50 protein-coding genes (2 of these 50 cut by a window edge) are annotated in these 57,671 nt (G+C 46.4%); 33 read left to right on the top strand and 17 right to left on the bottom strand.

From position 1 onward, the window contains the following. From dctA to MKY73_RS17170, 6 genes are all read left to right on the top strand, one after another. Window positions 1-1,157, top strand: the 3' portion of a protein-coding gene (gene dctA / locus MKY73_RS17195) for a C4-dicarboxylate transporter DctA (protein WP_339302778.1). The gene continues 199 nt to the left of window position 1, outside the view; the window shows 1,157 of its 1,356 coding nt (coding positions 200-1,356); its start codon lies off the left edge, out of view; its stop codon occupies window positions 1,155-1,157. A 377-nt stretch (window positions 1,158-1,534) separates the two neighbouring features. Continuing rightward, a complete protein-coding gene (gene treC, locus MKY73_RS17190) occupies window positions 1,535-3,256 on the top strand; it encodes an alpha,alpha-phosphotrehalase (protein WP_339302777.1) in 1,722 nt (573 codons plus the stop codon). 28 nt (window positions 3,257-3,284) lie between these two features. After that, complete coding sequence (gene treP / locus MKY73_RS17185) at window positions 3,285-5,303, top strand: PTS system trehalose-specific EIIBC component (protein ID WP_339302776.1); 2,019 nt, start codon at window positions 3,285-3,287, stop codon at window positions 5,301-5,303. Between the two features lie 446 nt (window positions 5,304-5,749). After that, entirely contained in the window at window positions 5,750-6,601 is an 852-nt protein-coding gene (locus MKY73_RS17180) for a chemotaxis protein (protein WP_339302775.1), read from the top strand. A 95-nt stretch (window positions 6,602-6,696) separates the two neighbouring features. After that, window positions 6,697-6,975 carry a YkgJ family cysteine cluster protein gene (locus MKY73_RS17175; protein ID WP_339302774.1) on the top strand — a complete coding sequence of 93 codons (279 nt, stop codon included), beginning with the start codon at window positions 6,697-6,699 and terminating at the stop codon, window positions 6,973-6,975. Between the two features lie 76 nt (window positions 6,976-7,051). After that, window positions 7,052-7,255: a hypothetical protein gene (locus MKY73_RS17170; RefSeq protein WP_339302773.1), complete on the top strand. Its 204-nt coding sequence runs from the start codon at window positions 7,052-7,054 to the stop codon at window positions 7,253-7,255. 136 nt (window positions 7,256-7,391) lie between these two features. Here MKY73_RS17170 and MKY73_RS17165 read toward each other — a convergent pair whose 3' ends face one another. Then, entirely contained in the window at window positions 7,392-8,705 is a 1,314-nt protein-coding gene (locus tag MKY73_RS17165; RefSeq protein ID WP_339302772.1) for an MFS transporter, read from the bottom strand. A gap of 77 nt (window positions 8,706-8,782) precedes the next feature. After that, window positions 8,783-9,493, bottom strand: a complete 711-nt coding sequence (locus MKY73_RS17160) for an O-methyltransferase (protein ID WP_339302771.1) — start codon at window positions 9,491-9,493, stop codon at window positions 8,783-8,785. 133 nt (window positions 9,494-9,626) lie between these two features. Between MKY73_RS17160 and MKY73_RS17155 the strand changes: the two genes are divergently transcribed. Continuing rightward, window positions 9,627-10,523, top strand: coding sequence for a LysR family transcriptional regulator (locus tag MKY73_RS17155; RefSeq protein WP_339302770.1), 897 nt, complete (start codon window positions 9,627-9,629; stop codon window positions 10,521-10,523). Between the two features lie 47 nt (window positions 10,524-10,570). Here the strand turns inward: MKY73_RS17155 and MKY73_RS17150 are convergent, their stop codons facing one another. Both MKY73_RS17150 and MKY73_RS17145 read right to left on the bottom strand, forming a co-directional pair. Next, window positions 10,571-11,287, bottom strand: coding sequence for a YoaK family protein (locus MKY73_RS17150; RefSeq protein WP_339302769.1), 717 nt, complete (start codon window positions 11,285-11,287; stop codon window positions 10,571-10,573). 85 nt (window positions 11,288-11,372) lie between these two features. Next, on the bottom strand, window positions 11,373-12,251 hold the full coding sequence (locus MKY73_RS17145) for a prolyl oligopeptidase family serine peptidase (protein ID WP_339302768.1): 879 nt from the start codon (window positions 12,249-12,251) through the stop codon (window positions 11,373-11,375). Window positions 12,252-12,507: 256 nt separating this feature from the next. Between MKY73_RS17145 and MKY73_RS17140 the strand changes: the two genes are divergently transcribed. Then, window positions 12,508-13,251, top strand: a complete 744-nt coding sequence (locus tag MKY73_RS17140) for a GTP pyrophosphokinase family protein (protein ID WP_036608962.1) — start codon at window positions 12,508-12,510, stop codon at window positions 13,249-13,251. A 6-nt stretch (window positions 13,252-13,257) separates the two neighbouring features. Next, complete coding sequence (locus tag MKY73_RS17135) at window positions 13,258-14,493, top strand: multidrug effflux MFS transporter (protein WP_339302766.1); 1,236 nt, start codon at window positions 13,258-13,260, stop codon at window positions 14,491-14,493. A gap of 94 nt (window positions 14,494-14,587) precedes the next feature. On the opposite strand, the gene MKY73_RS17130 is transcribed toward MKY73_RS17135, so the two are convergent. Then, entirely contained in the window at window positions 14,588-15,184 is a 597-nt protein-coding gene (locus MKY73_RS17130; RefSeq protein ID WP_339260746.1) for a hypothetical protein, read from the bottom strand. A 479-nt stretch (window positions 15,185-15,663) separates the two neighbouring features. Here MKY73_RS17130 and MKY73_RS17125 point away from each other — a divergent pair, with 479 nt between their 5' ends. The 6 genes from MKY73_RS17125 to MKY73_RS17100 all read left to right on the top strand — a co-directional run bounded on the left by MKY73_RS17125 (window position 15,664) and on the right by MKY73_RS17100 (window position 23,590). After that, entirely contained in the window at window positions 15,664-16,635 is a 972-nt protein-coding gene (locus MKY73_RS17125; protein ID WP_339302765.1) for an iron-hydroxamate ABC transporter substrate-binding protein, read from the top strand. A 166-nt stretch (window positions 16,636-16,801) separates the two neighbouring features. Next, window positions 16,802-17,422 carry a flavin reductase family protein gene (locus tag MKY73_RS17120; RefSeq protein WP_339302764.1) on the top strand — a complete coding sequence of 207 codons (621 nt, stop codon included), beginning with the start codon at window positions 16,802-16,804 and terminating at the stop codon, window positions 17,420-17,422. Between the two features lie 239 nt (window positions 17,423-17,661). Beyond that, complete coding sequence (locus MKY73_RS17115; RefSeq protein WP_339302763.1) at window positions 17,662-18,816, top strand: type III polyketide synthase; 1,155 nt, start codon at window positions 17,662-17,664, stop codon at window positions 18,814-18,816. Between the two features lie 108 nt (window positions 18,817-18,924). Beyond that, window positions 18,925-21,156, top strand: coding sequence for an MMPL family transporter (locus MKY73_RS17110; protein WP_339302762.1), 2,232 nt, complete (start codon window positions 18,925-18,927; stop codon window positions 21,154-21,156). A gap of 190 nt (window positions 21,157-21,346) precedes the next feature. Next, window positions 21,347-22,366 (top strand): alpha/beta hydrolase family protein, encoded by a 1,020-nt coding sequence (locus MKY73_RS17105; RefSeq protein ID WP_339302761.1) that lies wholly within the window; start codon window positions 21,347-21,349, stop codon window positions 22,364-22,366. 51 nt (window positions 22,367-22,417) lie between these two features. Next, window positions 22,418-23,590, top strand: a complete 1,173-nt coding sequence (locus MKY73_RS17100) for a GDSL-type esterase/lipase family protein (protein ID WP_339302760.1) — start codon at window positions 22,418-22,420, stop codon at window positions 23,588-23,590. 140 nt (window positions 23,591-23,730) lie between these two features. Here MKY73_RS17100 and mnhG read toward each other — a convergent pair whose 3' ends face one another. From mnhG to MKY73_RS17070, 6 genes are read right to left on the bottom strand one after another with little or no spacing between them, the layout of a single operon-like run. After that, window positions 23,731-24,123 carry a monovalent cation/H(+) antiporter subunit G gene (gene mnhG / locus MKY73_RS17095; protein WP_076249568.1) on the bottom strand — a complete coding sequence of 131 codons (393 nt, stop codon included), beginning with the start codon at window positions 24,121-24,123 and terminating at the stop codon, window positions 23,731-23,733. After that, a complete protein-coding gene (locus MKY73_RS17090) occupies window positions 24,107-24,391 on the bottom strand; it encodes a Na(+)/H(+) antiporter subunit F1 (RefSeq protein WP_017688855.1) in 285 nt (94 codons plus the stop codon). Before MKY73_RS17090 ends, mnhG begins: the two co-directional genes overlap by 17 nt. Next, window positions 24,391-24,867, bottom strand: coding sequence for a Na+/H+ antiporter subunit E (locus MKY73_RS17085; RefSeq protein ID WP_339302759.1), 477 nt, complete (start codon window positions 24,865-24,867; stop codon window positions 24,391-24,393). The genes MKY73_RS17090 and MKY73_RS17085 overlap by 1 nt, the downstream gene beginning before the upstream one ends. A 6-nt stretch (window positions 24,868-24,873) precedes the next feature. Beyond that, the gene (locus tag MKY73_RS17080; RefSeq protein WP_339302758.1) at window positions 24,874-26,352 is read right to left on the bottom strand and encodes a Na+/H+ antiporter subunit D; all 1,479 of its coding nucleotides are present in this window, start codon (window positions 26,350-26,352) and stop codon (window positions 24,874-24,876) included. Beyond that, entirely contained in the window at window positions 26,345-26,683 is a 339-nt protein-coding gene (locus tag MKY73_RS17075) for a Na(+)/H(+) antiporter subunit C (protein WP_036670645.1), read from the bottom strand. The genes MKY73_RS17080 and MKY73_RS17075 overlap by 8 nt, the downstream gene beginning before the upstream one ends. Window position 26,684: 1 nt before the next feature. Beyond that, a complete protein-coding gene (locus MKY73_RS17070) occupies window positions 26,685-29,639 on the bottom strand; it encodes a Na+/H+ antiporter subunit A (protein WP_339308644.1) in 2,955 nt (984 codons plus the stop codon). 458 nt (window positions 29,640-30,097) lie between these two features. Here MKY73_RS17070 and MKY73_RS17065 point away from each other — a divergent pair, with 458 nt between their 5' ends. Both MKY73_RS17065 and MKY73_RS17060 read left to right on the top strand, forming a co-directional pair. Further along, window positions 30,098-31,741 carry a diguanylate cyclase gene (locus MKY73_RS17065; RefSeq protein ID WP_339302757.1) on the top strand — a complete coding sequence of 548 codons (1,644 nt, stop codon included), beginning with the start codon at window positions 30,098-30,100 and terminating at the stop codon, window positions 31,739-31,741. 71 nt (window positions 31,742-31,812) lie between these two features. Continuing rightward, the gene (locus tag MKY73_RS17060) at window positions 31,813-32,334 is read left to right on the top strand and encodes a hypothetical protein (RefSeq protein WP_339302756.1); all 522 of its coding nucleotides are present in this window, start codon (window positions 31,813-31,815) and stop codon (window positions 32,332-32,334) included. Between the two features lie 116 nt (window positions 32,335-32,450). Here MKY73_RS17060 and MKY73_RS17055 read toward each other — a convergent pair whose 3' ends face one another. Continuing rightward, complete coding sequence (locus MKY73_RS17055) at window positions 32,451-33,581, bottom strand: GGDEF domain-containing protein (RefSeq protein ID WP_339302755.1); 1,131 nt, start codon at window positions 33,579-33,581, stop codon at window positions 32,451-32,453. A 303-nt stretch (window positions 33,582-33,884) separates the two neighbouring features. Here MKY73_RS17055 and MKY73_RS17050 point away from each other — a divergent pair, with 303 nt between their 5' ends. Together MKY73_RS17050 and MKY73_RS17045 are read left to right on the top strand one after the other, a co-directional pair. Continuing rightward, complete coding sequence (locus MKY73_RS17050; protein WP_339302754.1) at window positions 33,885-34,142, top strand: YolD-like family protein; 258 nt, start codon at window positions 33,885-33,887, stop codon at window positions 34,140-34,142. Window positions 34,143-34,243: 101 nt separating this feature from the next. Further along, a complete protein-coding gene (locus tag MKY73_RS17045; protein WP_017688846.1) occupies window positions 34,244-34,363 on the top strand; it encodes a hypothetical protein in 120 nt (39 codons plus the stop codon). A 58-nt stretch (window positions 34,364-34,421) separates the two neighbouring features. On the opposite strand, the gene MKY73_RS17040 is transcribed toward MKY73_RS17045, so the two are convergent. Beyond that, a complete protein-coding gene (locus tag MKY73_RS17040) occupies window positions 34,422-35,681 on the bottom strand; it encodes an amino acid permease (protein WP_339302753.1) in 1,260 nt (419 codons plus the stop codon). 172 nt (window positions 35,682-35,853) lie between these two features. Here MKY73_RS17040 and MKY73_RS17035 point away from each other — a divergent pair, with 172 nt between their 5' ends. From MKY73_RS17035 to MKY73_RS17025, 3 genes are all read left to right on the top strand, one after another. Continuing rightward, complete coding sequence (locus MKY73_RS17035; protein ID WP_339242083.1) at window positions 35,854-36,357, top strand: ferritin; 504 nt, start codon at window positions 35,854-35,856, stop codon at window positions 36,355-36,357. A gap of 471 nt (window positions 36,358-36,828) precedes the next feature. Next, window positions 36,829-37,572 (top strand): polysaccharide deacetylase family protein, encoded by a 744-nt coding sequence (locus MKY73_RS17030; RefSeq protein ID WP_339302752.1) that lies wholly within the window; start codon window positions 36,829-36,831, stop codon window positions 37,570-37,572. Window positions 37,573-37,650: 78 nt separating this feature from the next. Next, window positions 37,651-38,562, top strand: a complete 912-nt coding sequence (locus tag MKY73_RS17025; protein ID WP_339302751.1) for a hypothetical protein — start codon at window positions 37,651-37,653, stop codon at window positions 38,560-38,562. A 197-nt stretch (window positions 38,563-38,759) separates the two neighbouring features. Here MKY73_RS17025 and MKY73_RS17020 read toward each other — a convergent pair whose 3' ends face one another. The 3 genes from MKY73_RS17020 to MKY73_RS17010 all read right to left on the bottom strand — a co-directional run bounded on the left by MKY73_RS17020 (window position 38,760) and on the right by MKY73_RS17010 (window position 41,650). Beyond that, entirely contained in the window at window positions 38,760-39,359 is a 600-nt protein-coding gene (locus MKY73_RS17020) for a response regulator transcription factor (RefSeq protein WP_339302750.1), read from the bottom strand. After that, the gene (locus MKY73_RS17015) at window positions 39,356-40,504 is read right to left on the bottom strand and encodes a sensor histidine kinase (RefSeq protein WP_339308643.1); all 1,149 of its coding nucleotides are present in this window, start codon (window positions 40,502-40,504) and stop codon (window positions 39,356-39,358) included. The genes MKY73_RS17020 and MKY73_RS17015 overlap by 4 nt, the downstream gene beginning before the upstream one ends. Window positions 40,505-40,591: 87 nt before the next feature. Continuing rightward, window positions 40,592-41,650, bottom strand: a complete 1,059-nt coding sequence (locus MKY73_RS17010; protein WP_339302749.1) for a fatty acid desaturase — start codon at window positions 41,648-41,650, stop codon at window positions 40,592-40,594. A gap of 375 nt (window positions 41,651-42,025) precedes the next feature. Between MKY73_RS17010 and MKY73_RS17005 the strand changes: the two genes are divergently transcribed. From MKY73_RS17005 to MKY73_RS16955, 11 genes are all read left to right on the top strand, one after another. After that, window positions 42,026-42,865, top strand: coding sequence for a YitT family protein (locus MKY73_RS17005; RefSeq protein WP_339242091.1), 840 nt, complete (start codon window positions 42,026-42,028; stop codon window positions 42,863-42,865). A gap of 549 nt (window positions 42,866-43,414) precedes the next feature. Next, the gene (locus MKY73_RS17000) at window positions 43,415-44,653 is read left to right on the top strand and encodes an ROK family protein (protein ID WP_339302748.1); all 1,239 of its coding nucleotides are present in this window, start codon (window positions 43,415-43,417) and stop codon (window positions 44,651-44,653) included. A 36-nt stretch (window positions 44,654-44,689) separates the two neighbouring features. Further along, window positions 44,690-45,748: an ROK family protein gene (locus tag MKY73_RS16995; protein WP_339302747.1), complete on the top strand. Its 1,059-nt coding sequence runs from the start codon at window positions 44,690-44,692 to the stop codon at window positions 45,746-45,748. A gap of 43 nt (window positions 45,749-45,791) precedes the next feature. After that, window positions 45,792-47,015, top strand: a complete 1,224-nt coding sequence (locus tag MKY73_RS16990) for an MFS transporter (RefSeq protein WP_339302746.1) — start codon at window positions 45,792-45,794, stop codon at window positions 47,013-47,015. A gap of 21 nt (window positions 47,016-47,036) precedes the next feature. After that, the gene (locus MKY73_RS16985) at window positions 47,037-49,280 is read left to right on the top strand and encodes a helix-turn-helix domain-containing protein (RefSeq protein ID WP_339302745.1); all 2,244 of its coding nucleotides are present in this window, start codon (window positions 47,037-47,039) and stop codon (window positions 49,278-49,280) included. A gap of 233 nt (window positions 49,281-49,513) precedes the next feature. After that, complete coding sequence (locus MKY73_RS16980) at window positions 49,514-49,888, top strand: hypothetical protein (protein ID WP_339302744.1); 375 nt, start codon at window positions 49,514-49,516, stop codon at window positions 49,886-49,888. Between the two features lie 395 nt (window positions 49,889-50,283). After that, window positions 50,284-51,885 (top strand): extracellular solute-binding protein, encoded by a 1,602-nt coding sequence (locus tag MKY73_RS16975; protein ID WP_339242098.1) that lies wholly within the window; start codon window positions 50,284-50,286, stop codon window positions 51,883-51,885. A gap of 111 nt (window positions 51,886-51,996) precedes the next feature. Beyond that, the gene (locus MKY73_RS16970) at window positions 51,997-52,899 is read left to right on the top strand and encodes an ABC transporter permease subunit (RefSeq protein WP_339302743.1); all 903 of its coding nucleotides are present in this window, start codon (window positions 51,997-51,999) and stop codon (window positions 52,897-52,899) included. A gap of 39 nt (window positions 52,900-52,938) precedes the next feature. Next, entirely contained in the window at window positions 52,939-53,811 is an 873-nt protein-coding gene (locus tag MKY73_RS16965) for a carbohydrate ABC transporter permease (protein WP_278295486.1), read from the top strand. A gap of 207 nt (window positions 53,812-54,018) precedes the next feature. Continuing rightward, on the top strand, window positions 54,019-55,725 hold the full coding sequence (locus MKY73_RS16960; protein WP_339302742.1) for a hypothetical protein: 1,707 nt from the start codon (window positions 54,019-54,021) through the stop codon (window positions 55,723-55,725). A gap of 67 nt (window positions 55,726-55,792) precedes the next feature. Next, a complete protein-coding gene (locus MKY73_RS16955) occupies window positions 55,793-56,758 on the top strand; it encodes a TIM barrel protein (protein WP_339302741.1) in 966 nt (321 codons plus the stop codon). A 435-nt stretch (window positions 56,759-57,193) separates the two neighbouring features. Here MKY73_RS16955 and MKY73_RS16950 read toward each other — a convergent pair whose 3' ends face one another. Next, on the bottom strand, window positions 57,194-57,671 hold the 3' portion of the coding sequence (locus MKY73_RS16950; protein WP_339302740.1) for an AAA family ATPase. 107 nt of this gene lie beyond the right edge of the window; 478 of the gene's 585 nt are visible here — the last part of the coding sequence; the start codon falls outside the window, past its right edge; its stop codon occupies window positions 57,194-57,196.

Genomic DNA, 57,671 nt, shown 5'->3' with positions numbered 1-57,671 from the left:
CGGTTGGTCGCATTGGACTGAAAGCCATCCTTTGGTTCGAGATTGCAACCACAGTGGCCTTGGTGCTTGGATTGGGGACAGCCAATCTGCTTCGCCCAGGTGCCGGAATGAACGTAGACCCTTCAACCATAGACGCAAGTGGCATTGAAGCGAAAACGAATGGTTCCGAGTTACCGCACACGGTAGACTTTATCATGAATATTATTCCGACAAGTGTTGTGGATGCCTTCGCACAGAATGCACTTCTGCAAGTACTGCTCGTAGCCTGCCTGTTCGGGGTTGCGTTGGCAGCAGCGGAGAGTAAGGCAAAAGAAAATGTATTGACGCTGATTGAGAACTTGCTCGGCATTGTGTTCCGCATCATCGGTTATATCATGAAACTTGCGCCGATTGGTGCATTTGGAGCCATGGCCTATACGGTAGGTGCCTATGGGGCTTCCACATTGTCGTCCTTTGGTCTGTTGATTCTGGCCTGTTACGGCGCAGCGCTGTTGTTTCTCATCATGTTGGCACTCGCTGCCTGGTGGATCACCGGGCTGAATTTCCTGCAATTTGTGAAGTATACCCGTGCTGAAGTTTTGCTGGCGATTGGAACAGGATCATCGGAAGTGGTGATGCCACGCATGATGGACAAACTAACCAAGGCGGGATGCGATCGTGCGGTTGTGGGTCTTGTGGTGCCGACAGGGTACTCGTTCAATCTGGATGGCGCTTCAATCTATTTATCATTGGCAACGGTATTTGTTGCTCAAGCCGTAGGGATTGAACTGACATTGATGCAGCAGATTACGATTCTGCTGGTGTTAATGTTAAGTTCCAAAGGTATGGCAGGAGTACCTGGCTCCGCATTTCTGGCCCTGTCCGCAACGGCAGTAGCCGTCAATGCTTTTCCGGTAGCAGCGGTTGCTCTGCTGCTTGGTGCAGACCGTTTTATGGATACAATGCGTGTTTTCACCAACCTGATGGGCAACTGTGTTGCAGCATTCGTGGTTGCAAAATGGGAAGGTTTGTTGGATCAAAAGCGAATGCGTGCCGTGCTCTCTGGGGAGATCAGTGCTGCTGAACTGGAAAGGGAAGAACAAGCTGCGCTCTCCTTACTGAAGTTGAATCTGCAGGACAAACAAGGGAGTGCTTCGGTTTCACCAGAGATGTCATAAGAGGCATGGCTCCGCTGTGATGATGAAGTCAAGTGACAGCAACCCTATGATAACAATCCATTACAAAAGTAAAAAAACAGCAGAGTACATTTAAAAAGTTCAACCAAGTTCAACCAAGATATACCGTCTGTTGCCCACACCACTTGTGGGGAGAACAGACGGTTTTTTGTTGTACCAATACAGATATCATGGAGTTTACGAACGCGGATTCCAAAATAAATGTTACAGAGGAAAGGTTTATGGGGAATGTGTAGAAGAGGCGAAGAATAACCATATTATAGTTTCAACTTGTATATACATGTTTAGTTATGTAATATAGATAAGAAGTTAACCGAGAACATCACATGAGAGCATTACAATTTATTGGAGGCGTTAACATGAGTTCTAACAATACAACTCCGTCATCTTGGTGGAAGACATCAACGGTGTATCAGGTATATCCGAAGAGTTTTAATGATACAACCGGATCGGGTACCGGAGATATTCGTGGATTAACCGAGAAGCTTGATTATTTGCAGCATCTGGGTATCGATATTGTGTGGTTGCAGCCGGTATATGTATCCCCGCAACATGATAATGGATATGACGTAGCGGACTATTACCGGATTAATCCGGATTATGGGACGATGGAGGATTTTGACGAGCTGTTGAAAGGTCTGAAGGCTCGAGATATGAAACTGATGATTGATATCGTGGTGAATCACTCTTCGACCGATCATGAGTGGTTCCAGCAATCCCGCTCTTCCAAGGATAATCCGTATCGGGATTATTATATTTGGAAAGATCCTGCCCCGGATGGCGGTGTGCCGAACAACTGGCAATCCAAGTTCGGTGGACCTGCTTGGCAGTATGATAAACAGACGGGACAATATTTCCTGACTTTATTTGATAAAACGCAGGCAGATCTGAATTGGGAGAATGAGGAAGTACGCAAAGCAGTACGGGATATGATTAAGTTTTGGGCTGAAAAGGGTGTAGATGGTTTCCGTATGGACGTGATCAACCTAATCTCCAAAGATCAGCGTTTCCCGGATGACGATGGCAGCGTATCACCTGGTGATGGACGCAAGTATTACACGGATGGACCGCGTGTACATGAATATATCACCGAGATGTACGACGAAGTATTCGGACCGTACAACATGGTGACTGTAGGAGAAATGTCCTCCACAACACTGGAACATTGTATCCAATATTCGAACCCGGCTTCCCGGGAGTTTTCAATGACGTTCAACTTCCATCACCTGAAAGTGGATTATCCGAATGGTCAGAAGTGGGAACTGATGCCGTATGATTTTGAAGCGATGAAGCAGCTCTTCAGTGAGTGGCAGACAGGCATGCAGGCCGGTGGAGGCTGGAACGCGCTGTTCCTGAATAACCATGATCAGCCGCGAGCACTGTCCCGATTCGCTGATGATGGTGACTATCGTGCCGAGAGTGCCAAGATGCTCGCGACAACGATACACGGAATGCAAGGTACGCCTTATGTATACCAGGGTGAAGAGATCGGAATGCCGAATCCAGTCTGGAATGACGTTAGCGAGTTTCGCGATATCGAATCGACGAACATGTACCGCTTGCTTCAGGAAGAACGAGGGAAATCAGCTGAGGAAGCGTTCGAGATCGTGAAGGAGCGTTCCCGGGACAACTCCCGCACACCGATGCAGTGGAATGGAAGTCAGAACGCCGGCTTCACTACGGGAACACCTTGGCTGAAGGTGGATGAGCGGTATCCTTCCATTCACGTGGAACAGCAGCTGGCTGACCCGGATTCGATCTACTACCATTACCGCAAATTGATTGCCCTGCGTAAACAGGTAGACGTGCTGATCGACGGTCTGTATGAACGTTTGGACGATGCACATCCGGATGTATTCGCATACGCACGGACCAATGGAAGTGAAACCCTGATTGTGGTATCCAATTTCAGTAAACGGGACGTCACATTCTCGCTTCCGGAAGTGGTCTGGAATGATCATATTGCAGGCAAATCAGCTGAATTACTCATTGGTAATACAGAGACGGCTCCTGCTCTGACGCAGGAAATCTTGCTCAGTCCGTATGCATCTTATATGTGGCTTGTTCCACAACAGGACTAATCATATTTTATAAATAGGAAGTGACACTATGGCAATTGATAAAAAACAGGTTGAGGAGATCGTCCGGGCAGTCGGCGGCAAAGAGAATATTGAAGCTGCAACACACTGTGTTACACGACTCCGGTTTGCCTTGTATGATGAGAGTAAAGTAGATACCGAAAGCCTGGATCAGAATGATCTGGTCAAAGGACAATTCTCTTCCCAAGGACAATTCCAGGTCGTTATTGGGCCTGGTCTGGTAGATAAAGTCTATGATGAGATGATTCAGATTACCGGGGGAGATCGTTCTTCCAAGGATGATGTGAAGGCGGTCGCTGGTAAAAAGCAAAATCCAATCCAGCGAGCGATTAAAACACTCTCGGATATTTTCATTCCAATCTTGCCAGCGATCATCACGGCAGGTCTATTGCTCGGGATTAACAATATTCTGACAGGTCCAGGCATTTTCTTTGATGGAAAATCACTGGTGGATGTCTATCCAGCCTGGAAGGATCTTGCGTCCATTATTAATACGATTGCAAGTACAGCCTTTACGTTCCTGCCGGCTCTAATTGGTTGGGCAGCTGTAAAAAGGTTTGGCGGCAGTCCGCTGCTCGGGATCGTGCTGGGTCTCATTCTGGTACATCCCGATCTGCTGAGTGCATATGGTTATGCAGATGCCGTGAATAATGGCACAGTACCAACATGGAATCTGTTTGGTTGGGAGATTGAGAAGATCGGTTATCAAGGGCAGGTTCTGCCGGTGCTGGTATCGGCCTATCTGCTTGCGAAGATGGAAATTTTCCTAAATAAAAGAGTACATGATTCGATTAAACTGCTGGTCGTTGCACCAGTCACATTGCTGATTACCGGATTTCTGGCATTTACGATTATTGGACCGGTTACATTTGCCATTGCGAATGCAATTACATCCGGCTTGATCTATGTATACGATTCATACGCGGCGCTGGGTGGTCTGATCTACGGTGGTCTATATGCTCTGCTCGTAATCACCGGTATGCATCACACATTCCTAGCGGTGGATGTTCAGCTCATTGGTAGTCAGGGCGGTACGTTCCTGTGGCCGATGCTGGCATTGTCTAATATCGCACAAGGTTCAGCGGCACTTGCGATGATGCTTGTCCTGCGTGAGAAGAAAATGAGAGGACTTGCGGCAACATCCTCGGTGTCAGCCTTCCTCGGGGTTACTGAGCCGGCGATCTTCGGAGTGAATATCCGTTACCGTTATCCGTTTATCTTCGGTATGGTTGGTTCCGCAATTGGTGGTGTGCTGCTGACGATCAATAATGTTCAGGCAACTTCCATCGGTGTAGGTGGTGTACCGGGCTTCCTTTCAATTTTCCCTAACAAGTGGGGCGTCTTCTTCATCGGGATGGCGATCGTCTTGGTGGTACCGTTTGTACTGACGGTCCTTTTTGGCAGAGCCAAACTGAGAAAAGAAGATCGTAATGCAAGCAACGGAACGGATGCTGAGCCTACAGCGGCTACATCGCAATCTTCCTCGGCGGTTACCTCTTCCACGGCCAAAACAGAACCAAACCAGCGCACACGTAGTGCAGCTCAAGTAGGGGAAGAAGCAGTGAATACGCTGGAAATCATGGCACCATTAACAGGCCAGGCCGTGTCACTGGAGCAAGTACCTGATCCGGCTTTTGCCGAGAAACAGATGGGTGAGGGTGTTGCCATTGAGCCTTCCGGCAACCTGGTTGTTGCTCCGTTTGATGCTCAGGTAGCCCATGTAATCAAGAGTAAACATGCGGTGATTCTTGAACACGCAAGTGGACTACAAGTTCTGATCCATGTCGGGATTAATACGGTATCCCTCAAGGGTGAAGGTTTCAATATGCATGTCGAAACTGGCGAGCATGTTAAGGCTGGGCAAAAGCTGTTGGAGTTTGATCGTAAGGTCATTGAAGATGCGGGATACCCGCTGATTACACCGATTATCATTCCAGATGGTCAGGATATGGTTGAACGGGTGGAAGTCACGACAGGTGATGTTACATCCAATCAGAATGGTGTGTTGAAGGTCCATCTGAAAGGTTAATTAAATATAACAACATGAAGGGGCTGCGTGATGTGCAGCTCCTTTTTGCTGTATGATCGTTATTTGCATGGTTATCATGGTAAACTGTATATAAAATGGAAGAATCACATTTTAGAAATACAGGTTCCTATATAAATTGAACTAAATATTTACACAAAACGGAGAGGACAGAAAGGACCTGAAGAAGCGGAGCTAAAAGCTTTCTGAAAGAAAGCTGCATCGGAAGCATACGCTTTATCCCCGGATTTACCCTTTATAAAAGGATTAAAAAAATCTGGGGATAACAGTGATCGGAAGGTTGTTCTGTCATCGGAGTGTGCAGTGTAAATATTCTTTAGTTCATTTTATATCGTATGTTTTCTAATAAAACAAGCTTCAGGCATGTTCGAGTGGTGGCGTTCATATGGTGGAGTAAGAGATCCTAGCGATCGATGAGGAGGCGAGCCATGACACGTATTGCGGTGATGGTCATTCATGGGCTGGGTATGCGGAAGGATGGGTACGCGGACAAGCTGATTACTTATTTGCATAAGGAATTGGACAAGGTGATGGTCTTGCCTGGAGCCTCCAAACAGATGCTGGATATTGAGCCCGTATATTGGGCGGATGTATTTGAGGAGCGGGAAGAGATGTTGTTTCAACAGCTCGTCAGCTCTCCGGGATTGAATTACCAGACGCTGCGACGATTTGTCATCCATTACCTCGCTGACGCGGTTGCATATCAACCTGTGGAAAATCAAGGCCATAACTATGATGCCGTACATCGAACGTTGAATCAGGCGATGCATACCCTTGCACAGCGTAACGGACCCGAAGCTCCGCTCTGTGTAGTTGCCCATAGTTTGGGTGCCGTAATCGCGAGTAACTTCTTCTATGATCTGCAATATCCGTCAAGTCGTATTCCTGAGGTTGTGGATGTGAGCTCGGCGTTGGAGCGGGGGGACACGCTGACTAATTTTTACTCGTTTGGTACAACTCTGCCTTTATGGAGTTTGCGTTACCATGACTTTAGTTGCCCAATTCAGGTGCCCTCTGCCCAGGTGAATCATTATTATGCTGGACTGGAAGGGGAGTGGGTGAACTTCTACGATCGGGATGATATTCTGGGTTATCCGTTACGCCCCATTGATCCGGCTTATGAGAAAGCGGTCAAAGAAGACATTGAAGTGAACTCTGGCGGCGTAGCTATGAGTTGGAATCCGCTAAGTCATGGAGGGTATTTTTCCAATCGTAGCATGAATCGGAGAATCGCGCAGGGGCTTGCTCGAACCTGGACCTGGATAAATCGTTCAATATAAAAGATTGTTTCATCCCATCTTCTTGGTACTGAAAACCGATCTTATTGAACATGTATTGTAAGTACTATAAGTATTGAAATGAGGAGGGAATACGTATGGAATGCAGGACAGGCTGTGCCGCATGTTGTATCGCGATTTCCATATCATCACCGATACCGGGCATGGCTCATGGCAAGCCGGCAGGTGTACGTTGTGTGCAGCTTACGGATGATAATCGCTGCGGAATTTTTGGCCAAAAAGAGCGACCTGCCGTATGCAGTGGATTGCAGGCTGAGGAAGAGATGTGCGGTAGCACCGATCAGGAAGCATTTGATATTCTAACCTGGTTGGAGCAAGAAACTGCACCGACCATCATTGCACCGAAAGTCGTTTGATTGACTTGTTTTAATTAAATAGGATAATTATACTTAATATGGAAAAAGGTAGATCTGGAGAGGGGATGCGAATACCATGGGGCTTGTTAAACGTTTTGTATTGGTTGTTGTGAATATGATCGGAGAGTTATGGATGGGGTTTTACCGACGTAACTCGGATTATTATGACCATCAGACTTCGGGGTCCAAGAGCAAGATGGGGTATTATGCATTTATTATTGGGGCAACGGTAGTTACGGTGAGCATTGTGGGCTGGATGTACAACCAAATTTATTCATAAATACTCATTTTGTTTATAATCGAACAAGGCCAAAGGCTCAAGTGAAATCTGCACAGGTAAAGAGAGTATCCACAGGATGTGATATCAAGAGGGTACTCTCTTTGGCATGGGAACAATCAGGCTGTTATTGTCCAGCTCATGCTTCTCTTGGGAGAGAGGCAGCCGAAGGCTTGGGTTCTCTGAACATTACGTAGTACATCAATGATGAAATGACATATAAACTGCCCGTGATGCTGAATGTGATCGCGTAACCCCAGTACGTTCCGTATGTGGTGACCAGATGGGATTGAACAGGGCCCATGGTAGCCCATCCAATCATGAAAGCAGTCTGCATCAGTGAATTGGCAATCCCGCGGCGCTTGTCCGAGATGCGATCCACCAGGATGGCTGAATGAATGGGATTGGCTGCATTCATCAACGCTTGTCTGAATAAGAAACTCAGTGAAGCGATGAACAGCAGGTTGGTGAAACCTGTTAATAGAAGGAAGGGCAGCGACATAACCTGGAAAATGACTACGGCTCGTACACTCCCGACCCTTGCGGCCAGGGTAGGACCAATCAGCATGGATACTATCGTCATAATCTGACCAAGTGCAATCAGCAGACTCATGCCACTCAGAGATACCGAGAAGCGATTGGTGAAATACAGATTCAGGTATGGGACAACCAGTCCTGAACCTAATCCGATTAATAACTGGGTGACTACAAACTGACCAATCAGTCGGGAATCTTTTTTCTTGGTGATCGAATCATTTGTGCTTGAGGTATTCGTCAAACTATTTTTTAGATCCGCATTGGGCTGAAGAACGGGTTGCCCCGGAATTGTTGTCTGCGGAGCGGCCTTGCCTTCGGTTACAAATAACAGTGGAATAAATGCAGCAAGGGTTGCTGCGCCCCCAACAAATAAAACGGTCTGCAATCCGGTCACTTTGGCAAGTCCTGCCGTATGTAACAAATCTGCGAATACACCGCCACCCAGGCTACCAAGCACCTGGGAAGCGAGCACAAGCGATGAATAATAACTGAACATTTTCAGCCGCTGGCTTTTCTTGACGTTTTCAGCCAGATAAGGAATGGCCAGTACTTGGAATACACCAGCGAAAAGGCCAGAAAATACCGCGAACCAGATCAGTCCTGTAGCGGAATAATCGAAGGAGCGTCCGATCAGGAAGATTCCGCTGAATAACGCCCCGGTAATGAGTAGACGCTTCCGACTGAACAGATCACCGCATAGACCGATAGGAACAAACATAATGGCTGTTGCGAGTGATTGAATACTTACAATCTGGCCGTTCATTGTATCATTATAGCCCAGCCCCTGAATGTACAGATTGTACAAGACAGAGAACATGCCATTTCCGATCTGATACAGAATGCTTGCCAGGAAAAAAAGTTGAATATTGCGGGACCAGCCGCGAATTTCAGCGTGAATCTGTTGTAAAACTCTCAAGTGGTTCCCTCCAGTCTGCCTGTGCAGTGATTCCAGTTTAACAGGAAAGGAGAATTTGCGGAAGAATTGACCACTGTTTATTTTGGTTTAGGGGCATCTATCACACGCGCAATGACGAATCCATCGTAACCTTTGCTTCCCACCGTTTGCAGTGCTGTAGCTTCAAGCCGGGGGTGATCAGCGATTAACTGCAGGAATGATCGAACGCCTTGAACTCTGGGGTCCGTGCTGTCTGTACGGATCACTTCACCATCTCTGACGATATTGTCACCGATAATAAGACTTCCCGGGCGAGTCAGTCTCAGGGCCCATCTCAGATAATCGGGATTACTCGGTTTGTCAGCATCGATAAAGATCATATCAAACGGTTCTCTATATTCTTCCTGAACATCGGGAAGGGTGGTCAGGGCAGGACCAACTCTCAGGTCAACCTTGTGCATAAGTCCTGCACGTGTGAGATTGGTTCGCGCCAAGTCCGCATGGCGTGGTTCCGATTCAAGTGAGACAATGCGTCCGTGTTCAGGCAACGCTCTTGCCATCCAGATGGTACTGTATCCACCCAATGTGCCGATTTCAAGTACACGAGATGCGCCTTGGATTTGCAGCAGAAGCTGCAGTAACTTTCCTTGATTTGGCGTTACGTCATGAGCGGGCAGTCCAGCTTCGGCATTGGTGTGCAATGTTTGCTCAAGCAAGGTATCCGAGGGAATAAGCAGATCATTCATGTAGTTGTCGACTTGAGTCCAGGTATGCTGCAGGTCGGTCGTATTAATATTTTTCATCTTCATATGTTCCTTTCTTTGTTTCGTGTATTGGATTTCATAATTCAACTATAGCCGGAATAGATATATAAATAAAATATATATTATGTATGTTAATATAAATTTAGGTTATGTACTTAACGTGAAAGAGGTGTAACATATGAATCTGCATGGATTACGATTATTTCATGCCATCGTTAGATATGGCGGGGTCACTCGTGCCGCAGAGGAACTGAACATTAGTCAGCCTGCTGTATCTTCCCAGGTGAAAAAGTTTGAACGTGAATTGGGAATTCAGCTTTTTGTTTCGGAGGGGAGAAGGCTGGTGCTTACGGATGCAGGGATACAGTTAACAGGTTATGCGGAACGGCTGTTCATGCTGGAGCAGGATGTCGAGAATTTTGTGCAGGATTTTCGGGAGGGCAAAAAAGGACTGATCCGTCTTACTGCAACCTATTTGCCTTCAAATTTTCTGTTGCCAGGCTGGATTGCGCGGTTCAAGCAAATGCACGAGGATGTAGAGATTGTTGTGAGCACAACCAACACCCGGATGGCATTTGACCAGTTACTTCGATATGAGGCAGAGATTGCAGTGTATGGTGGGAGTGGTATTACACATGTGGGTGTCCAATGGGACGAATTGTTTGACGATGAGATGTGGTTTGTTGTGCATCCAGACCATCCGTATGCGGGAAAAGAAATTGAGCTGCATGAGATGATGGCAGAACCGTTCATCATGCGCGAAGAAGGAAGTGCTACTCGTGAGCGACTCGTGTCCCTATGTACAACCAATAACCTGGCCGCTCCCCGCATTGCGCTTCAGTTCAACGGGCTGAATGAAACGATCAGTGCGGTGAAGGCAGGTTATGGAGCCAACTTCATATCTTCTTTGGTTGTGAAGGAAGATGTGCGGCAAGGTAAGCTCGCACGTGTGTTCGTTCGAGAAGTACAGCTGAGAAATACGGTTGCCGTATGTACACGAGCAGGGGAAGTGTTGTCACCTGCTGCACAGCATCTGGTCAAGTTTATTCGGCAAGAAGCTGCATTGATGAAATAAATAGTGCGATTGCACTTAAAGAATTAAGAGGGTTGCTAATTCGGTATTTAACCTTCACTTTGTCGTGAAGTTCCCCATGCGTGTAATCGGGCGTACAGGGTTACACCGCCAATGATCAGGACCGGAATCCAGACTGCGATCATGGGCACACGGTGGAATAGCAGTGCGGCTGCAATGACACCGACCAAATAGATGACAACAGCACCTGCGCGAAGGTAGGCGTCTGTAGACAGGGCTATGACTAACGATCGAATATTAGCATGTCGCAGTCTTTTAAGAATGCTTACGGTGTCCTCAACCACAGCGGCCAAATTATTGGTTAGCACGGTTGTTGAGATGCCAGCAATGCCGATTCGACGGGCCGCAGTTGTTTGCATTCCCATGGCAACGGCCAGGATGACAATTAACAGGTAGGACAGTTGTTCTGAAAATGGGCTAATCATGGCGATTGCAAACAGAAGGAGCAGTATGCTTTCAACTGTAAATACGGCGGTAACCTTAGTAGACCAGCCATTTTTGGTCTGCACAGGTCCAACCATATGTGCTGCAATGGCATTGCCCGCAATAAAACCAATGAGAGCAAGCAGTGATCGGAGCACAACAAATTCCTGAGCTCGGGCAATGGCAATACCCAATAAAACGATATTTCCTGTCATGTTGGCTGTCAGCACATGCCCCAGTCCCAGATATCCGATCAGATCCACCATTCCGGCAGACATACAGAGAAGCAGCATGGCGTATTTTTGGATGGTACTTTGATTCATTCTATCCGTCCTTTCAAAAGAAACGTAGCCCATCCAGTATACAGCCATAACCCATGCTTCTTCAAAATGAAATTCATAGCGCTGGCTAACGTGCAGCGAGCCAATCAAACATATTGTTTACCGCAGATTCATGTATTTTCTCGTGAAAATGATGATCCTGCCCGCCATAAGCGTGGAATGTGACGTTTGCACCTCGGCGCTTAAGCCAGTGATACATTCGGGTTCCATGGCTATAATTCACCTGTGTATCTGATGTACCATGCATGATCAGCACCGGACAAGACAGTTTGTCCGCTTTGGATAAGGGAGAACGGGCAAGGTAAGCTTCCGGAGCTGCGCGGGGGGAGCCACCTAATACCCGCTTCAATGTGCGCCTCAGGTCGGTTCGCTCATGGTAAGTGCGTTCCACATCGGAAACACCGCTCCAAAGAACTAATTTATGTACTTTATCCGGTCCCTCATTGTAGGCAGTTGCGGTATGTACTGCATTAATGGCCCCACGCGAGAACCCCATTAACGATATCCGTTTCGGGTCGACAAAAGGTAAACGCTGTATCAACCGATAAGCAGCATGCACATCTTCGGCATCTTTTCCGCCATACTCGTCACGACCCTCACCGCCTTCGTTGCCACGATAGGATGGGGCGAACACGATATAACCTTGTTGTACAAACTGCTCAAGCCAAACGGTATTTACCCCGCCATAGCTGCCGAGTCCGCCGCGACAATAGATCAGCGCTGGCCACTGTTCCTGTGGGTGTGCGATATTAGGTATGTTTGCAGCAGGGTAGTCGCTGGCGAGCGGTTGCAGATGTAGAGACTTAAGTATGGAAGTGAAGTCCGGAAAGGCAGATGAGACAGAGCGGGGATAAGAAGATTCATATGTTGTAATATCAGGTAATGAACAACCTCGTGGCAGGAATAAATAAGCTTTAACCCGAAGTGTGTCGGATGAATACGTCACTTGATAGAGCAGGGTGATTCACCTCTTTTATTAGTCATGAACGGCAAAAGAACGGCCTTTTGACAGGGATGCTTCTATATGATGCTCGTTTAATAATTTCCCATACCTTCCAAGCTAAATCGCCAGCCCGAAGGTGAGAAATTCGTTTATTGGCTTCAGATGATTTATAATGGTTCAGGAGATATGTGGATTGACCGCTTGTCCTCATATTCATAAAACTAACTTTAGTGTGCAGAAAGAAAGGAAGAAAGCCATGATGAATGCTCCACATCCAATCGATCAATTCAAGAAATTTAAATATGAAATTACGAGATTTATGATGATCTATAAATTTGCACTGGATCAAATGGAAACCAAGATTGAAGTCCTGAAGGAAGAATTCCAGTCTCTGCATGATTACAGTCCAATAGAGCATACAAAGTCCAGATTGAAATCTCCTGAGAGCATTATGAATAAGATGTTCCGCAAAAATCATGAGTTAACGTTTGAGAGCATCAAGCAAAATATCAAGGATATCGCCGGGGTACGGATTACATGTTCCTTTATCTCGGATATCTATCGCATTAAGGATATGCTGTGCAACCAGAGTGATCTGCGTGTACTTGAGGTCAAAGACTACATCGAGAATCCAAAGCCAAATGGCTACCAGAGCCTTCACCTTCTCGTGGAAGTGCCTGTGTACATGTCCAATGGTGAGGAACGAGCATGTGTGGAGATCCAGATCCGTACAATCGCAATGGATTTCTGGGCGAGTCTGGAGCATAAGATTTTTTATAAATACAATAAGGATGTTCCCGAGCATTTGACGAGAGAGTTAAAGAGTGCGGCGGATTCGGCAAATGCGCTGGATCAACAGATGGAGCGACTTCACCGGGAAATTCAGGAGATCAAGGATGCTGATAACGAGCGGGATGAAGAAGAACTGCGCCGTATCATTATTAACAACCAACAGTTCACACTCCCATCCAACTTACTCAAGCTGCTGGGTAGCGGGGAATAGTTCTCGATGAAAAGTACAACAGCTTCATTGAACACGAACGCTACATCGCGTGTGCGAATGGCATTAATTCTGGGGACGCTGTCGGCCTTCGGGCCATTGTCCCTGGATATGTATTTACCCGCATTACCTACACTGGCTGATGAGTTCGGTTCATCGACCTCGTATGCTCAACTCAGTCTGACGGCGTGTATGATTGGACTTGCGGTGGGGCAGCTGCTTGCCGGACCTCTAAGTGATGTACGTGGTCGGCGAACACCGCTCATTGCAGGACTTATGCTCTATACTATAGCTTCCATACTCTGCCTGGTCAGCCCTACGATGGGCTCTTTTGTTGTGCTGCGGTTCATTCAGGGTGTAGCCGGAGCGGCGGGGATTGTCATCTCGCGCGCAATCGTCAGAGATGTATATTCAGGCCCTGAACTGACACGGTTCTTTTCCCTGTTAATGCTGATTAACGGCGTAGCCCCGATTGCTGCACCGATTATTGGCGGACAATTGTTGACATATACGTCGTGGCGGGGCGTATTTATTTTGCTTAGCCTCATAGGCATATTGACGCTGTTTGCTGTTATTTTCGGTCTGGGGGAAACGTTACCTTCCAGCCGCAGATCAAGTGGGGGATTGAAACAAACGTTGATTACGTTTCGCCAAATCGCAGGGGATCGTCAGTTTATGGGTTATGCGTTGACCCAGGGTTTCGTAGCGGCTGGCATGTTTGCCTACATATCCGGTTCACCGTTTGTGCTTCAGAAGATATACGGGGTATCCCCGCAATTGTTCAGTGTCTGCTTTGCCATAAACGGGCTTGGAATTATTCTGGCCAGTCAGGTTGCCGGCAGACTTGCAGGTAAGGTATCTGAAACCCGTCTGTTAATCGCAGGACTGCTAACCGCGGCGCTCGGAGGAACATCACTGCTCATCGCCATTCTGGCTGGAGGTAATCTAATCTCTGTACTGATTCCGTTATTTTTGGTGGTATCCAGTGTTGGGCTGGTCAATACTGCGTCCTTCGCCCTGGCAATGGCCAATCAGGCGAAGTCGGCAGGCAGTGCGTCTGCGCTTATTGGTGTGATGACGTTCCTGTTTGGTGGTATTGTCGCTCCCCTCGTCGGTCTTGGAGGAGAAGGTACAGCTGTGCCAATGGGAATTGTTATCGCGTGTGCGGATCTCGGTGCCTTGCTGATTTATTTCCTAATGGTCAGTCGGGACAGGAAGCGTCAGATGGATCAGGTGTTGAGTTAACGATACGGATTCTTTAATTAAAAGAACGAAAAAGAGCCTCACTTGGAAGGAATCATGCTTCCAAGCGAGGCTCTTACTGTAGGCAAGGGCAAGTTTAGCAGAGCGCAAACAAAATCTGTGTATTGGACAGTATGCCTGGCGTGAGGAATGGATAGAAGTACCCCACTACAAAACCGAACAGATTGATGGCAGGCCACATCAGGTACACATCATTGTATGTGAAGACAAGAGACCACCGGTTATAGCAAAAGTTGGGCAGTGCACGTTCTTCGTTTTCTCGCGGTGCCGCTGCACCTGTCTGTGCAAATTGCACAGCTTGAGTGAGACTTTGCGGCTGTTGCTGGAGGAAGAGTGGAAGCAGACCCGGGCTGCTTTTGATCAGGTTATACAGAAAAAGCATCTCTGCGGGAGGCTGACCTACCGGCCGCGGATAGGCGCTAAGCAGCGTCGGCAGATTGCCTTGTGCCAGTTGCGCAGGTACCCCCGGTGCTGTACCCGGAATGCCTCCAGGAATATATGGACCTGGTCCTCCGCCTGGAATGAATGGAGGATAGGAGCCTTGACCTCCAGGGGTACCCGGATACGTCTGACCACCTGGTATGCCGCCACCGCCACCTCCTGGGAACAGTGGAGGCAATTGAAAGGAGCGGTCTTCTCCATAACTTAGATAAGGACTATATTCGTAATACATGTATAGAACATCCTTCCTGTCGTCGTATTCTGCATTCAGCATATGGCGGCATCTGCCTATACGTGAATGCCGTCAAGACGATTTTGTATGATCTATATAGTTGAACTAATCATTTGCACAAAACGGAGAGGATAGAAAAAACCTGAAAAAGCGAAGCGTTCGCCTTTATCCCCGGATTTTCCCTTAGAGAAAAAGGAATCGAAAAAATCTGGGGATAACTGCGATTGGAAGGTTGTTCTATCATCGTAGTGTCAGTGTAAATAATCTGTAGTTCAACTTTATAGCGCAGATAATAATCGAATTGACAATTGAACTGATAACAATTATCATTGTCAATGGAATTGGTCAAATGTACATGCGGATATTATATGCATCAATAATAGTATCATTATTTTTGAACGTAGATATCTGTCACAATAACGCCGACTAACGTTTCCATATTGAAAGGGGATAATAAATTGTTTAAGAGAAATAGAAAGATGATCACACTTTTGATTACGGTGATGGTTATGTCCATCTGGTTAGCAGCATGTGGAGCGAAGCCGACAGAGAACAGTGCAGCTGGAGAGAACGATACAACGACCGAGACAGAAACTCAAACAGAATCCGGTACAGAGCGCACATTAACAGATGTTATGGGACATAAAGTAACCATCCCCGCTAACCCGGAGCGTATCATCGCATCTTATCTGGAAGACAATCTGGTAACACTAGGTGTTAAGCCAGTTGCCCAGTGGTCGGTAGCCAACGGAATCCAGGAATATCTGCAAAAAGATCTGAAGGGTATCCCAACGATTGCTTTTGATCTGCCTTTTGAAGCGGTAACAAGCTTTAACCCGGATCTGATTATTATTGGTTCTCAAAGTATGGTTGAAGGAGAAAAATACGAACAGTACAGTAAGATTGCACCTACCTATGTACTTGGTGATGAGATCAATAGTGACTGGCGCAAAACACTTTTAAAAATCGGGGAAGTATTGAATAAGAGTGCTGAAGCGCAAAAAGCGCTGGATGATTACGAAGTTAAGGCTACAGAAATCAAGGAAAAGATCAACAACGTTACAGGTGGAACAAAATCAGCAGCGGCCATTTGGTTGGTTAGCGGCAAGTTCTTTATTGTAAGTGACAATGTATCAAGTGGAGAAGTAATGTACAAAGAACTTGGACTTCAAGAGCCTGAAGTTGTGAAAGAAATCTCTGCCAATGCAACAGGTAACTGGTCTTCCATCTCTATGGAGAAGCTGGCGGAAATGGATGTCGACTACTTGTTCTTTGTGAATAGTGATGAGGGTACTGGGGCGGAAGCACTGAAAGATCCAGTGTGGCAAAGTATCCCGGCTGTGAAAAATGGCAATTTGTTTGAATTCACCCGGTCCAGCAGCTGGTTGTACAGTGGAGTTCAAGCCAACCTTCAAATTATGGAAGACATTCAGAACAGCATTGTTAAATAAGAAATAGTCGATATGAAAAAGCATGTTCATACTCCCTGGTGCAATGAGCACCAGGGAGTTTTTTTGTTAATTCGGCATTTTACGTTATATAATAAACATGAGTGTACTAACGTGTTTTGAAGTGAAATGGACACTTATTACACGAGCAGGGAAGGGGATGTTACATATGTATACATTGGATCCACGTGAAATAACGGGAAGAGACAACTATAAACTGATGAGTGGTTCGGTGGTACCACGTCCTATTGCTTTTGTGACGACACGTTCAGATGAGAATGATGTGATCAATGCAGCGCCTTTCAGTTTCTTCAATGTGGTTAGCTCGGACCCACCGCTGTTATCCATATCCGTTGCACGTAAAGACGGCATGATGAAAGATACTGCACGTAATGTACTTGCTCATAAAGAGTTGGTCGTGCATATATGTGATGAAGCAATCATAGCGGAAGTAAATGAGACAGCAGCTATCCTTGAACCTCATGAAAGTGAGCTTGAGCGGACGAAACTGACTACAGTACCAAGTACAAAGGTCACCGTGCCAGGAATAAAAGAAGCACTTATTCGAATGGAGTGTGAGCTGTATCAGCACATTCCCATTACCAACGATGATGGCAAACCGATGAGTGATTTGCTGTTGGTACGCATAGTGCAGTATCATTTCAGCAAAGAAGTCTATAATCCGGACAAGGGGTATATCCTGATGGATCATTTGAAACCAGTCAGCCGACTTGCGGGTAATGATTATGCCAAGCTCGGAGAGAGATTTACCATAATACGCCCTGAATAGGTATGAAGGATCTTATATGTAATTTGTGAAAGGCTTTAATTCTGCAGATAAAGGCGGACAACCATGCGAAACTCGCATAGGTTGTCCGCCTTTCGTTGTGATATGAACATAAATGGGACAGGGAGTGAATAGACTTGTACTATAACCTGCACATTTTTATATGAACCTATTTGATATATAGGTCGTTTAACAAGCCCACTTTTGATGATAAAAACAAGATTGTATAGGGGGTTAAGCTGATGAACCAGCTTGAGGAAACTACAGGGGCAAGTATTATGGGAATAGGAACGGCGTGGCCAGCCCACCGTATTGAGCAAAAGGATGTGTCTGCCCGTCTCGCTCAGGCGCTGGAACATGAGCCGGATGCCAGACGATGGGCGAAACGAATCTTTAATCAGTGCGGTGTGGAGACTCGTTATACGTGTGAACCGAATCTGCTTGAGCCTGTTGATTCTTGCCGATATTTACCTTTCACGAGTAGGGAGGAAGTTCCGACTACATCCGAGCGTATGGGCAAATACAAAGCTGCTGCTGTTCCCCTTGGTCTGGAGGCGGCCGGACAAGCGCTTCAGGATGCGGACGTATCCTCCTCGGAAATTACACATCTCATTACAGTGAGTTGCACGGGGCAATTCCTGCCCGGACTTGATGTTCGGCTGATCCAGCAGCTTGAACTGTCACCGCAGATTAACCGGATTCCACTGGTGTTTCAAGGATGTGCAGCGGGTCTGAAGGCGATACAACTGGCGAATTCCATTGTAACGACCGATCAGAAGGCCATGGTTCTCATCGTGTGTGTGGAGCTGTGCACTCTTCATTTTCAGCCATCTTCCAAACGGGACGACCTGTATGCTGCATCGTTCTTCGGTGATGGTGCATCTGCCTGTGTTATTGGTGCGTCCGGAACAGACCGTAATGAATGTTTTCGACTAGGCCGTGGGTACTCAACGCTGCTCCCGGATTGTGCAGAAGAAATGATCTGGGAAGTGGGCAATACAGGCTTTGACCTCTATCTGTCACCACAGATTCCAAAGCTGCTTGGTCTGCATCTTGGGCCAGAGGTTGAGCGACTTCTCGATGGGGGGAGTTTACCTGAAATATGGGCGATCCATCCGGGAGGCAGAGGCATCGTGGATGCCGTTCAGAAGCTGTATCAGTTGAGAGATGAGCAGGTCTCATACAGTCGTAACATCCTGCGGGATTATGGCAACCTGTCGTCTGTGACAATTCTCTTTGTACTTCAAGCCATCCGCGAGGATTACAGACAAAAAGAAGATTATTCGAGTGGAATAGCGCTTGCCTTTGGACCCGGACTGACCGCAGAATTACTCCCTTTTACATACATTCCTGTCCCCATGGCGAACAGAACGCCTGTGAAGCATGGCATCCATTAGTTCGTGAATCCGAGTGAAGGAGACATGCACCACAAGTGGTTGGATGTGCGTACGATCTTACCGATGAACGTAATTGAATGAATAATCTGATCGCAGAGGAGCTTAGGTATGGCTTATCGCAGACTTGCTGCCTTCATCAGCCGATATCCACGGTTCATTATTCTCTGCTGGGTATTTATCATCGGGATGTCAGCGGTCTGGGCGTGGAGGTTGCCTGACATTGTCCAGGATCACGGATTGAAACGGGTTCACGGGGATGCGCAAGCCGTAGAGCTTGTTCTGGAGGACGAATTCGCTTCTCCTGCGAATCCGGTTATTCTGGTTTTTGAGAAAAAGGATGATACCTCGCCGTTAGCGTTCCGACAGTGGATCAGGGAGCGTCTGACACAGGTTCAAGTGTTGCCTGCGGTAAGCTCTGTCACGTTCCCGCTGGATGCTGGCGAAAGGGTGACGCTGCAAAATCAAAGGGCATATGCCCTTGTGAAGATGGATGTACCCCCACATCAGATGGGTCCTCCAATTGAGCAGTTGCGCGCCTTGCTGGCAACAGATGGTCCGGGTACGGTCCAATTGACCGGCAAGGCCGTCGTACAACAGGATGTAAATCATCTGAGCTTTCGTGACCTGGAACGGGCAGAGATGGTGGGGCTGCCGATTGCCCTAATCGTTCTGTGCTTCGCTTTCAGGGGGTTATATGCCGCATTGATTGCTGTCATGATGGGCATCAGTGCTGTGATTACCGCTATGGGAGTCACAACGCTCCTTGGTTATCATCTGGAATTGTCCAACTTTATCATTAACGTTATTCCCATGGTGGGCATGGCACTCAGTATAGATTTTGCCCTGATCATCCTGAGCAGGTACAGGGAAGAAGTTCAGCGGGCCTATAAAGATGAAGGTGCAGCTAATGTTCCGGGAAGAAGTCTGGTTATGCAGAGTGAGATTCTTCAAAGAACATTACGTACAGCAGGCAGAGCAGTGTTGTTCTCAGCAGCTTGCGTACTCCTAGGGCTGCTGGGTCTGCTCTGGATCAGGCTGCCGATGTTTCTGAGTGTCTCCTTTGGGGCTGTCATTGTTCTGCTCCTATCGCTACTGTTAAATGTTACACTGCTGCCAGCAATACTGTCACTTTCTGCGGATCGAGTCTACAGGCGAAATTCAGTCCATTCGTTACCTAGAGGTTCAGTGTGGCACAGATGGTCAGCAATGGTCATGAAACGACCAGTCAGCATGGCAATTGGAGGTACGATCGTGCTGCTCCTGTGTGTCTATCCAGTGACCCGGCTAGAACTGTCTGTCCCGGATGCCTCTTCACTGCCAGCCAGAATGGAGTCCCGCCAGGCAGCAGAGCTGTTGCAGCATGATTATGGTCCAAAGAATACCTCCACCATCGAGATCGTGATTGGCGGACAGCAGGAACGGTTAACTGCCTCACACTGGCAGACGGCCCACAACAAAGCACGTCAATTACTTCAGGACTCGGACGTATTGAGCATTGTTTCACCATGGGGCCTATTACAGCCGAATCAAAATGACTCGCAGAGCCTTTTTCAAGTTCCACCATTGGCGCTCACTCCTTCCAAAGAAGGCAAGGAGTCAACAAGGACGGCGTGGCTGCGTTCAACGGTCTCTGATTATTCCATACGATTGGTAGCCACTGTGCATGGGGAGCCTGGATCGGAGCAGGTCGCAGATTGGCTGGAACGGATGAGGAATAGCGATCATGCACTAGGTTCCAACAATGTAAAACTGCGTTATGGTGGGGAAGCTGCCAAGCAGAATGAAATCATGCAGGAAGTTACACATCAACTGCCTAAAGTGCTGGTATTTGTAGTTGTCACCAATTATCTTGTGTTACTGGCGGCATTCCGATCTCTACTCATTCCAATCAAAGCGATTGTGATGAATCTGCTCAGCTTAGCCGCTTCATTTGGCATATTGGTATGGGTGTTTAATGAAGGACATCTGGGCATGGAGCAATCAGACATTGCCATTATGATTCCTGTGTTCATTGCAGGATTGGTGTTTGGCATATCCATGGATTATGGGGTGTTTATGCTGAGTCGTATTCAGGAGGTGTATAGACGAACCGGAGACAGTGATGGAGCTGTCCAACAGGGACTGGCTTCTACCGGTCGTTTGGTTACATCCGCAGCGGCAATTCTGCTTGCGGTGACCGTGCCGTTTGCTTTTGCTGAAGTTGCAGGTGTGAGGCAATTAGGGATCGGAATCACGGCAGCGGTATTGATTGACGTTACATTGATTCGCCTAATATTGGTACCTGCGTTGATGAGATTAATGGGCAGGTGGAACTGGTGGCTGCCAGGTCAGATCAAATGAAGGGTATTTCCGTAACCTGTCTTCAGGTTGGAGATATCCTTTTTGGCTAGAAATCGTATGATTCTATTCAAAACAGGCAAACATGTTCAATTCATGTGAGACATCAATGTTCTATAATGGATGGGATTCATTCCAAATGACAGTCTTCTATCTACGTTATCTTTACGAAAAACAGGAGGGACACAGGCCCATGTCGGATATTGAAGCCTATTTACAACAACAAACGAATCTTCGTGGACGTTCCGCATATCAGGCAGATCAACCCCTGGAGTTATGGCGCAGTCAGTTATGTACCCGCGTGAAAGAACGGCTGGGCGGTTTTCCAACCAGGGACGCAGCATTGAATCCTGTCTTACTGGAGTGCATTCCATGTGACGGGTATATCCGGGAGCGGGTTGAGATCACGACCTATGCCGGACTCCGTATGCCTGTGTATGTATTGATTCCAGGGGATGGAAGCACTACCGAGGTGAGAAGACCTGCTATCGTTGCTTGTCATGGGCATGGCTATGGTAGCCGGGAGATCTCTGGCATGGAACCGGATGGTTCACCACGGACTGGAGAGCCCGGATTACACAAGGATTTTGCAGTAGCGCTTGTGAAGCGTGGATATGTGGTTGCGGCTCCAGAGTTGCTCGGGTTCGGTGATCGAAGACTGTCAGAGGACCGCGATGCGCCACCAGGGGTAAGCTCCTGTACGAAGATTGCGGCGCATCTGCTCATGGTGGGGAAGACTCTCGCCGGGCACAGGGTATATGAAACAACTAGAGTACTGGATTATCTATTGACCCGACCAGAAGTGGATACGGAGCGAATTGGAAGCATGGGTATCTCGGGTGGTGGTCTGGTTACGGCATTTTCAGCCGCATTGGATGAACGCTTCCGTGCAGCTGTAGTAAGTGGCTATGCAAGTACATTCCAGGGCAGCATACTGGATCGCAACCATTGTCTGGACAATTATGTGCCAGGTATCCTGCGTGAAGCGGAGTTGCCCGATCTCATCGGCTTGATTGTACCTAGACCACTCTTTATTGAAGCTGGAAGTGATGATCAGGTATTTCCGCTCGATGCAGCAAGAGAAGCCTATAAGCGATTGACATACATCTATGAACAAGCGGGAGCATCAGAAGCACTGGATGCGGATTTCTTTACAGGTGGACATGAGATCAGCGGAGCGAAGGCCTATGACTGGCTTGATCGAGTTCTGTAAAGTTGTGGATCATGCACCAATCTAATATGGATTCGAGAGGAGAATTCAGTGATGAAATGGTCAACATTGGTAAAGTTTCTGCTCTGTTTTATTCTGTTTGCAAGTACGTTGAGCATCGGTCTGGGAAGCAGTGGAGGGCAAGTTGCCAAGGCAGCAACGGACAATTACAGATTTGATTTTGGTTCGGGTCCGGTTGAGAGCGGTTACACAGGCGTGTCCGCAGGAGATGCCTACACGGCTACCAAAGGGTATGGGTTCAATACACCTGCCAATATGCGAAATGTGTCTGCCTCTGGAAGCGGAGTAATGAGTGACGCCGTACAGTTTCTGACGTTTGGCACGAAGAGCAACAACACCTTCAATGTGAACTTGTCCAATGGCCTATATGAGGTCAAAGTGGTTCTGGGCAATACAGCCAGAGCAAGTGTGGCGGCAGAAGGGGTCTACCAGATCATCAACATGACGGGCAACGGGGCGACGGATCAATTTCAAATTCCGATAACTGATGGGCAACTCAATCTGCTCATTACGGAAGGAAAGGCAGGCACTGCATTTACACTCAGCGCACTCGAGATTCGGAAGATATCCAATCAGACCGTAACCAACCGCACGATTTACATCGGCGGTGACTCAACAGTTTGTAATTACTATCCGCTTGGCAGCAGTGTTCAAGGAGGGTGGGGACAGCTGTTACCGTCTTATGTGAACAACGCTACGTTCCAGGTTCGTAATATGGCATCAAGTGGTCAGTTTGCGAGAGGGTTCCGCGATGATGGTCAGATGGAGGCGATTCTCAAGTATATCAAGCCGGGAGATTATTTTATTTTGCAATTCGGTATTAACGATACCAATGCCAAGAACAATACAACGGAGGCGCAGTTTAAAGAGATTATGCGGGATATGGTGCGTCAGGCGAAGAACAAAGGAGCAACGGTCATCCTCTCCACGCCACAAGGCCGGGCAACAGATTTTAATACTGCCAATGTACATCAAGCGGAGAACCGCTGGTACAATCCATCCACTCGTGCACTCGCTCAGGAAGAGGGGGTCACCCTGGTTGAATTGAATAAGTTGAGTTCGGCCTATTTCACATCCATTGGTCCGGCGGCAACACTCGCTCTGTATATGACAGGGGATAGTCTGCATCCGAATCGTCAAGGTGCTGCACAGCTTGCACGCATTGTGGCTGCGGATTTGAAAAGGCAGGGATTGAGTGGATTCTAACGATGAATATAATCTGCCTGCATGATCCGGATATAATATGAACTGTGTATGATAAATTAAAAAATACCCCCGGGAACAGCCTGAGAAAAGGGCGGCTGATCTTTGGGGGTATTCGCTATGCCTGTGACTGAGGATTAGGATTACTCCATCATGTCCTTGGCTTCATGGTTCACCTTTTTACCTTTTAACAAGGGTTCCAGTTCATCCTGAACGCTCTGCTCCCACAGCGGTACATCTGTGCGATAGGCGGCCCGTCCGTTCAGATGTCCGGCGACCGGAGCCGTGATGAATACAAACAGGATACCTAACAATAAACGGGCACTGATATAGTTATCGAAGTACCAGAAGTAGAAAAACGTAGCGCTTAGTACACAGAACACGCCAAGCGTCATACTTTTGGTTGCGGCATGGGCTCGTAGATATACATCGGGCAGACGAATAAGTCCGAACGCACTGAGGGCGCTAAGTAATGCACCAAGCAGTACGAGTAAACCTATGGCTGTTTCAGCGGTTACCTTAACGATCTCCATCATTTTTGAATACCGCCCCCCGTTCAATATAACGTGCAAATGCCACTGTACTTAGAAAAGCCAGAATACCAATCAGCAAGATGATATCCAGATAGGCCTGAGTTTGTAGCATCATTGACAGAACGGCGACGATGGCAATTACATTGATACCGATGGTATCCAATGCGGTGATCCGATCAGCCATGGATGGTCCACGAAGCACCCTGTACAAGCACCCTAGTATGGCTAAGGAGAGAATGAGCAATGAGATGAACAACAGTGAGGATAACATTAACGCGTCACCTCCATAATTGCTTTTTCGAATGTATTTTGAATATCATCTCTCATTTTCTGTTCATCCTTGATATCCAGCGCGTGGATAAACAGTTTGCGTTGGTTACCCGAGATCTCAAGTGGCAGAGAACCCGGTGTTAATGAAATAAGTAGGCAGAGCAGGGTGACCTCCCAATCCGAGGACAATTGAGTTTTATACGTAAAAATACCGGGCCTTATGTCGAGCTTGGGCTTGATAATCTGGCGTATAACCTCAATGCTGGCTCGCACCAGTTCCTTGAACAGTAATGTAATCAGTTTGCAGATGGCCCAGAATCGAACAATATAGAAGCGCTGGGGGAAGAATCTCCGCATCCCCCCGATGAGAAGCAGTCCGAGCAGATAACCTATGAGAAAACCAACACCATTCCAGGCGTTGTTCAAAAACATCCATACAAAGGCAATGATAAGATTAAGTACAATCTGAAAGGCCATGGACATCTACTCCTTCAATACGGCATCAATATAAATATTGGGATGCAGTAGAATATCGCCTGCGCGGGAGGTCAATTGGAACATGCCTTCAGCCCCCACACCCATTACGATGATGAATACAAACAGAATTCCGGCAGGAATCAGCAGGCCGTTCACAGCGTAAGGGCGTCTTGCAACCCCGGCAGGCGGTTCGCCCCAGAATGCTTGTATGAAGATGCGCAGTACCGAATATAACATTAACAAGCTGGAGAGCACCGCAACGCTGGTCAGACCATACAAGCCTGCCTGCAAGCCACCTTCGAAGAGAAGCAACTTCCCCGGAAATCCACTGAATGGCGGCAAACCTGCTAAAGCAAGTGCACTGATGAAGAACATCCAGCCGAGCAGCGGATAGCGATGGATCAGCCCGCCCATGTTGTCCAGTTTGGATGTTCCGGCAACGGCGATCAAGGCACCGCCAAGCAGGAAGAGCAATGTTTTGATCAACATGTCATGCAGCATATAAAAGAGCAGACCTTCCAGCGCTGGACGACTGGCTGAAGCCATACCAAAAGCGACAAAACCTACACCTGCAACCACGTTGTAGATGAGAATTTTGTTCACATCGCGGTACGAGATTGCACCGATAACACCAAGAACCATCGTAGCACCAGCCATCCATCCGATCAGGGCATGGAAGAAATCAGGATCATGATAGAAGATCAGTGTGAATGTTCGCACAATGGCGTACAAGCCAACCTTGGTAAGCAATCCTGCGAACAATGCGGTGACGACAGCAGGTGGTGCCGCATAAGAGCCCGACAGCCAGAAGAACAGGAACAGTCCGGCCTTGATGCTAAATACGATCAGGAAGAGAACAGCAATTAAGGTAATGACCCCGCTCTGTCCCACTTCAGCAATTTTTACGGACAAGTCTGCCATGTTTAGTGTGCCAGTAATGGAGTAGAGAAAGCCGATGGAAGCGACAAACAGGGCTGAAGAAACGATGTTAATCAAGACATATTTGATCGTTTCACGAAGCTGCCTTTCCGTACTACCCAATACAATCAGTGCATAGGAAGAGATCAGCATCAGCTCAAAGCAAACAAACAAATTGAACAAATCTCCGGTTAGGAATGAACCGTTAACTCCCGCGATCAGAAAATGAAAGAACGGATAGAAGTGATGTTCTTCTCTCTCCTTGTTTACACTGCGGAATGCATACAGCAGACAAGCCAGCGCAATGATGGAAGCAGCAACCACAAGCAACGCAGACACCATGTCAGCAACTAGCACAATACCATAGGGAGGTGCCCATCCACCCATATTTAGCGTTAGCACTCCAGTCTGAGCTACCCGCGTAATGAGCATCGTTGAAACTGCTGCTGTAAACAAAAGTCCGATGACACTAATGATCCGCTGGATATTTGTTTTTCGGAAAAAGAGCAAAGCCAGAACACCTGTGATTAAAGGCAACAGAATCGGCAGAACGACGAGATTATTCATATGGGCGCCCCCTTACTTCTTCCATATCGTCTGTTTTTAATTTCAGATAAGAACGATAAGAGAGAACAAAGAAGAACGCAGTGAGTCCAAAATTAATTACAATAGAAGTTAGTATTAACGCCTGAGGAAGAGGATCGACATAGCGCTCGGCCATCTCCCCAAGCAGGGGTGGTGCCCCGGTTTTGAGACGTGACATGGTGATCAAGAGCAGATGTACACCATGGGTTAGTATGGACATGCCAAGTACGATACGGAGCAGGCTCCGCGACAAGATTAAGAAGACAGCAACCGCAAACAGAATGCCAACGGCTACACACATCAATATTTCCATATCAGCGATCCTCCCCGATCTGTAGAATGATGGTCATGGTGACACCCAGGACAGAGAGATACACACCAAGATCAAACAGCATGGCCGTGGCGAGTTCTGTCTCTCCTAGCAAAGGAAGTTCGAAATAACCGAAGGTTTGGCTTAGGAACGGAACTCCGAATATAAATGAACCTGCACCTGTCAGTAATGCGATACCCAATCCGATTCCCGTTAGAACACGGAAGTCAACGGGTAACGCTTTGCGTATCGTATCCGTACTGAATGCCAGGGCAATCAATACGAGCGCTGCCGCTGTAACCAAGCCACCGATAAAACCTCCACCCGGATTGTGATGTCCTGCGAAGAACAGGTGCATGGCAAACGTCAGAATGATGAACACAACGACCTTGGTGGTCGTTTGCAGCAATACATCATTACTTTGCAAAGGGACAGTATCCCACGAGGATGAGCTCCGTTCACGGTTACCATACTTTTTCGTATTATCCTCTTCATCATCCAGAGCAGGTTCAGACTCCTGACTTTCATCCTTCTTACGGAACTTCAAGCGGGCTCCGAGATCTTTGGCTTCGAGGTTCAGATTAATCATGGAGTAGATGGATAATGAAGCAACGCCGAGCACCATAATCTCCAATAATGTATCGAATCCACGGAAATCAACCAATAACACGTTCACGACATTTTTACCACCAGCAGAGTCATACGCTTCTTGCAGGAAGAAGGTAGAAATGCTGTCCAGTGATGCTGTTCCGCTTGCAGCTAGAGCAACAAACGTCATCACAACGCCGACTGCAATCGCTACGATCATATTTACCGTGAGATAACTGCGGCTTGATTTGCCACGTTGCAATTCAGGCAGATGGTAGAAACAGAGCAGGAACAATGCAACGGATACCGTCTCGACAATCATCTGTGTCAAGGCCAGATCCGGCGCCCGGAAGAGCACAAACAGCAAGGTGACGATGTAACCAACCGCACCGGTCATAATAACTGCTGACAGTCTGTTTTTGGCAAAAGGAATCGAAACCGCCGCACCGATGAGCGTGACCAGCAGAACGACCTCATAAAATGAGAAAGGTGCATTGCCCTGCAGATTCCAGGTAATATTTTCACCTGAACGGAAGAAGGCATAGACCAACAAGGCAACCGTGAATGAGAAAATGTAAACCAGATAATTACGAACCGAGCCATTCATATAGGCTTCCGTCCATTTGCGTGCATAATGCTGAAGATTATCCAGTACCACATGGTACATATTGTTAATGGTTAATCCTTGCGGATAATGCTCATAAATATTCCTCCATCGTGGCAACAGCTTGTAGAGAGTGGTTCCGAGAATCACAACTCCGATCGTCATAATCAGTTCCGGAGTCCATCCATGCCACAGGGAGAAATGTACATCGAAGCGCTCAGTTCCATCTAAGAGGGATGGAAGCACAGCTGCCATTGCCGGTTCAATCAGTGATCCGGCCAGGAGATTCGGGAAGAGTCCGAATACAACGACAAGAACACCTAGAACAACGGGCGGAATGAGCATACCAACGGGCGCTTCGTGCAGCTTCTCGGCAGGGATCTCGCTTTGGCTACGACCGAGGAATGTTTTGAACACGATAATCAGCGCATAGATCAGGGTAAACACACTTGCAAGCCAAGCCAATACCGGCAAAAGAACACTCCAGGAACCAAGTCCAAAGATTCGCAGATGCGTGACTTCGACCATCGCCTGGAAGAATAACTCCTTGCTCAGGAATCCGTTGAACGGCGGTATACCCGCCATAGCAAGTGATCCAATCAATGCTACGGTGAATGTAATTGGCATGAATGAAGCAAGTCCACCGAGCTTTCGGATGTCACGTGTACCCGTTTCATGATCAACAATGCCTACGACCATGAATAGAGCGGCCTTAAAGGTCGCGTGATTAAACAGGTGAAGCAGCGCAGCGGTTATTGCCACGGTGTACATCGCAGAGGATTCGCCATATCCGAAGAAGAGAGCAGCAGATCCCACCCCTAAGAGGGACATGATCAGACCAAGTTGAGAGATGGTTGAATAGGCGAGAATCGCTTTGAGATCGTTTTTTTTCACCGCCAGGAATGATCCATAACACAAAGTCAGGAGACCAACGCCGGTAACTAGCCAGAACCAGAGCCCCTGTCCACCGAAGATCGGTGTAAACCGCGCCACAACATACAGTCCTGCCTTGACCATCGTGGCGGAATGCAGATATGCGCTGACAGGTGTCGGAGCTTCCATGGCATCCGGCAACCAGATATGGAATGGGAATTGGGCTGACTTGGTGAAAGCTCCAATCAGGATCAAGACAAGTGCTGGCAGAAACAGTGCACTTTCCTGAAACTGTCCCAAACCTGCAATGGTCGCACGAATGCTGAATGTTCCGGTAATGAGATACATCATCATGAATCCGGTGAGCATGGCGAAACCGCCAAATACCGTAATCAGGAAAGATTTTTGTGCTCCTGAAGTGGAAGCTTTGCGTTTGTAATGAAATGCAATCAACAGGAAAGACGTAATACTGGTCAATTCCCAGAACCCGTAGAGCACGATCATATTATCAGACAGCACCACGCCCAACATGGCTCCCATGAACATCAACAGATAAAGGTAGAAGCGGTTTAGCGCCTCTTTCATATCCATGTAGAAGATGGAGTAGAGAACAACGAGGACACCGATTCCGGTGATTAGCAGTGTCAGCATGAGGCTCAGACCGTCCAGATAGAGGTTAAATCCAATGTCCAGTGAAGGAATCCATGGAATATTTCCGGAAACGGTATCGCGCTGTGACACAGCGGGTATGAGACTCGCAAAGTATACAAATAATAGTGCCGGGACGATGAGAACCGGCCATCCTAGATGAATTTTACGGAAGAAACGATGCAGCATGGCAAGAAGAATGCCAGCGGCAAAAGGCAGAATAACAGCAACATGAAGCAGGCTCAACATTACACCCCCAATGTTTAGTATTTCGACTACTCTCTCTGTGACATACAGGCGCATAATCCTCAAAGGGATAATGCTTGCTCTCTATATTCATAACCCAAGTATGTATATACAGAATCGTGTCTATTCTTTGAATGGAAGAAACACGGTGAAGATTGCCGTAATTATTGTATGGGCTTGTATAATAAAAAAACACAAAAGTTCCGATAAATATGAAAACGATTAGGGCGTGTCTGAAACTTCGAAGAAGCAGATTTTGCCGAATTTTCGTTCCAAGCCAGGAAGTTTTCCGCAGGCGTGCCGGGGCACGTCAAGGGAAAGTGACGCAGCAGGGGGCGAAAAGGCGGTAAAAGATGCACTTCAGCGAGTTTTGAGACACGTCCGAGGTGACATCCCGTGTACCCTTTGCAGCATACTCATGTTGAAAAGCAAGATGGTTTCACCGTTTAATGGAGGTAATGATGTCATTCAAGATTAGAACTGTGCTTACTGTCATCTTCGCTGTATTATCCCTGCTGGTTACCTTGACGATTGGATCTGTTTTTAGCAAAAAATCATTCGTTGCTGTGGAGACCGAGATTGGTCATTCACTTACAGGTACGGCCTCACAAGCTTCGGACAAACTGGATCGGTTTATGTCCGCGCGCGCAGGTGAACTGGATCTTCTGGGCAAAATGGCTTCGCTCGAAGATGGATTCCAGCCTGATGAGATTCAGATGTTGCTGGATCAGCTACAAGATAGCTTTCCCTCATTCTCATGGGTTGGATTCATGAACCCGAAGGGAAAAGTGCTAGCCGCGACAGATGGTATATTGCTTGGAGAAAATTTATCAGAGCGACCTGTGTATCAGGAGGGGATCAAGGGTAAATTCATTGGAGATGTGCATAACGCAGTACTTCTTGCCAAGCTGTTACCAAATCCAACGGGAGAGCCGTTGCAATTTGTCGATATCAGTTTCCCACTGAAGGATAACAAAGGACATATTAGGGGTGTGCTCGCTGCACATTTAAGCTGGGCATGGGCGAAGGAAGTCGAAGAATCCGTGCTTTCCCCATTGAAAAGAGAAGAAAAGGACATTGAGTTCTTTATCGTAAGCAAAAAGGAACATACAGTGCTGCTGGGGCCAAAGAAATGGATTGGTAAACCTTTGTCATTGCCTGGCATCGAAGATGCCCAGCGCAACCAAAGCAGCTGGTCCATTGAAGAGTGGCCTGATGGTAAGGAATATGTAACAGGGTTTGCCTACAGCCAGGGCCATCTGGATTATCCCGGATTAGGCTGGACGGTGGTTATTCGTCAAGTCAAGTCGACAGCGTTTGCATCTGTTTTTGACCTGATGCGGTTTAATGTGTGGGCTGGACTTGCAGTTACTGTGCTGTTTGCACTGATTGGCTGGTTTGTCTCACGTCTGATCTCTGCCCCGCTTGTACGTCTCACTAGAGTGGCCAATCGACTCCGGGCAGGTGAAGAGATTGAGATTCCTGAAAATAAGGGGATTAAGGAGATTGAAGTGTTGTCCCGCTCGCTTCGCGATATGCTGACCTCTCTGATGAATAAAGACTCAGAGCTGGTTGTGATGCAGAATCTGGCGCATTTTGATCAATTAACGGGTCTGCCGAATCGTACTGCCCTTGAAGTGTATCTGGAGGAGTCTCTGGAGACCGAAAGTGAAAATCACACGCTGACTTTTCTCTATCTGGATCTGGATGGATTCAAACGAGTCAACGATACGCTTGGACATCAGGTTGGAGATGTTCTTTTACAAAAAGTGGCCCAACGTCTGTCCTCTCTTGGTCAGGAGAAGGGCATAACGGTTCGATTGGGCGGAGATGAATTCCTCATTGTACTTCAGTCGGTCGGAAGTCATCCGAGGGAAGAAGCCGGCGCTTATGCAGAAGCCATCATACAAAGTCTGAACAAGCCGTTTATCATTGAATACGAGCGAATTCGAATTGGATGTAGCATCGGAGGGGCTGAATATCCAACCAACAGCAACAACCCATCTGAGATTATCCGAATGGCGGATGAAGCATTGTATGAGTCCAAACGTGCAGGCAAGAACAGAATGACATTTTATTCCGAGTTGAAGCAGGATCAATAGCGTATAATAACATGAGCTGGGTTATCCCAATCACCTTACTGCGGATCATCGTATAGACAAGGAGGGGTGAAATGTCTGGTAAATATACATCGGTACCTTACGGCTATGAGCCACCTGCGGCCAGCCATAAAGGGACACTGACTTTTTATGACTCGTTTGAACATGTGACTGATGAGCAACTCGAACATGCCGTTGCAACGATGGATACTCGTTCATTCTTACAGCTTGTGCTGTATCCTTTACACGAGAGTACATTTAAGCGAATGAGCAAGGATACAATCCAGGCATATTACAAAAGAGAAGACCGTCTGCATGATTGGCGGCGGGAGCATCCCAATTCACGTATACGTGTGGAGGGGCTTGAGGGCAAGAGAAAGAAATATACGCCTGTGGATAGTGCACTGCGCCATATCACTGCGGAATATCCCGCTCCTCATTTTTTGTATATGACAACTGAGATGGCAAATATGTTTGCTTCGTTTGACTCTTTCAAGGATTGGATCAAAGAGCTGCGTCTCATCATTGACGGATCATCCGGTGATCTTCATCCCAGGCTGGAGCAAAATCGTCACCGCTGGGAATGGGCGGAATGAGCACATTAAACGTATGAAGAGAATCAGCCTGCTGATGTTATGCAAACCCAAAAAAAGTTGTGTTGTACAAACCGGGATTCCGGAGTACAGCACAACTTTTTTTATTTATATTTTCTCTACGAACGCGAAGTCAGTTCAAGTGAAGTTACGGTTTTATTTTTACCTGTTCGTTTGGCGGCATACAAACAGGCATCCACTTCTTCAAACAATTTGTCTTTGCTTAGATTAGGACTGTAGCTTTTGAGACCGATACTCACCGTGATGGGAGCTCCTTCAAGTTCCAGATGGCCCATCAGGGCAATCTTCTGACGAATCTGTTCCACCAAGGCATAGGCCTGCTTGAAAGATTGCTCAAACATCAACAAGGCGAACTCTTCGCCCCCGTACCGTGCGGCAATATCACTGGAGGTAATGGTTTCCTGAATGATCAGGGACACCTTCTCGAGAATGATGTCTCCAACCCGATGACCATACGTATCATTAATGGATTTGAAGTCATCAATATCAATCAAAGCCAGATGCAGACTCATGCCGCTGTTGGCATACTCGAATGCCTTTTCGTAATAATCCTTGAATGAGCTTTGATTATAAAGGTTGGTTAAACCATCTGTTTTGGACTGTTTGGTCATAATGGCATTTCGCACAATAAGGTCCTGCTTGGCAAGCATACTGGCCTGAAGATCGTCCAAAACTTCAACGCCGCTAGTCACGATAACCTGTGCTACATATGTACCTAAGATTAGAAAAGCAGGAATGGATACCATATCAAATGAAGACAGGTACAACCGGTAGGCCGGATCGAACAACACCAGAAGGTAACCAGTCATCTGCATCAGAAAGACAATCCAGACTCTTTTTTTATTGAAGAACAGCACCGAAGCGAAGATGGGCAACAGGCAGATGGCTAATATAATCCGAATATCATAATTGACATGAATAATTGTCCAGGCAATAACGGTGCTGGCTATAGACATGGTATAGAAGGAATAGGAACTGAAGCGTCGATCAACCCAGCTTGCGAACAAAATGCAAGAACTGCTGATGGCCGTAGGCCAGAACAGGACATTCATCAAGAAATCTTGAGGTGTGCGATCATACTCCAGAAACAGGAAACAGCCAACCTGAATGGCAAAATGTGCAATGATGACAACCCAGTAGGCATGAAGCATTTTCTGAATCCATTTGGAATGCTTGAACTCGTATTCGGTTGGAATGTGGCTGCTATTGTATGTATGGAACCTTTTCATATATCACCGCTGACTGCATCATAATGGTACGACAGAATGACTCTCGTATATGATGATTATAAATCACAATGGACAAAACGCAAATCATTATATTCCAAGCATGAGAACTAAGCTTACATTATATCACATAGGAAGAGGAGGAAATACGTTTAACGGTAATTTTAAAGTTAAAATGCCTGAGGATTTTGCTGATTCTTGGATGCCATGACATTACACGAACGTAAATGAATGGTATACTAATTGAATATGAACTCGGCAATCAACCCGTGGAATCGGGACGTCGGAGTAGAGGAGGCAGCCACATTGGCAAAAGCAAAAGTAGCAAAAAGACCCACACGGGATGAGTTTGAACTTGAAGAGTTGGGAAATCAACTGGTTGAAGCCTTTCGTGAACGTTCGGAAGTACTATTGACCGTATGGGGGAAAGAAGAACAGGTGCAAGGCGTCATTGTCAAAATGGACTCGCGTACAAGACTCGTGCATGTAGAGTATACCGAAGAAGAGTTCACGGCGAAGGTGCCTTTCATGGATATCATGCGGGTGCAGTCTCCCAGATACTGAACGAAAAAAAACAGCAATCTGAATAATTAGGGCATCCGCCCTGTCAAAGTCGTACTTCCTGCATAAGATAACCCATACCTGTTGCAGAGGAGGTACGGTCAATGAGCGAAGTATTAGGTGGAGAAACAAGAGGCTACGGATACGGAGGTTTCACTTCTGTAGGTGCCATTCTGGTTCTGTTCATCCTGTTGGTTATCATCTCCAAAGCGTTCTTGGTATAATTGCATATTTCTAAAGAATGAAAGAAGCTCTGCCATCACGGCAGAGCTTTTTTTTCGTTCAGATCTTGGATGGTTGTTTGCGGCTGAACAAGCCATAGAGAATTACAATAAGAAGCGGGTACAGTACCGCCCATCCGGTAAAAGGGAATACGATCGCTGTGGCTACAAAGGAAATCCAGCTGATGGTCACGCCGGTTCGACTTCCTTTCAATAATCGGATTCCTGCTGCACAGCCCCCAAGATATGTGAGGATAAAGGTTGCATTGGGAAGTTGAATCAGTGTTGTAAGTGATACGATGCCGCTGGCATAGACACTTAGCACCAGAATGAAGCAGATCCCCAAGAATCCAATTGCTGCTACGGGTGTGTGGAATCGCTTGGACAGATGAGCCATTAAGCGTGGTGCAGCACCTTGTCTCGCGAGTGCATAACCAACTCTTGAAGCTGCCCCGGCATAGGCAATGACGGTTGCTGTACAGATAAATATGCCAGTCAGTCCAGCGATCCAGGCACCCCAGATACCAAGGGGTTGACTAATGATCCATACGAGGGACACATCGGCCCCGCCATGCAGATAACTTTGCGTGCCTACGGTAGCCAGGGCTGTCAGGAAGTAGAGTACACCTACAATAATCGCAGCGATAGTCACACCTGTAATGGCTGCTTTTCGAGGATCAGTGAATTCTTCGGAAAGATGGGATACCGCCTCCCAGCCAATAAAACACCAGAACAGAATCGCTCCGGCTTGACCGATGCTGACCCAGCCATGCGGCATGAATGGGGTGTAATGGATGGAGTCCATGTTGGGAAGAGCCAGTACAAAGGCCATCACCAGCACGGCAACAATAGCGATGACGACACCAATCTGTACTTTACCAGCAACTTGCATGCCAACGATATTAATGATCAATCCACTCGCAAGCATTATGGCGGCAATAAGGATTCTGATATGTTCACCTAACCCCAACGCTGCCGTCATATATCCTGCACCCGTCAGAGCTGCTACAGGAGCTCCTATGGGTACCGACATCAAAAAGAACCAGCCAATGATTGTTCCGGCACGTTGTCCGAAAGCAAGGGTAACAAAATGGGATACACCACCTGCATCGGGATAGCGGGCAGATAATAGTCCCATGGATAAAGCGAGTGGCAGAATTAGCAGGACCATGCCGCCCCAAGCCAATAGCGAAGCTGGACCGGCCAGTTCAGCAGCCAGTCCGGGTACAATCAGGACACCTGAACCGAGTACTGCACTTACATAGAGCGCAACGGCTTGCGGCATGCCGATTGTTTTTTTGAGCTGTGAAGAGGTGTTCATGTTCTTGTATTAGCCTACCTTCCAGATTGGAATTATTCTGATAATGACTATGTAATTATATAGGAGGACAACCATTCAGTCATTGGCGAATTTTGTAGAAAATCGGTGTAAGTCCTGCTGGCGTTATGTTAGAATATAACCATCCCTAGAGAAAGAAAGAGGTGTTTGGATAATGAGCCAAGAGTTAACAGCATCTTTAAATGAACAGATGAATTTCGAGTTTTATTCCGCTCATGTATATCTGGCTATGGCAGCCTATTGTTCCAGCAAGAGTCTGGATGGATTTGCGAACTTCTTCATCGTGCAAGCGGAAGAGGAGCGATTCCATGGTATGAAAATATACAAATTCCTGAATGATCGTGGACACCGTGCTACATTAGCCGCTTTGCCAGAACCGAAGAATGAATATGCTTCGATGCTGGATGTCTTTGAGCATGGTTATGCTCATGAACAGCAGAACACGAAAAAATTCTACAATCTGGCTGACATCGCCTTAAACGAACGTGAACATGCGACAATGTATTTCCTGAAATGGTTCATTGATGAGCAAGTGGAAGAGGAAGCCTTGTTCGACAACATTATTCAGAAGCTGCGCCGCATTGAAAAAGACAGCAATGCCTTCTATATGCTGGATGCCGAATTTGGCAAACGTTCATTCACTGCTCCCGCTGAATAAATGTACGTAGGGAGTCGAGAAGATTTCAAGAACAAAAGACTTTTACATACGGCGTAAGGAAATCACCCTCAACGCATTAGGGGTTAGGTCTCCATGCAAGGGATGACGGGTTGATGCCATATGCTGAAGAAGACGAAAAAAGCTTGCACTTGTGCAGGCTTTTTTTGCATACATAGCTATTTTATTTTTGTATTGATTCGCTTGAATTGGAGCAAAAGTCTATCAAAATCCTGAATGTGGGTAATAAAGGATATGTCACAATTGATCTATCCTGACGGGATCTTTATTTTGTTCAAATCTATCAAATTCGTATTAAATTTTAGGTTTATCTGACAAAAGTGTAACTCTACCGTAGCCTTTGAAGCGAGAACAGGAGTCTATTCCTTTGATAGTATTAAGATTAATCGCCAAGGGATGAAGGTAGACAACATGGACACCCGGGGAAATATAACACACAAGGGAGATTTTTTAATGATGTTACATATTCGCAAATCTATCATGGTCACACTTGCTATTTTACTAATCATTCCACTCTTATTGCCGCAGTCGGTATCTGCCCAATCCGTTTCATCGAAGGATCGTGCAAGCAAAGCAAATGCCAAAATCATATATCTGACTTTTGATGATGGGCCAACCGCTCATACGGGTCAGTTACTGGATATTCTGGATCAGTATAATGCGAAGGCTACGTTTTTCATGCTGGGTCCTCAGATGGAGAAATTTCAGAAGGCTACCAAACGAATTGTAGCTGACGGGCATGGATTGGGTCTGCATGGTGTGAGTCATGTTCCAAGCAAATTCTATAAATCCGCATATAGCGGTTTGAAAGAGATGCAACAGGCCAATGTAAGTCTGAACAAGGTTGCTGGAGTTAAAACAAGTCTCGTTCGGACGCCATATGGTAGTAAACCATATCTCAAACCGGCATTCCGTAACGTGCTGCTGGGTCAGGGTGGATTCCATCTATGGGATTGGAATGTGGATTCGGAAGATTGGAAATACAAGCAAGATCACCAGAAAGTCTATAACAGTGTAATGAAGCAGATCCACACCGTACAAAAGAGCGGAACAACGCCGGTTGTGCTGATGCACGACCAGGAAGCAACGCTGAAAGTATTACCACAAGTATTAAAAACATTGAAGGCAGAAGGGTATCGTTTTGAAGTATTAAGCAAGAAAGTGCAGCCGGTTAACTTCTGGAACGACAAACGTTAATATTTTCAATTTTCCGATTCGATCGGACGATAGATAGAGCCTGATAACACATTGGCTAAAACGAAGGAGGTACACATCATGAAGAAACAATCATTATGGATGACCATTCCGGTAACGACAGCCGTTTTACTTGCACTGGCAGGATGTGGCGGACCGGATTCGAATGCTGCATCATCAGAAAGTAGTACTTCACCAACGACAACAGTGGGTGAGCAGACCGAGACTGGCAGCGGTGGTGCTGATTTCTCTAATGAAAATGAAACAGGAACCAAAGAGAACACGGGAACAGCCGATAGTGTAGAAACATCAGGAGCGCAGACGGGCGGAAACCCTACTGCCACAGGTCAATCAGGTGTGAGTGATGTGATCAAGCAAGTTCGCAACCAGTTGAAGATGGAGGATGCAGCGTTACCTACTTCATTCACATTGGACAAGGGCACATCTTTGGGTGCGGCAATTCTGTCCAATACTGCTGATGCATTTAAAGTGAACTTCTACGCGACCACTCAGTCTGTTGCTGTTAATGATCAATCTTTAACTGCGTCTGATAGTAAGATACCTGTACTGGCTTCCTATGAAGTGAAGATCTATAAGGACCCGAACCAGTCAGAAATTTTCCCTGAAACGGATCTGAAAGATATTCCAGCAGATATGGCTGTGGATCTGGGACATGGCATCAAAGGCATGAGTGAAGGTGCCGCAGGCAGTCAATATCTGACTTGGCAAGAAGGCAGATGGACGCTGCAGATTCGTTCAGTTTCCGAAGATGAAATGAATAATCCGGGCATAGCGAAAAAAATGGTGGAGTACCTGGAGTCACATACATTGCCTGTCCCCAAAGATAAAGGGTATATCCAGGTTGAATATCCAAGTGGTGGAAAGTCTATCCATGTAACGATCTCATGGCAGGACGGCCATAAAATTCATCAGCTTAAGACTGATCAAGTACCACTGGAAGCTCTTGGCATGACTGTATCTGTGAAATCTTGAGGATTTAATGGATATTCTGAGTTGTAGAAGAGACACGTATTGGATGGTTGTAATAAACTAAAAGAGCTTGGTCCAGATTGGTTTCTGGGCCAAGCTCTTTTAGTTGTAGCATGTTATGGCAACGTGTGAAAAATTATTGCGGCTTATGCAGCCGGGGCACATACTTATTTTTGTTTCAATGGGTTAAAGCGGTACTTTCATTTGAACCACCCTTTTTCCTTAGAGCGAGTGATGGCCTCAATGCGGTTACTGGCATTTAACTTGTTGAGAATTATGGAGATGTAGTTACGCACCGTACCCGTCGTGATGAACAGATGCCCGGCGATTTCCTTGGTGTTCTTCCCATCAGCCATGAGGCCGAGAACAGCATTTTCCCGTTCCGTCAGAGGATTCTCTTCGACATAAGCCTCATCGACCAAGTCGGGAGCGAAGATGCGTCTGCCATTCATAACTTGGCGGATCGCCTCAGCAAGTTCTTCAATTGGACTGTCCTTGAGCAGGTAACCACGGACACCACCCTTGAGAGCTCGTTCGAAATATCCGGTCCGGGCAAAAGTGGTCAGGATAATGACTTTGGAGTTCATTCCTTTGAGCTCTTCTGCGGCTTCAAGGCCACTTTTCACGGGCATTTCGATATCCATCAGACAGATGTCGGGTGTAAGTTCCTGTACAAGGTCGAGGGCTTCCTGACCGTTACTGGCACGTCCGACAACTTCCATATCTTCCTCCAGATTAAGAAGGGAAGACAAGGCACCGAGCATCATGCGCTGATCTTCTGCGATTACAATTCTAATCATGATTCTGCCTCCTTTATCGGTTTGCGGACGAGTTTGGGAACATGAATAATAATCTCTGTACCCTGGTTGTCAGTATCAGATCGAATATCCAGACACCCGTTCACAAATTCAAGTCGTTCTTTCATACCCAAAATTCCTGTTCCTCGCCGTTCCTGTTTGTGTGATCGTTCTATTCCGACGCCGTTGTCTTGTACCGTGAGTACATTATTGGCGAGGGTTTCCTCAATAACGATGGTACATGCTGTTGCCTGACTATGTTTGACCACATTGGTAACAGCTTCTTTCAAGCACATGCCAAGCACATTTTCATTTAATTGTGATGTATCTTGTAACTTCGGATTGCCTTCTAGCACAAATTCAATCGAAGCGGCCTTCAGAATCTGCTCCGCCCGGAACAGTTCATCGACCAATTGTGTACCACGCATGGTAGTGACCATTTCCCGGACTTCCTTCAGAGCTGTGCTTGCCGTTTGTCTGAGGTCGTTCAATTCGATCTCAGCCTGATCGGGATTATTGCGGAGCAGCCGTCTCGCCAGATCGGTTTTCAGACCGATCAGAGAGAGCTTCTGTCCAAGTGTATCGTGCAGGTCACGAGCAATACGCTGGCGCTCTTCCATTTTTACGAGATCATCAAGTCGCTTGTTCGCATTCTCCAACTGGCCTTCCAATTGTTCAGTCTTGTTTTTGTTATACGTACTGATTGGAAGCAGGATGGAGGCCATTAAGCTGATGAATACAAACGGGAACTGACTCACCAATAATGAACTTTGATTGATAAAGCCATAGTTAATGGTTAGGAAACTGGCTCCCAAGTTCACCGAGTAGAGGGTGAAGAAACCGGCTTTATTTTTAATATTCCCAATAAAAAAAGCAAGAAACAACGAGAAGTAGGCATAATCATAGGCGATCGTCATCGTAATGGATATGGCAATGAGCAATCCAATCCACATGTATACCTGCCATCCCTTGGTGATGAAGGCGAGCAGATAACATACGAAGAAAACGAGAATGATTACAATGCCGGTTACCATCGTCCATAATTTGGAATATTGTGAAATGTAATAGAAGGGCAGGATGAAAAAGACAAGCCATACATAAGGATTTAACCCTGTATTTTTATAAAAAATCTGCATCCACTTCTGAATATGATTCTCCTCCTTGCACTTGTACTCAACCGTAGCATGACTGTAGCATGACTATGGCTTGAACACAAGAAAACGAATCCGACAGAGTTAAGGCTTCTCTGTCAGACCCGCTGGATTCGTTACACGGATAGTTGGTTGAACATAAGGTTTGCGGGATAGATTTTTGAGCTGTCTAAAGCTAATGAACTGTTTAGAATCTTCATCCCACAGACGGAAGCGCAGGGCAACCAAACTTGAACGCAGTGTAATGGTAGTTGCTTTTTGCAAGGGTGGTGTTGCATTATGTGCTTCTTCCAAGAAATAGTTAGGCACACGCGGGCTCAAGTGATGCACATGGTGAAACCCGATATTACCACTGATCCATTGCAATAATTTTGGCAATTTGTAATAAGAACTACCTTCAACAGCCGCTTTTACATAACTCCATTCATCTTCATGTTCAAAATACGTCTCTTCAAACTGATGCTGCACGTAGAACAGCCAGATCCCAAAGAAACCGGAGAAGAAGAAGATAGGTGCCTGCACCATTACAAAAGCCTGCCATCCGACTAACCAGGACATGAATGCATAGAGCACTACGATTAATGCTGTAGTCAGATGTGTATTGATGCGTTCTTTACGTCTTGCACCTTTGCGGTTGAAACGGTAAGCCAACAGAAACACGTAGATAGGTCCGATACAAAACAATACGAACGGATTACGATAAATCCGATAGAAGAGGCGTCCCCAAGGAGAAGCTTCTTTGTATTCGTCAACCGTCATAACCCAGATATCACCAACACCACGTTTGTCAAGATTACTGCTTGTCGCGTGATGGATGGAATGCTCATTTTTCCACTGCTGATAGGGTGTCACTGTTAATACACCAGTAATGGTACCGAGGATATCATTGGCACGTTTGCTCTTGAAGAATGAACCATGACAGCAGTCATGGAAGATAATGAATGTTCGTAGTACAAATCCGGATGCCACCAAGGCAATCGGGAAGGTCAGCCAGTAGGATACTGATAAGCTAAAGTAAGCCGCAGCCCATAGCAGGAAGAGCGGAAGCAATGTATTGATTAACTGTCGGATACTTAATCTGAGATCATTTTTTTCGTAAGGGGTGACTTCCTTTTTTAGCGCCATTTCTTTATTTCTACTCATTGACGTGTGTCCTCCTTCAATCGTTATAACTGTATCAGCTACAACTTGACGTTTCCCGGTAAGACTTTCCTCTAGGAAGCGTTTTTATCATTGTAAAACAATCGGATCATGACAGTAAGTCATAAACGTCAGCCCTCTGTAATGATGAATATCAATGATGGACCATGACATTTGTCATGGGTGTATGATGCTGAAAGGCTTGGAGGAAGTCTAAAGAGGACGTTTTTACAAATTCCTTTGCACAAATTACGCAACAATTTGTATTATGTATACAATTTTTGTTGTGAGCATGGTAAAATCTATCCTTGAGTGATTATGACAACTTATGAGACGGGTCGATTAGGTTGATTTCTGATGGATTGGATGGAATGCTTAATGAAGAAACGAATTACGGATATTCTATTTATTATGGCAGGTGCATTTCTGTTTGCGCTGGCGGTGAACCTGTTCGTCATCCCGAACGATTTGGCTGAAGGCGGGGTAACGGGTATAACGATTATTTTGTATTACCTGTTTGAATGGTCACCAGGACTGATGAACCTGATCCTGAACGGTATTTTGTTAATTGTGGGATACCGGTTTCTAGATAAAACGACTACGGTGTATACGATTATTGCGGTTGTATTCAATTCATTGTTCCTGCATCTGACAGAGAGCTGGACCATTGACTCGCATGAGCTGTGGATTAATACGATATTTGGTGGATTATTTGCCGGTCTTGGGATCGGCTTGATTGTTAGAGTGGGGGGAACAACAGCCGGAACCGTTATCTTGGCACGGCTTGCCAATAAATATTTGGATTGGAACATCAGTTATGGATTATTATTCTTTGATCTGATTGTGGCATTCTCATCTTTCTTCATTATAGGGCCGCAAGGTCTGATGTGTACGATTGTCTTGCTGTTCGTGGGTACCAAAACGATGGAGTTCATTATTGAAGGACTCAATCCGAAAAAGGCGGTTATGATCATCTCCTCCAAACAGGATGAGATTGCCAAGCAAGTGATTGAGAAGATGGACCGCGGTGTAACCGTGTTATCCGGTCATGGGTATTACACGAAAAATAAGAAAGAGATCCTCTACATTGTCATTAGCAAGCAGGAAGTTTCCATGCTGAAGAAGATTGTACGAGCGGAAGATGAGATTGCTTTTATCACCATTCATGACGTGCGTGATGTATTTGGGGAAGGATTTATCGAACTTTCCAAAACTTAAGTAATAAGGTATATATGTATTAGGTATATAGGAAAGAAGGGAGTTGCGGTGAAATATAACCGCAACTTTTTTGATAGGTTAATTGAACCAGGGATTAATCTAGTTCTAAAAGAAAGAACCCTTCTCAATAGAGAAGGGCAAAAGAAGATTAATAATGTCTTCTTTTTTTGACTGGACAGTATTCAACGGTGACATGACAGTGTTTTTTACACTTTACTGGGACATATTTAACTTTGGTAACACAAGTTTTCGTGATTTTTTTGTAAAAACACTTTGGTTTTGGGTGACAACGTTTATGCTTTCTGTACATATTGAACCCTCCCTGATTGTGATAAGGTATTGTATGAACAGGGCAATGCATCGGTAATGTATAAACGTCTATTATTGTATAATAATTCCTTTATTAGGCTTTTGTGTTACTAGTTAAGGCGTGGTTCTTTCTAGTAAAAGAGTAAAAGACAAAAAGCTGTACACCCATCAATCACGATGATATATTAAATTTAATTAATTTGTTAATAAACTTAACTAACTATTAAAGGAGGCGATCGCATGGCTGGCACACCGCAATATATCCGTAATCTGAATGAAAACCTCATTATGGATGCCCTGATAACTCAGGGAACCATGTCTAGAGCGGATATCAGCCGTCAGACCGGACTTAGTAAACCAACGGTGTCGTTGGCTGTAGAACATCTGATTGACCGTAATCTGGTGAAGGAAATGGGGAGAGCTGACAATGCTCAGGGTCGCAAAGCAACCCTCATCCGTTTCAATGAAACGGCTTATTATGTCTGTGGTATAGATATCGGCGCAACACGTATTCGGATCGCATTATCCGATCTGACTGGAGAAATCATTGCCTATCGAACACATCCCATGGTTGTCCAAGAAGGTCAGGACCGAGCGGAAGCGACGATGCTGGAACTTCTTCGAGGCCATCTGAATGAATTGCTTGATGAGAATCATCTGAACTGGGATCAGATTCAGTGCATCGGGTTCGGTATACCGGGCGTAGTCTTGCCTGATTCAGGACGTATCCAACGTATCGTGGACCCGTTAGTCGGTCTGGAACAAGCATTCTCTCTAGAGTCGTTGTCAGGCGCTTTTCCCTGTGAAGTGATTCTGGAAAATGATGTGAATCTTGCGGCGCTTGGGGAGTATCGAAGTGGTGCAGCAGCAGGTTGTAACTTGTTTGTTTTTTTCTCCATCGGTACAGGGACGGGCGCTGGCATTATGGTACATGGCCAACTGCTGAGAGGTCTTGGTGGCTTAACTGGAGAGATTGCAGAGATGCTGATGGAGGATGGTCGACGTCTGGAGGAAGTGTTATCAGCTGATGGTCTGATGCAACTGGTGGATCTTCACTTTAATCCGCATGATGAACTAATGGAAGTTGCTGGTTCTGATATGGACGCGGATGTGGGTGGAAAAGTACATATAGTTGCAGATGATCTTCACAGATACCTGACTCCCGAGAAGTTATTTGAAGCTGCACGCAGTGGAGAAGTAGAGGCGTTAGACATTCTACAACAATACAGCCAGATGATTGCTTCAGCTCTGCGTCATATTAGCGTTGTGCTTGCTCCAGATCTTATTGTGCTTGGCGGGGGCGTAGGAGGGAACGGCGATGTATTATTGCCTTTACTGAGACAGGTCATATCTGAGCAATTCCCGGTGGAACCACAGCTAATCTGCTCCAAGCTTGGTGAGCAGGCTGTTGTCACTGGCGCAGTGCATGTGGCCATACAACAAACGATGCTGAACCTTCAGCAGGAAGCGTTGGAATAAGAGATTGGATACACAATATCTGAGGAGGGAAACGGGATGACAGAATTCTTGAAAAACGTAAGGAATGATAACCAGTCCAATCAGGATGGTAAGGTTGGAGGTGATCTATCCGGTTGGATTGCAGGTATTGATATTGGAGGCACCAAAACATTGATGCTTTTGTCATCACGACAGGCTGGAAGCAAAGTTCATGAACGTATCTTGCCTACGCGTGCCAGTGATCAACCGGATGAGTTTTTTCGATGGTTATTCGCTGAATTAGGCACGTTCTGCCGCGAGGTTGGATGCCGTCTGGATCAACTTTCTGGTGCAGGCTTGGGATTCCCTGGTGTGATTCTGCAAGATGAGGGAGTACTGCGAAGTGCTCCGGCTTTTCAGTGGCCTGAGCAAGATATTCGCTCTGTGATTGCGAAGTATTACAGCGGAAATATCATGTTGGATAATGATGTGAATATGGCTGCAATGGGAGAGTATGATCAAGGGGCAGCACAAGGACATCAACATTGTGTAATGGTCACGGTTGGAACAGGTATTGGAGCTGCTCTTATCCTGAATGGGCAACTCTATAGCGGACAAAATGGAGCAGCAGGTGAGATTGGGCATTTCATTGCAGGAGATGAAGGACTTCATACGGGTTATGTTGCGGATGCGGATTCCTTTGGTGTATTTGAGCAAGCGACTTCAGGTACGGGAATTACCGAACAGGCGAGACGTTATTTTGCAGATGGAAAAGGAAGTTCCTTATCCCTTATCATGAGTCTGGCAGGAGGGGAAGCGGGACAGATTGAAGCCAGACATGTCTTCAAAGCGGCCGAATCAGGTGATGTTGCTGCACTTGAGATTCTGGAACTGCCTATGCGTTATATGGCTAGAGGACTGGCAAATATTACGGCCTTACTTAATCCTTCCATGATTGTAATCGGTGGTGGTGTGGCAGCATCCAACCCATCCTATTATCTAAATGAAGTGCGTACACGCCTCGATCGTTACACCGTTCTGCCTGCACGTTTAGCTGTAGCTGAACTTGGTAATAGAGCAGGAGCAATCGGGGCATTGGCTGCAATCAGGTCGAGACTAGCGCGGACGTATCAATAGAGAATTGGCGAAGCCACTACAGAATTAAAGGATGGAGATCCGGATGAGAAGCAGACATATGAAGGCTTACACAGAGAAAACAAAAGCCGATTCCAATGATGCAAGACGTGTTTTACTCAAATTACAGGGCCTGTATCTGTTTATGGGACTTGCCGGGGGGATGTTTAACCCGTACATTAATCCCATTTTGGTTGCACAAGGTTTTTCCAGTAAAGAAACCGGATTTATCATGGCGTTTGGCACACTTGTATCTATTATTCTTCAACCTATATGGGGAATTCTGGTAGATAAATTCAAAAAGACACGGTTCGTACTGATAATTAGCCTGCTCGTTCCTGCATCGTTAGCGTACTTCTACAATATTCAAGTGTACATTATATTAATATTGATTTATACTTTATGCACTATATTCCAAGTGACACAAATACCTGTGGCTGACTCCTATGCGGTTACCGCCGCGAGAGCAGCCAACACCTCATATGGCATGATCCGACTCTTCGGGAGCATAGGAACCGGAGTTGGTGGATTTGCAGCAGGGATGTATCTCTCTCAGTTTTCCATTCACATGTTATGGCTGCCGTTTCTGATGTTTAACGTTCTGAGCGCCATACTGGCAAGCACACTCCCCCGGCAGACGAGCATATCCTCGTCCTCGGTAACCTTCTCCGTAGGTTTGGCAAGATTGCTCCGAAACCGGACATTCCTTCTATTTCTAACAGGTTGTTTCCTGGTTAACCAAACGCTCACTGCGTTTAACTCCTTTTTTGTTATTTCATTTCAGATGGCTGGCGGTTCTGTGAAGATGACAGGTACAGCGCTATTGCTTGCATCAATCACCAATGTTCCATCCATGTTGGCAGCGGCATTCGTACTCCGAAAATGGGGACATGAACGCACGATGTTGCTTGCAGCCGGTGCGTATATGTTACGTTGGGGAATACAATGGCTATGGCCAACGCCTGAGGTAATGATTGGCGTTCAGGTACTGCATGGGTTGTCCTTCGGATTCTTCTATATCGCAGCAGTGGAATATGTGGCTTCGGTTACGGGACGGGAAATGCAGGCCACGGGACAAAGTTTATTTAACATGGTGTTTGCCGGCCTGGGCGGAATTGTTGGTAATATGCTTAATGGATATTTGCTCGATTCCGGCGGTCCATCACTGATGTATCTGGCTTGTACGATTAGTGCAGCATTAGGATCGGTGATTCTGTATATCGTCAGCAGACAAGCCAAAGATGAAAGAAGATCATACTCATTAGAATAGCGATGGAAGGAGTTGGAGCCTATGAGAGTAAATCTGAAGCGGAATTGGCACACCAAGTTGCTGTATTCCTATTTTCCTATTTTTCTGCTTACGATTTCCATTCTGATCTTTCTCTCCTTCCTGATTGTCAACGAACTCTCACGTAACGAAACGCAAAAAGCAGACATGATCTCCACCCGTTATATCGTGGATACACTGGAACGCTCGCTAAGCGATATCGAACTCCGGTTGCTTGAAGACATTGGTGCGAACAAGACATACAGTCGTTTTTTGGAGGCCGGACAGGGACAATTGTCGAGTCAGTTCATCTATGATGCGGCAAGTGGACTGGGACGTATGTTGGATCAGCAGGATATGATTCAATCCATTTATCTCTATCGCATGTCGGATTCCCAGATTCTTACGCCGAGAGGCATGATGCGCTTGGAAGATTTCGAAGATCGTGCCTATATTGAACAAGCCTTGAAAGATCGGGAGAACCTCGGTTGGAACCTGCCACGTGAATACAAGGAACGTTCTTTTGACGTACCTTCACAGGTGATTAGCATGAATAAGTGGCTTCCTTTACCGTGGGGCGGAGAAGGTCTGCTCGTCATAACAATCCGCATGTATGCAGTCGAACGGCAGATTGATAACATGACGAATGAAAAGTTATCCGTTCTTCAGGTACGGGACAAGAGCGACAATCTGATCTATACAGCGCATCAAATGGATCCTTCAGCAGGTGAAATCCTTAATCATGTGTCTTCCGACAAACTTGGTCTGGTCTTCGAGAGCGGCATTCAATCCGGGCAACTCTATTCATGGGTATCGCTTGTCTCTTATGTGTGGATTGGCATTGGACTGTTAACGATTGTTGGCGCAGTGGCGGGACTGATCTACATTACGCGCAGAAATACGCGGCCCATCCAGCTCATCATGAATCGAATTCAGGCGTTACAGCCACGTGCCGAGGAGGATGAAGCAGCTCCATCCGTTAAGGATGAACTGGCTCTCATCGACCGTGCGCTCGAACATCTGATTGCTCAGACGGTTGATTATGAGAAACAGCATCATGAAAACTTGCTGATTCATCGCAGACAATTACTTGTTGATCTGATGGAAGGGGAACGCATGGATTCGTTCCGTCAGCGACTTCGCCATCTGCAACCGCTAGAGGAACGTTTCATGGAACCGAAGAGTGTGGCTGTCCTGATTGCGGAGATGAATGGTGACGACCTCTCGACCAATCAGAATATTCTGAAGATTGCGCTTATGAATGTTGTGGAAGAACTTGTGCAGAACGAGACCCAATTCGGCGGTTGGGCTGAATGGTTTGGAAACCGAAGGCTTATTGTGGTGATTGCATCGGATGAGCAGGAAGGACTGGACCGTGAATTGCTTATGGATCTGGCTAAGCAGATGCATATGTGGATTGCGGAAAACTTCCGCCTCCGGTTTACCTTCGGGATTGGACGAACCGTATCGGGCTGGGAGGAGATTACTCGATCCTATGCGAGTGCCGATGCGGGGTTGCAGCATAGACTTACCCTTGGTAAAGATGCGATCGTTCTCAGTGAGCAACTGCCGGATCGTATTGAGCTTCAATCGTATAAGTACTTGCAGATGCTCGCGGATTTTGTCCGTGAATTCAGGCTTACTGGTGATGGCTGGCGGACACAACTGGATCAGATGTTTGTTGCGTTCAGCGAAGATCAGATTACGGATAACGATATTCGCATGTTACTGCAGGCGTTAATTCAGATGTTGTCCCGTGAATTCGGAGAGCTGTCTGAACGGTTACAGAGCCAATTTGCCGAGGGAATTCTGACACGTCTTCGCAGTGATATCCAACAGGTAGAGACACTGGAGGGAATTCAGGACATTTTGCAGGAATGGTTGAAAGAGGTCTATCGCAATTATGTGTCTGTGAATGAAACGAAAAGTCATCGCGCAATGATTAACGAGCTGCGGATTTATATTGAAGAACATTTTGATGATCCGGATCTGTCTCTAAAACATCTAAGCGATCGGTTCCAGATTTCTGGTAAATATGCGAGTTATTTGTTCAAGGAAGAGTTCGAGATGAAGTTTGTTGATTTTCTGGTGAAACTGAGGGTCGAAAAGGCCTGCCGTTTGTTGTCAGCATCCGATATGGCTGTTCAGGATATTGCTCTGCAAGTGGGTTATGCCAATGCCATCTCCTTCGGCAGAGTATTTAAACGGATTATGGGCGTGACACCAGGGGACTACCGCAAGCAGAGTGGAAAACAAGGGGATCAATAATGATATTGGTCGTGTTAGAACACCCGTTAGCGGGTGAAATCCAATAATCTTAGAGATATCTATGAAATCTCCTGTATGAGGGAATAAGGTTCGTACCTTATCGCCCTCTGCAGGAGATTTTTTGGATGCTCAACCACGATCTTGGGCCAGTGTAGGTGGTGGGTTAAGGAATTTTACGAGTGTCCTATACTAACATTATGACAATCCATTAATTTATAGGGCAGGAGTTGAAGATGATGTACAAATACGGACAGCAAGTGTGGGGATCGGTAGATATCAGTAAACGGGTTACCATCACAGCAAGCAATAACACATTTACATTTAATGTAGATAACTCGTCATATACGATAACGCTACCTGTTGGTACCTACACAACAAGTCAACAAAGGCATGAATCCGAACTTATTCAGGCCATTTCGAAGGCAGGGGCAGCTCTGAACATTCCAGTACGATTTATTTTGGGCGGTATGCATTATGATGAGAAGTATAATGTATTGATCCTGGAACATACGGACACGAGCAACGAACATGTTATCGATCAATTTGCGGGAAATGCCAACGATACGTTGTTTGGTCAAGTGAAGTTTAATCTTCCGCCGAGGAATTAGTGAGTTCAATCGTTCTACAAGTGTTGTTAAACAAGGAGATCACATAAGATGTGGTCTCTTTTTCTTTCTTTTGAAGAAAGATTCAATGGAAAATGGATTATTGCAAGCTGGGCGATGCTAGATAGCGTATGAGAATCCAACGGAATGCGACATATTGTGTTATTATAGTTTACATAAGAGGCGTGAAAATTGTATATTGTCAGGAAATATGTTTATATATCGCGGTTTTTAACTAAAAAAACGTCATTTTTACATTTTGAAAATAGTTTATTGTCTAATGTCGAATTCATATGTAATGATTAGTGACATTCACAGGTGCAACGAAATGCACGAACCAAGTGGAGTGGCAATCATGTGAATCCATATCAGAGTGTGTGCGAAAGGGGAAAGGTCAAATGAGATTATTTCAAAGACGTAAGGCAGGCAAGGCAAGTTCAATCCTCGCAGTGGTAACAGCATTCACTCTATTATTATCCGCATGTTCATCAGGAAGCGAATCTGCATCTTCATCCGGAGAATCAGGTTCGGGGGAAAAAACGACTTTGAAAGTAGAAATCTTCGACCGGGGAAATACTCCGGCGGGCTACACCATTTCAGACAGTTATCTGACTCGCTTCATTCAAGAGAAGTTTGGTGATCCAAACAACATCGATGTTCAGTTTGTTCCGGTACCTCGCTCGGAGGAAGTACAGAAGCTTAACGTTCTGATGGCGAGTGGCTCTGAAGTACCTGATATCGTATTTACCTACGACTCAGGAACATTCAACCGGTATGCAGAGCAAGGAGGTCTGACTGAACTTACCGATCTGCTCAATCAAAGCGGCCCTAACCTGAAGAAGTTCCTGGGTGATGAAACACTGGCCTACGGTCAATACGATGGGCAACAGTTCGCGGTTCCAGGTAAACGTCTTGTACTTGGCAAGTACGCATCCTATGTTCGTCAGGACTGGCTGGACGCACTCGGACTGCCTTCACCTGAGACAGCTGAGGAGTTGCATACAACATTGAAGGCCTTTAAGGAAAAAGATCCGGGTAAGGTGGGCACAGGACTTATCCCAATGGGGATGTCCATTGCTTCGGCTCAATATGAACCTCTGATCTGGTCATTCATTGAACCGCTGACGGAAGAACAAAAATATACATTAACACAACAACTGGGTTCCAATGACTATCCAACGTTGTTGCCGGGTTTCAAGGACGCCTTGAAATATATGAACACACTTTATAATGAAGGTTTGATGAGCAAGGACTTTGGACTCGACAAAGACAAGAAAAAGCTGTGGGAAGATGTATCTAACGGCAAAGTTGGATTCTACACTGAGGATGCAGGGGAGATTTACATCTCTGGTACGTACAAAAACCTGCAAACCAATCAACCAGGTGCAGTGATCACACCGATTGATGCATTCAAAAACTCCGAAGGCAAATTCGCCAAACCAGCATATGCTCCCAATGCGATGTATGTCATGATTCCAAAATCAAGCAAAAATGCGGAAGCAGCGATGAAGTACCTGGATTGGATGGCTTCTGACAACAACTTGTTCGACCTGCAATTTGGTGTTGAAAATGAGAACTATGAGCTTGTGGACGGTGTGCCACTGATCAAAGATGATGCTTCTCCTGAAATCGCAGGTCGTATCTATAATTCCGGTGACATTGCCATTATCGTCAATGGTAAATACGTTGGGGATGACAAGAAAAATGAAGAGGCTTATGTCGTACAGGTAGAATCGAAGTATCGGGATGATATGCGCAAGTCGGTAGCCATTTCCAACACGGACACGATTCAGCCAGTACGCTTCTCCAAACCGATTGATGCAGAAGCGCGCTACGGTAACGGCCTGAAAGACAAGTTTATGGAGTTCTTCGTGAAAACAACCATTTCCAAACCGGCTGACTTTGAAGCGACATATGACAGCATGATGAAGGATTACATGGCGAGCGGTGGTCAAGCAATCCTGGATGAACGTACAGAAGCTTACAAAGCGATGAAATAAGCAGAGTAGAGAACACATCTAATGTGAACGACAACAAAGAACAGGGATTTCATTAGGGCGATGGCAACATCGCCTTGATGAAGAATCCTGAATGACATGGGGGGAAGGTTTATGAAAACAAGCATCTATTTCCGCAGAAACTGGCAACTATATGCGTTGCTCCTACTGCCCATGATCTACTTCATTATTTTCAAGTATGGGCCAATGTATGGTGTGCAGATTGCGTTCAAGGATTTTAACTTCTTTCAAGGGATCTCTGGTAGTGAGTGGATTGGCTTGGATGTATTCAGAGAAGTGTTTCAAAATCAGGGGTTCTACACGGCATTACGCAACACGTTGGTATTAAACATGCTGGATTTATTGGTTTCCTTCCCGGCGCCGCTTATACTGGCCATCTTATTATTCGAGCTGAAAAAGGCTTGGTTCAAAAAGATGGCACAGACGTTGCTCTACATTCCACACTTTATCTCGTGGGTGATTATTGGAGGGATCGTGCTTCAGGTATTCGGAACGCAGTCCGGTTTCATCAACAATATCTTGATGAGCATGGGGTTTGATCCATTGCCATTCCTCTCAGACAAAAACTATTGGCTCTTCACGTATCTTGCGGTAGGCGTGTGGCAGAGTGCAGGGTGGGGTACGATTCTGTATCTGGCATCCCTGACAGGCATTAACCGGGAACTGTACGAAGCGGCAGAAGTGGATGGAGCAAGTCGACTGCGCAGAATCTGGCACATCTCCTTGCCCGGCATCAAAACGACGATTGTTACCTTATTGATCATCAATGTCGGCAACATGATCTCCATCGGCTTCGACCGACCGTTTATTATCGGAAATGTGGCTGTACGTGAATACTCAGATGTGCTCAGCACATTCGTTTATCGTGTCGGTTTACAATCTGGTCAGGTCACGCTCGCAACAGCTGTAGGTTTGTTCCAGGCCTTAGTTGGACTTGTCTTCATACTCGGAGCAAACTATACGTCCAAGAAATTAACCGATGAGAGCATTATGTAGTGGATTTGATTCACATATGATCTGTAAGGAGTGAGTGGGATGTCTGAAAACACGGCGAATCGAATATTCAACACGGTAAACGTCATTCTTATTATCATTACGATGGTGCTGTGTCTTGCACCATTCATTCATATTATTGCGATCTCGCTCAGCTCGAACCGGGCGATCGGTTCAGGAGAAGTTTCCTTTTTCCCCAAAGAGTTGTCCTTTGAGGCGTATAGCAAAGTATTTGCAGATGGATCGATGATTCGCTCTCTTATCTATACCGTTTGGCTGACCGTCCTGAGTACGGTGCTAAGCATGGCGATGACCATTGCAGCGGCATACCCACTGGCGAAGAGTAACCTGAAGGGGCGCAAGTGGTTCATGCTTGTCATTGTGGTGACGATGTTCTTCAGTGGGGGGATTATTCCCGAGTACATTCTGATCAAAAATCTTCATCTGCTTGACAGCACATGGGGGCTTATTCTGCCTGGATTAATTAGTCCGTTCTATATGATCATTCTCATTACCTTCTTCCGAGGTATTCCCGAGAGTCTGGAAGAAGCGGCGGGCATTGATGGAAGCAGCCACTTCGGAACACTGATGCGCATTATTTTGCCACTATCCCTTCCGGTTATGGCAACACTGAGCCTATTCTACGCGGTAGGACGCTGGAATGGTTTCCAGGATGCACTCATGTATATTACCAAGCCTGAGTTATACCCGTTACAATTGAAATTGTATCAGATGATTCAGCAAAACCAGATTACAGAACTGATGCAGAACGAAGGCATTGGTGCCGTTCAGGTCTTGCCTGAGAGTCTGAAAGCAGCCAGCGTTATATTCTCAACATTACCGATCCTGCTGGTGTATCCATGGTTGCAGCGGTACTTTATCAGTGGCGTAATGGTAGGTGCTGTAAAAGGTTAATAGAGGTTGTTCAAAAAGTTCACTTTTGATTACGAATGATGCCTTAGTGGCATCATCAGCATCGAATATGAAATTCAGCCGAAATGTCCGTTGCTCACGTAGTTGTCCTACGCTCCGCTACTCCATTTCTAGCTTAATTCCATCTTCTTGGTACTGAAAACTGATCTTTTTGAACACGCACCTATAGTCTCGGGAGGTTGCATTGACATGACACAACGAATGGTAGAGAAGATGTCGAAAGAGCAGCAGTATCTAGTGAATCAGTCCATGTTGATGATGGATAGCTTCTATGAAAAGGAATTGGATCTGCTTCGAAGTTTTGAAGAGGAGGATTCATCGCAGCACAGCACACGAGCCAGCGCGCATTATGCACTCGGGTTGTTGATTCGAAGTGAGCCTGGTGATGTGGAACGCGCGATACGGGTGTTCCACAAGGTGCTCGATTTTCAATATGACGCTCCGGATGAAATCTATCACGGAACCTTCGCGACCCGACCCAATGATGTGCATCCACCAGCGGGTCACTATGCTTGGAAATCTTTTGCGCCAGGCACGGCCTATTTCCTGGAACGCACCTTTGAGAAGGTGTCTGCGCAGTTTATCCATAAACTACGGGAAGATGGCTCTCTACTCACAGAGACGGCAGATCCCAAACAACTGAAACGTCTGTTTCATTCGGCAGTGAATCAGGTACTGCCACCGGTCTGGATCAGTTATGATCCCAATTGGCGCGAGTTTATCGCTTGTGTCTGTGTGGTCGTAACTGCCGAATTCTCCGAACTTCTGCCAGATACACTCATGAAACGAATGGATCATGCCATGGAATTGGCTGTTCAAGGGTCCATAGAACGAAGGTTATCCGACGTAATCCCCATGAACACCAATATTGAGTTAATGCATATTTTCATCACTCACTACTACGGCCATCGCTTGAGCCGAACAGAATGGATTCAGCATTCGGACGAACAGGCAGAGGGAATGATGAAGGAGTTTGAACAGTACGACGGTACATTCGCTGAATTTAATACGACAACGTATTACGGGGTGGATCTCTCCGTGCTTGGCATGTATCGAAAGTATGGACTCACCCAACGTTTAGTTGAAATTGGACACCGGATTGAACACGGGCTGTGGAATAACATTGCGCTATATTACAATGCCAACCTGGAGAATCTCTCCGGCCCATTCTCTCGGGCGTACGACATGGAGATGCGAGAGCATAGTTCGATCGGTGTATTTATCTATCTTTTGCTCGGTGAAGGCTATGAATATCTGGCAGGAATCAACTGTGAGTCAGGTCATGATCCACTGATTGCACTCCTTGGGGTGGATGTGCCCGCGGAAGCCGTGCCTTATTTCAAGGCTCATCAAGCGGATCGGCTTGTGCAGAAACAGTTCATGGAACTGTGTGAGCGCAATGATCCAACGTCCAATCGGAATCTATGTACGGCCAAAGCCTGGATTGGTGAGGACCGGATGATCGGAGCCATGTCGGGAAGTGTGAATACCAACGGCCAGATGCATCCCGCCACAATTCACTGGCAGACGGAGACGGGGGAGCGTTATTATCTCCGCTTGATCCGCCGTGAGGTAGGCGAGGGGTGGAACAGTCATCTGCGCGGAGTGACGTTTGATGCGGATCTCACGCCAGATTCGTTAACCATTGATGTCGCATTGGATACAGAGGAAGAAATCGACGTTTATTTTGAAATCAGAGGGCCTTCCCTTCGTCAGGAGGATATTACGCCAGCGTTATGGCAGTTCCCTGGACTTACGTGTACCGTGAAGACTGAGACGCCTGAACCATCCGTATTGATGTACTCGAATCACGCGGAGATCATCTATCGGTATGTGCCTGGAAGGACTGCGAACAAGATGAGATTTGAATTGACCATACATGAAGATAACGGATAGAGGAATGAAAAGATAGAGATCAATGGAATATGAATAGGCGATAGAATGAGAGGCAGGAGGAACAATCATGTATACGGACAAACAGGAATATTCGTTTTCAACATGTTGGAACATCAAACGTCATACGACCGGACAAGGCATGATTGAAGAGATCAAATCTCTTGGATTCAGACAGGTTGAACTGAACTACAACGTCACGGAAGAGATGCTGAAGACGATAGAGCCGATGATTGAACGAGGAGAAATCGGTGTATCCAGTGTGCATAACACATTTCCGCATGTGGCTGATCCAGATTATGGGACGGATTCCGTCCTGCTCGGATTCGATGACGAGTCGCGACGCAAACGAGCGATTGAACTGCTACTTCGCTCTGCCGAGTACGCACATCGTTATGGCGCCAAGGCTGTTGTTGTACATCCGGGTGAGGTTCCGTTTGAATACAATATAGATGAAGCGTTGAAAAAGATATACCACGATCAGGGGCCGGACTGCCCGGCGTATCAATCTTTATGGCAAGAGATGCTGGAGAAGCGGGAAGATGGCAGCGCACATTACCTGAGCCGGATTCAGGAGAGTCTGGAAGAGGTATGTGACTTGTCGGAGCAGCGGGGATATGGAGTGAATTTCGGTATTGAGACTCGTTCACGCTGTTATCAGATGCCGACTTTGCACGAAGCGGGAACGATTATTGGACGCATGAAGGGCGCGCCGCTTGGTCTCTGGTACGATATTGGTCACGGCATGATGATGGATCGAATGGGGCTGTACGATAATGTACGTGAGGCTAACGCGTTGATAAATCACGTGGTTGGCGTGCATATTCATGAAACCGTAGGTTTGGCAGATCATTGGTGTCCATACATTCATAGTAAAGACATGACCTTTTTTGATTCATTTTTGGATATTATTGATCGTTCACCGGTGAAAGTATATGAGCTGAAAGCCGCTTGTACACCGGAAGAAATTGATGAAAGTCATGGGATGATTACATCTCGCATTGCTGAACGTCATGCCGCACGTCAGCGCGGATAAAGGGAACAAGTATATTTTATGCTCAGCACATATGTTGGGAAATGTTCATCTTACGGATGGGCTGGGCTATGAGAGGCTAATAAATGGAAAAAGGGATCAGTTTCATCGGCCTGCGAGGCTTGGTGAGACAGATCCTTTTTTATATTTGGAGATCTAACGAACCTCACACGCCCTATTTCAAGTGTATGAGCCATATTAAAATCGTAACGAATCTGAGACAGCTTATATGTTTATTTTTAGCTCATTGCTGCCAATTTGTACTGATTTTCTGCCGTTTAGTGTTACTGAGGTTCGTTAGATTTTTAATATCAGTCTAAACAAGGCAATAAGGTGCCTCGGATTCGTTAGAGTTCAAGAAGCAAGTCACAACTTGGCGAGAGTAGCGTTTATTCTATCTATCATCTAAGTAGGTTAAGTGAAGGAGTGATACATTTTTTACTCGTACATCCGTCGTTCAAGTTCGGCATAGGCAATGGCCGGATCATCACTGGAGTTGTCAATGTAAGCGACGGATGAAGCAGGGAGAGGCCAAGCTACTTCTTTACGAACGAGAGAAGCTGTGAAGGCATCCCAGTTATCAAGTTTCCAGTCATCCAATGGAGATTGTCTCGCTGTGATCCGCTTGTGATACAAGGCTTCATTCTCCAGATAAATATAAGCCGCCCGCACATCCGTATCTTCCAGAGAACGTGCAATCCGTGCAAGTTCCCTAGCAATCCAATCCGAGGTACCGATTTCTTTGGTAAATGGACCCACAACGATAGTATCAATACCCAACTGAACGTTATCCAGAGCAGCGTCCATGGTAATACGATATCCGAGATCACGGCACAACTTCTTGTATTCAGGCGAGTCCCGATCGGATGGATCAAGTCCCTGAAGGGTCATAATTGCCTCTGCCGCGGGACGAAGC

The sequence above is a fragment of the Paenibacillus sp. FSL R5-0519 genome (assembly GCF_037974275.1).
GTDB lineage: Bacteria > Bacillota > Bacilli > Paenibacillales > Paenibacillaceae > Paenibacillus.
The sequence above is the reverse complement of the archived record's forward strand: the minus strand, read 5'-3'. Positions and strand labels throughout refer to the sequence as shown.

Excerpts from the sequence above, each read along its gene's own strand:
- treC (WP_339302777.1), top strand. The coding sequence starts at position 1,535 with ATGAGTTCTAACAATACAACTCCGTCATCTTGGTGGAAGACATCAACG.
- treP (WP_339302776.1), top strand. The coding sequence starts at position 3,285 with ATGGCAATTGATAAAAAACAGGTTGAGGAGATCGTCCGGGCAGTCGGC.
- MKY73_RS17180 (WP_339302775.1), top strand. The coding sequence starts at position 5,750 with ATGACACGTATTGCGGTGATGGTCATTCATGGGCTGGGTATGCGGAAG.
- MKY73_RS17175 (WP_339302774.1), top strand. The coding sequence starts at position 6,697 with ATGGAATGCAGGACAGGCTGTGCCGCATGTTGTATCGCGATTTCCATA.
- MKY73_RS17170 (WP_339302773.1), top strand. The coding sequence starts at position 7,052 with ATGGGGCTTGTTAAACGTTTTGTATTGGTTGTTGTGAATATGATCGGA.
- MKY73_RS17160 (WP_339302771.1), bottom strand. The coding sequence starts at position 9,493 with ATGAAGATGAAAAATATTAATACGACCGACCTGCAGCATACCTGGACT.
- MKY73_RS17155 (WP_339302770.1), top strand. The coding sequence starts at position 9,627 with ATGAATCTGCATGGATTACGATTATTTCATGCCATCGTTAGATATGGC.
- MKY73_RS17150 (WP_339302769.1), bottom strand. The coding sequence starts at position 11,287 with ATGAATCAAAGTACCATCCAAAAATACGCCATGCTGCTTCTCTGTATG.
- MKY73_RS17140 (WP_036608962.1), top strand. The coding sequence starts at position 12,508 with ATGAATGCTCCACATCCAATCGATCAATTCAAGAAATTTAAATATGAA.
- MKY73_RS17135 (WP_339302766.1), top strand. The coding sequence starts at position 13,258 with ATGAAAAGTACAACAGCTTCATTGAACACGAACGCTACATCGCGTGTG.
- MKY73_RS17130 (WP_339260746.1), bottom strand. The coding sequence starts at position 15,184 with ATGTATTACGAATATAGTCCTTATCTAAGTTATGGAGAAGACCGCTCC.
- MKY73_RS17125 (WP_339302765.1), top strand. The coding sequence starts at position 15,664 with ATGATCACACTTTTGATTACGGTGATGGTTATGTCCATCTGGTTAGCA.
- MKY73_RS17120 (WP_339302764.1), top strand. The coding sequence starts at position 16,802 with ATGTATACATTGGATCCACGTGAAATAACGGGAAGAGACAACTATAAA.
- MKY73_RS17115 (WP_339302763.1), top strand. The coding sequence starts at position 17,662 with ATGAACCAGCTTGAGGAAACTACAGGGGCAAGTATTATGGGAATAGGA.
- MKY73_RS17110 (WP_339302762.1), top strand. The coding sequence starts at position 18,925 with ATGGCTTATCGCAGACTTGCTGCCTTCATCAGCCGATATCCACGGTTC.
- MKY73_RS17105 (WP_339302761.1), top strand. The coding sequence starts at position 21,347 with ATGTCGGATATTGAAGCCTATTTACAACAACAAACGAATCTTCGTGGA.
- MKY73_RS17100 (WP_339302760.1), top strand. The coding sequence starts at position 22,418 with ATGAAATGGTCAACATTGGTAAAGTTTCTGCTCTGTTTTATTCTGTTT.
- mnhG (WP_076249568.1), bottom strand. The coding sequence starts at position 24,123 with ATGATGGAGATCGTTAAGGTAACCGCTGAAACAGCCATAGGTTTACTC.
- MKY73_RS17090 (WP_017688855.1), bottom strand. The coding sequence starts at position 24,391 with ATGTTATCCTCACTGTTGTTCATCTCATTGCTCATTCTCTCCTTAGCC.
- MKY73_RS17085 (WP_339302759.1), bottom strand. The coding sequence starts at position 24,867 with ATGGCCTTTCAGATTGTACTTAATCTTATCATTGCCTTTGTATGGATG.
- MKY73_RS17080 (WP_339302758.1), bottom strand. The coding sequence starts at position 26,352 with ATGAATAATCTCGTCGTTCTGCCGATTCTGTTGCCTTTAATCACAGGT.
- MKY73_RS17075 (WP_036670645.1), bottom strand. The coding sequence starts at position 26,683 with ATGGAAATATTGATGTGTGTAGCCGTTGGCATTCTGTTTGCGGTTGCT.
- MKY73_RS17065 (WP_339302757.1), top strand. The coding sequence starts at position 30,098 with ATGATGTCATTCAAGATTAGAACTGTGCTTACTGTCATCTTCGCTGTA.
- MKY73_RS17060 (WP_339302756.1), top strand. The coding sequence starts at position 31,813 with ATGTCTGGTAAATATACATCGGTACCTTACGGCTATGAGCCACCTGCG.
- MKY73_RS17055 (WP_339302755.1), bottom strand. The coding sequence starts at position 33,581 with ATGAAAAGGTTCCATACATACAATAGCAGCCACATTCCAACCGAATAC.
- MKY73_RS17045 (WP_017688846.1), top strand. The coding sequence starts at position 34,244 with ATGAGCGAAGTATTAGGTGGAGAAACAAGAGGCTACGGATACGGAGGT.
- MKY73_RS17040 (WP_339302753.1), bottom strand. The coding sequence starts at position 35,681 with ATGAACACCTCTTCACAGCTCAAAAAAACAATCGGCATGCCGCAAGCC.
- MKY73_RS17035 (WP_339242083.1), top strand. The coding sequence starts at position 35,854 with ATGAGCCAAGAGTTAACAGCATCTTTAAATGAACAGATGAATTTCGAG.
- MKY73_RS17030 (WP_339302752.1), top strand. The coding sequence starts at position 36,829 with ATGATGTTACATATTCGCAAATCTATCATGGTCACACTTGCTATTTTA.
- MKY73_RS17025 (WP_339302751.1), top strand. The coding sequence starts at position 37,651 with ATGAAGAAACAATCATTATGGATGACCATTCCGGTAACGACAGCCGTT.
- MKY73_RS17020 (WP_339302750.1), bottom strand. The coding sequence starts at position 39,359 with ATGATTAGAATTGTAATCGCAGAAGATCAGCGCATGATGCTCGGTGCC.
- MKY73_RS17010 (WP_339302749.1), bottom strand. The coding sequence starts at position 41,650 with ATGAGTAGAAATAAAGAAATGGCGCTAAAAAAGGAAGTCACCCCTTAC.
- MKY73_RS17005 (WP_339242091.1), top strand. The coding sequence starts at position 42,026 with ATGAAGAAACGAATTACGGATATTCTATTTATTATGGCAGGTGCATTT.
- MKY73_RS17000 (WP_339302748.1), top strand. The coding sequence starts at position 43,415 with ATGGCTGGCACACCGCAATATATCCGTAATCTGAATGAAAACCTCATT.
- MKY73_RS16995 (WP_339302747.1), top strand. The coding sequence starts at position 44,690 with ATGACAGAATTCTTGAAAAACGTAAGGAATGATAACCAGTCCAATCAG.
- MKY73_RS16990 (WP_339302746.1), top strand. The coding sequence starts at position 45,792 with ATGAGAAGCAGACATATGAAGGCTTACACAGAGAAAACAAAAGCCGAT.
- MKY73_RS16985 (WP_339302745.1), top strand. The coding sequence starts at position 47,037 with ATGAGAGTAAATCTGAAGCGGAATTGGCACACCAAGTTGCTGTATTCC.
- MKY73_RS16980 (WP_339302744.1), top strand. The coding sequence starts at position 49,514 with ATGATGTACAAATACGGACAGCAAGTGTGGGGATCGGTAGATATCAGT.
- MKY73_RS16975 (WP_339242098.1), top strand. The coding sequence starts at position 50,284 with ATGAGATTATTTCAAAGACGTAAGGCAGGCAAGGCAAGTTCAATCCTC.
- MKY73_RS16970 (WP_339302743.1), top strand. The coding sequence starts at position 51,997 with ATGAAAACAAGCATCTATTTCCGCAGAAACTGGCAACTATATGCGTTG.
- MKY73_RS16965 (WP_278295486.1), top strand. The coding sequence starts at position 52,939 with ATGTCTGAAAACACGGCGAATCGAATATTCAACACGGTAAACGTCATT.
- MKY73_RS16960 (WP_339302742.1), top strand. The coding sequence starts at position 54,019 with ATGACACAACGAATGGTAGAGAAGATGTCGAAAGAGCAGCAGTATCTA.
- MKY73_RS16955 (WP_339302741.1), top strand. The coding sequence starts at position 55,793 with ATGTATACGGACAAACAGGAATATTCGTTTTCAACATGTTGGAACATC.